The organism is Ferrovibrio sp. (assembly GCF_964218355.1).
Taxonomy (GTDB): domain Bacteria; phylum Pseudomonadota; class Alphaproteobacteria; order Ferrovibrionales; family Ferrovibrionaceae; genus Ferrovibrio.
Genome location: NZ_CAXPMC010000026.1, coordinates 1 through 53856, shown reverse-complemented (window position 1 = coordinate 53856; position 53856 = coordinate 1). Strand labels below are relative to the sequence as shown.

At 68.1% G+C, this 53856-nt stretch carries 57 protein-coding genes and 1 pseudogene (1 of these 58 only partly in view); 16 read left to right on the top strand and 42 right to left on the bottom strand.

Going from position 1 to position 53856, the window contains the following annotated elements:
* The 4 genes from ACEQZY_RS18240 to ACEQZY_RS18225 all read right to left on the bottom strand — a co-directional run.
* Positions 1-1135, bottom strand: the 5' portion of a protein-coding gene (locus ACEQZY_RS18240) for a GMC family oxidoreductase (RefSeq protein WP_370156320.1). It extends 512 nt beyond the left edge of the window; only the first 1135 of its 1647 coding nucleotides appear in the window; its start codon is at positions 1133-1135; its stop codon lies off the left edge, out of view.
* An 18-nt stretch (positions 1136-1153) separates the two neighbouring features.
* Positions 1154-2458 (bottom strand): hypothetical protein, encoded by a 1305-nt coding sequence (locus ACEQZY_RS18235; protein WP_370156318.1) that lies wholly within the window; start codon positions 2456-2458, stop codon positions 1154-1156.
* 128 nt (positions 2459-2586) lie between these two features.
* Positions 2587-4017 (bottom strand): aldehyde dehydrogenase family protein, encoded by a 1431-nt coding sequence (locus tag ACEQZY_RS18230; protein ID WP_370156574.1) that lies wholly within the window; start codon positions 4015-4017, stop codon positions 2587-2589.
* A 92-nt stretch (positions 4018-4109) separates the two neighbouring features.
* Positions 4110-4367 (bottom strand): ParB N-terminal domain-containing protein, encoded by a 258-nt coding sequence (locus ACEQZY_RS18225; protein WP_341705046.1) that lies wholly within the window; start codon positions 4365-4367, stop codon positions 4110-4112.
* Between the two features lie 159 nt (positions 4368-4526).
* On the opposite strand from ACEQZY_RS18225, the gene ACEQZY_RS18220 reads away from it, so the two are divergent.
* Both ACEQZY_RS18220 and ACEQZY_RS18215 read left to right on the top strand, forming a co-directional pair.
* Positions 4527-5108, top strand: a complete 582-nt coding sequence (locus ACEQZY_RS18220; RefSeq protein WP_370156316.1) for a GGDEF domain-containing protein — start codon at positions 4527-4529, stop codon at positions 5106-5108.
* A 245-nt stretch (positions 5109-5353) separates the two neighbouring features.
* Positions 5354-6046, top strand: a complete 693-nt coding sequence (locus ACEQZY_RS18215; RefSeq protein WP_370156314.1) for a tetratricopeptide repeat protein — start codon at positions 5354-5356, stop codon at positions 6044-6046.
* A gap of 4 nt (positions 6047-6050) precedes the next feature.
* Here the strand turns inward: ACEQZY_RS18215 and greB are convergent, their stop codons facing one another.
* Positions 6051-6602: a transcription elongation factor GreB gene (gene greB / locus ACEQZY_RS18210; protein WP_341705499.1), complete on the bottom strand. Its 552-nt coding sequence runs from the start codon at positions 6600-6602 to the stop codon at positions 6051-6053.
* Positions 6603-6637: 35 nt separating this feature from the next.
* On the opposite strand from greB, the gene ACEQZY_RS18205 reads away from it, so the two are divergent.
* Positions 6638-7099, top strand: coding sequence for a YaiI/YqxD family protein (locus tag ACEQZY_RS18205; protein ID WP_370156312.1), 462 nt, complete (start codon positions 6638-6640; stop codon positions 7097-7099).
* Positions 7100-7135: 36 nt separating this feature from the next.
* Here the strand turns inward: ACEQZY_RS18205 and ACEQZY_RS18200 are convergent, their stop codons facing one another.
* The 3 genes from ACEQZY_RS18200 to ACEQZY_RS18190 all read right to left on the bottom strand — a co-directional run bounded on the left by ACEQZY_RS18200 (position 7136) and on the right by ACEQZY_RS18190 (position 7922).
* Positions 7136-7375 (bottom strand): hypothetical protein, encoded by a 240-nt coding sequence (locus ACEQZY_RS18200; protein ID WP_370156310.1) that lies wholly within the window; start codon positions 7373-7375, stop codon positions 7136-7138.
* A gap of 35 nt (positions 7376-7410) precedes the next feature.
* Positions 7411-7587, bottom strand: a complete 177-nt coding sequence (locus ACEQZY_RS18195; RefSeq protein ID WP_341705496.1) for a hypothetical protein — start codon at positions 7585-7587, stop codon at positions 7411-7413.
* A gap of 125 nt (positions 7588-7712) precedes the next feature.
* On the bottom strand, positions 7713-7922 hold the full coding sequence (locus ACEQZY_RS18190) for a cold-shock protein (protein ID WP_341705495.1): 210 nt from the start codon (positions 7920-7922) through the stop codon (positions 7713-7715).
* A gap of 322 nt (positions 7923-8244) precedes the next feature.
* Between ACEQZY_RS18190 and ACEQZY_RS18185 the strand changes: the two genes are divergently transcribed.
* Positions 8245-9372: a hypothetical protein gene (locus tag ACEQZY_RS18185; RefSeq protein WP_341705494.1), complete on the top strand. Its 1128-nt coding sequence runs from the start codon at positions 8245-8247 to the stop codon at positions 9370-9372.
* Here the strand turns inward: ACEQZY_RS18185 and ACEQZY_RS18180 are convergent.
* The 11 genes and pseudogenes from ACEQZY_RS18180 to ACEQZY_RS18130 all read right to left on the bottom strand — a co-directional run bounded on the left by ACEQZY_RS18180 (position 9369) and on the right by ACEQZY_RS18130 (position 20131).
* On the bottom strand, positions 9369-10568 hold the full coding sequence (locus ACEQZY_RS18180; protein ID WP_370156307.1) for a pentapeptide repeat-containing protein: 1200 nt from the start codon (positions 10566-10568) through the stop codon (positions 9369-9371). The two genes, ACEQZY_RS18185 and ACEQZY_RS18180, sit on opposite strands and share 4 nt — an antisense overlap.
* 155 nt (positions 10569-10723) lie before the next feature.
* Positions 10724-12121: an NAD(P)(+) transhydrogenase (Re/Si-specific) subunit beta gene (locus ACEQZY_RS18175; RefSeq protein ID WP_370156305.1), complete on the bottom strand. Its 1398-nt coding sequence runs from the start codon at positions 12119-12121 to the stop codon at positions 10724-10726.
* Positions 12122-12134: 13 nt separating this feature from the next.
* Positions 12135-12401, bottom strand: a pseudogene (locus ACEQZY_RS18170) (proton-translocating transhydrogenase family protein); the annotation flags it as partial.
* A 38-nt stretch (positions 12402-12439) separates the two neighbouring features.
* Complete coding sequence (locus ACEQZY_RS18165) at positions 12440-13591, bottom strand: Re/Si-specific NAD(P)(+) transhydrogenase subunit alpha (protein WP_341705577.1); 1152 nt, start codon at positions 13589-13591, stop codon at positions 12440-12442.
* A gap of 59 nt (positions 13592-13650) precedes the next feature.
* A complete protein-coding gene (locus ACEQZY_RS18160; protein ID WP_341705578.1) occupies positions 13651-13785 on the bottom strand; it encodes an aa3-type cytochrome c oxidase subunit IV in 135 nt (44 codons plus the stop codon).
* A gap of 119 nt (positions 13786-13904) precedes the next feature.
* Entirely contained in the window at positions 13905-14858 is a 954-nt protein-coding gene (locus tag ACEQZY_RS18155) for a putative metalloprotease CJM1_0395 family protein (RefSeq protein WP_370156303.1), read from the bottom strand.
* A gap of 63 nt (positions 14859-14921) precedes the next feature.
* Positions 14922-16271: an ABC1 kinase family protein gene (locus tag ACEQZY_RS18150; protein WP_370156301.1), complete on the bottom strand. Its 1350-nt coding sequence runs from the start codon at positions 16269-16271 to the stop codon at positions 14922-14924.
* A 10-nt stretch (positions 16272-16281) separates the two neighbouring features.
* Complete coding sequence (locus tag ACEQZY_RS18145) at positions 16282-18084, bottom strand: M3 family oligoendopeptidase (protein WP_341704137.1); 1803 nt, start codon at positions 18082-18084, stop codon at positions 16282-16284.
* Between the two features lie 84 nt (positions 18085-18168).
* Complete coding sequence (locus ACEQZY_RS18140; protein ID WP_341704138.1) at positions 18169-18609, bottom strand: PaaI family thioesterase; 441 nt, start codon at positions 18607-18609, stop codon at positions 18169-18171.
* On the bottom strand, positions 18606-19148 hold the full coding sequence (locus ACEQZY_RS18135; protein WP_341704139.1) for a PaaI family thioesterase: 543 nt from the start codon (positions 19146-19148) through the stop codon (positions 18606-18608). Before ACEQZY_RS18135 ends, ACEQZY_RS18140 begins: the two co-directional genes overlap by 4 nt.
* Positions 19149-19153: 5 nt before the next feature.
* Entirely contained in the window at positions 19154-20131 is a 978-nt protein-coding gene (locus ACEQZY_RS18130; RefSeq protein WP_341704140.1) for an NAD-dependent epimerase/dehydratase family protein, read from the bottom strand.
* Positions 20132-20318: 187 nt separating this feature from the next.
* On the opposite strand from ACEQZY_RS18130, the gene ACEQZY_RS18125 reads away from it, so the two are divergent.
* Both ACEQZY_RS18125 and ACEQZY_RS18120 read left to right on the top strand, forming a co-directional pair.
* Complete coding sequence (locus ACEQZY_RS18125; RefSeq protein ID WP_370156298.1) at positions 20319-23825, top strand: indolepyruvate ferredoxin oxidoreductase family protein; 3507 nt, start codon at positions 20319-20321, stop codon at positions 23823-23825.
* Positions 23826-23955: 130 nt separating this feature from the next.
* Positions 23956-24840 (top strand): alpha/beta fold hydrolase, encoded by an 885-nt coding sequence (locus tag ACEQZY_RS18120; protein WP_370156296.1) that lies wholly within the window; start codon positions 23956-23958, stop codon positions 24838-24840.
* 4 nt (positions 24841-24844) lie between these two features.
* Here the strand turns inward: ACEQZY_RS18120 and ACEQZY_RS18115 are convergent, their stop codons facing one another.
* The 6 genes from ACEQZY_RS18115 to ACEQZY_RS18090 all read right to left on the bottom strand — a co-directional run bounded on the left by ACEQZY_RS18115 (position 24845) and on the right by ACEQZY_RS18090 (position 28397).
* Positions 24845-25321, bottom strand: a complete 477-nt coding sequence (locus ACEQZY_RS18115; protein WP_341704143.1) for a hypothetical protein — start codon at positions 25319-25321, stop codon at positions 24845-24847.
* Complete coding sequence (locus ACEQZY_RS18110; RefSeq protein WP_370156294.1) at positions 25322-25741, bottom strand: hypothetical protein; 420 nt, start codon at positions 25739-25741, stop codon at positions 25322-25324.
* A gap of 4 nt (positions 25742-25745) precedes the next feature.
* Positions 25746-26021: a DUF2312 domain-containing protein gene (locus tag ACEQZY_RS18105; RefSeq protein ID WP_341704145.1), complete on the bottom strand. Its 276-nt coding sequence runs from the start codon at positions 26019-26021 to the stop codon at positions 25746-25748.
* A 134-nt stretch (positions 26022-26155) separates the two neighbouring features.
* On the bottom strand, positions 26156-26467 hold the full coding sequence (locus tag ACEQZY_RS18100) for a DUF1244 domain-containing protein (protein WP_370156292.1): 312 nt from the start codon (positions 26465-26467) through the stop codon (positions 26156-26158).
* Positions 26468-26478: 11 nt separating this feature from the next.
* Positions 26479-27621 (bottom strand): carboxylate-amine ligase, encoded by a 1143-nt coding sequence (locus ACEQZY_RS18095; RefSeq protein ID WP_370156290.1) that lies wholly within the window; start codon positions 27619-27621, stop codon positions 26479-26481.
* The gene (locus ACEQZY_RS18090; RefSeq protein ID WP_370156288.1) at positions 27615-28397 is read right to left on the bottom strand and encodes an N-formylglutamate amidohydrolase; all 783 of its coding nucleotides are present in this window, start codon (positions 28395-28397) and stop codon (positions 27615-27617) included. Before ACEQZY_RS18090 ends, ACEQZY_RS18095 begins: the two co-directional genes overlap by 7 nt.
* 128 nt (positions 28398-28525) lie before the next feature.
* Here ACEQZY_RS18090 and ACEQZY_RS18085 point away from each other — a divergent pair, with 128 nt between their 5' ends.
* Genes ACEQZY_RS18085 through ACEQZY_RS18070 form a run of 4 tightly spaced genes read left to right on the top strand, consistent with a single transcriptional unit; the run spans position 28526 to position 32504 of the window.
* Entirely contained in the window at positions 28526-29800 is a 1275-nt protein-coding gene (locus tag ACEQZY_RS18085) for an NAD(P)-binding protein (RefSeq protein WP_370156286.1), read from the top strand.
* 15 nt (positions 29801-29815) lie between these two features.
* Entirely contained in the window at positions 29816-30481 is a 666-nt protein-coding gene (locus tag ACEQZY_RS18080) for a glutathione S-transferase family protein (protein ID WP_341704150.1), read from the top strand.
* Between the two features lie 50 nt (positions 30482-30531).
* On the top strand, positions 30532-31275 hold the full coding sequence (locus ACEQZY_RS18075; RefSeq protein ID WP_370156284.1) for a hypothetical protein: 744 nt from the start codon (positions 30532-30534) through the stop codon (positions 31273-31275).
* Complete coding sequence (locus tag ACEQZY_RS18070; protein ID WP_370156283.1) at positions 31272-32504, top strand: MFS transporter; 1233 nt, start codon at positions 31272-31274, stop codon at positions 32502-32504. The genes ACEQZY_RS18075 and ACEQZY_RS18070 overlap by 4 nt, the downstream gene beginning before the upstream one ends.
* Before the next feature lie 149 nt (positions 32505-32653).
* Here ACEQZY_RS18070 and ACEQZY_RS18065 read toward each other — a convergent pair whose 3' ends face one another.
* On the bottom strand, positions 32654-33502 hold the full coding sequence (locus ACEQZY_RS18065; RefSeq protein WP_370156281.1) for a hypothetical protein: 849 nt from the start codon (positions 33500-33502) through the stop codon (positions 32654-32656).
* A gap of 106 nt (positions 33503-33608) precedes the next feature.
* On the opposite strand from ACEQZY_RS18065, the gene ACEQZY_RS18060 reads away from it, so the two are divergent.
* From ACEQZY_RS18060 to ACEQZY_RS18050, 3 genes are read left to right on the top strand one after another with little or no spacing between them, the layout of a single operon-like run.
* Positions 33609-35705 carry a 3-hydroxyacyl-CoA dehydrogenase NAD-binding domain-containing protein gene (locus ACEQZY_RS18060; RefSeq protein WP_370156279.1) on the top strand — a complete coding sequence of 699 codons (2097 nt, stop codon included), beginning with the start codon at positions 33609-33611 and terminating at the stop codon, positions 35703-35705.
* Between the two features lie 37 nt (positions 35706-35742).
* Positions 35743-37353 (top strand): peptide chain release factor 3, encoded by a 1611-nt coding sequence (locus ACEQZY_RS18055; protein WP_370156277.1) that lies wholly within the window; start codon positions 35743-35745, stop codon positions 37351-37353.
* Positions 37331-37813 carry a hypothetical protein gene (locus ACEQZY_RS18050; RefSeq protein ID WP_370156275.1) on the top strand — a complete coding sequence of 161 codons (483 nt, stop codon included), beginning with the start codon at positions 37331-37333 and terminating at the stop codon, positions 37811-37813. The genes ACEQZY_RS18055 and ACEQZY_RS18050 overlap by 23 nt, the downstream gene beginning before the upstream one ends.
* Before the next feature lie 14 nt (positions 37814-37827).
* Here ACEQZY_RS18050 and ACEQZY_RS18045 read toward each other — a convergent pair whose 3' ends face one another.
* The 9 genes from ACEQZY_RS18045 to ACEQZY_RS18005 form a co-directional block, all read right to left on the bottom strand.
* On the bottom strand, positions 37828-38622 hold the full coding sequence (locus tag ACEQZY_RS18045; protein ID WP_341705710.1) for a cyclic nucleotide-binding domain-containing protein: 795 nt from the start codon (positions 38620-38622) through the stop codon (positions 37828-37830).
* A 24-nt stretch (positions 38623-38646) separates the two neighbouring features.
* Positions 38647-39183, bottom strand: coding sequence for a hypothetical protein (locus ACEQZY_RS18040; protein ID WP_370156272.1), 537 nt, complete (start codon positions 39181-39183; stop codon positions 38647-38649).
* Between the two features lie 46 nt (positions 39184-39229).
* A complete protein-coding gene (locus ACEQZY_RS18035; protein WP_341705708.1) occupies positions 39230-40015 on the bottom strand; it encodes an aldo/keto reductase in 786 nt (261 codons plus the stop codon).
* Between the two features lie 4 nt (positions 40016-40019).
* Entirely contained in the window at positions 40020-41195 is a 1176-nt protein-coding gene (locus ACEQZY_RS18030) for an FAD-dependent oxidoreductase (protein ID WP_370156271.1), read from the bottom strand.
* Between the two features lie 6 nt (positions 41196-41201).
* Positions 41202-42659, bottom strand: coding sequence for a bifunctional D-glycero-beta-D-manno-heptose-7-phosphate kinase/D-glycero-beta-D-manno-heptose 1-phosphate adenylyltransferase HldE (hldE, locus tag ACEQZY_RS18025; protein WP_341705265.1), 1458 nt, complete (start codon positions 42657-42659; stop codon positions 41202-41204).
* A 72-nt stretch (positions 42660-42731) separates the two neighbouring features.
* On the bottom strand, positions 42732-43466 hold the full coding sequence (locus ACEQZY_RS18020) for a metallophosphoesterase family protein (RefSeq protein WP_370156269.1): 735 nt from the start codon (positions 43464-43466) through the stop codon (positions 42732-42734).
* A gap of 7 nt (positions 43467-43473) precedes the next feature.
* Positions 43474-44001, bottom strand: a complete 528-nt coding sequence (locus ACEQZY_RS18015; protein WP_341705267.1) for an ActR/PrrA/RegA family redox response regulator transcription factor — start codon at positions 43999-44001, stop codon at positions 43474-43476.
* A 40-nt stretch (positions 44002-44041) separates the two neighbouring features.
* Positions 44042-45358, bottom strand: a complete 1317-nt coding sequence (locus tag ACEQZY_RS18010) for an ActS/PrrB/RegB family redox-sensitive histidine kinase (protein WP_370156267.1) — start codon at positions 45356-45358, stop codon at positions 44042-44044.
* Positions 45359-45369: 11 nt separating this feature from the next.
* Positions 45370-46269, bottom strand: a complete 900-nt coding sequence (locus ACEQZY_RS18005; RefSeq protein ID WP_341705269.1) for a phytanoyl-CoA dioxygenase family protein — start codon at positions 46267-46269, stop codon at positions 45370-45372.
* Positions 46270-46419: 150 nt separating this feature from the next.
* Between ACEQZY_RS18005 and ACEQZY_RS18000 the strand changes: the two genes are divergently transcribed.
* Positions 46420-46956, top strand: coding sequence for a GcrA family cell cycle regulator (locus ACEQZY_RS18000; protein ID WP_370156265.1), 537 nt, complete (start codon positions 46420-46422; stop codon positions 46954-46956).
* A 93-nt stretch (positions 46957-47049) separates the two neighbouring features.
* Here ACEQZY_RS18000 and ACEQZY_RS17995 read toward each other — a convergent pair whose 3' ends face one another.
* Positions 47050-47481, bottom strand: coding sequence for a VOC family protein (locus tag ACEQZY_RS17995; RefSeq protein WP_370156263.1), 432 nt, complete (start codon positions 47479-47481; stop codon positions 47050-47052).
* Between the two features lie 50 nt (positions 47482-47531).
* On the bottom strand, positions 47532-48047 hold the full coding sequence (locus tag ACEQZY_RS17990; protein WP_370156261.1) for a MarR family winged helix-turn-helix transcriptional regulator: 516 nt from the start codon (positions 48045-48047) through the stop codon (positions 47532-47534).
* Between the two features lie 60 nt (positions 48048-48107).
* On the opposite strand from ACEQZY_RS17990, the gene ACEQZY_RS17985 reads away from it, so the two are divergent.
* A complete protein-coding gene (locus ACEQZY_RS17985; RefSeq protein WP_341705797.1) occupies positions 48108-48464 on the top strand; it encodes a DUF1428 domain-containing protein in 357 nt (118 codons plus the stop codon).
* A gap of 22 nt (positions 48465-48486) precedes the next feature.
* Here the strand turns inward: ACEQZY_RS17985 and ACEQZY_RS17980 are convergent, their stop codons facing one another.
* Complete coding sequence (locus tag ACEQZY_RS17980; RefSeq protein WP_370156260.1) at positions 48487-49338, bottom strand: LysR family transcriptional regulator; 852 nt, start codon at positions 49336-49338, stop codon at positions 48487-48489.
* Between the two features lie 137 nt (positions 49339-49475).
* Between ACEQZY_RS17980 and ACEQZY_RS17975 the strand changes: the two genes are divergently transcribed.
* Positions 49476-49871 (top strand): tautomerase family protein, encoded by a 396-nt coding sequence (locus tag ACEQZY_RS17975; protein WP_370156258.1) that lies wholly within the window; start codon positions 49476-49478, stop codon positions 49869-49871.
* 227 nt (positions 49872-50098) lie between these two features.
* On the opposite strand, the gene ACEQZY_RS17970 is transcribed toward ACEQZY_RS17975, so the two are convergent.
* The 4 genes from ACEQZY_RS17970 to ACEQZY_RS17955 form a co-directional block, all read right to left on the bottom strand.
* Entirely contained in the window at positions 50099-50848 is a 750-nt protein-coding gene (locus ACEQZY_RS17970) for a hypothetical protein (RefSeq protein WP_370156256.1), read from the bottom strand.
* 94 nt (positions 50849-50942) lie between these two features.
* On the bottom strand, positions 50943-51734 hold the full coding sequence (locus tag ACEQZY_RS17965) for a hypothetical protein (RefSeq protein ID WP_341705407.1): 792 nt from the start codon (positions 51732-51734) through the stop codon (positions 50943-50945).
* Between the two features lie 90 nt (positions 51735-51824).
* Positions 51825-52535: a hypothetical protein gene (locus ACEQZY_RS17960; protein ID WP_341705408.1), complete on the bottom strand. Its 711-nt coding sequence runs from the start codon at positions 52533-52535 to the stop codon at positions 51825-51827.
* Complete coding sequence (locus ACEQZY_RS17955) at positions 52532-53806, bottom strand: hypothetical protein (RefSeq protein ID WP_370156254.1); 1275 nt, start codon at positions 53804-53806, stop codon at positions 52532-52534. Before ACEQZY_RS17955 ends, ACEQZY_RS17960 begins: the two co-directional genes overlap by 4 nt.
* Positions 53807-53856: the final 50 nt, after the last annotated feature.

The following is a 53856-nucleotide window of genomic DNA, read 5'->3' as shown; positions in this document are numbered from 1 at the left end:
GACTGAGCGGCTGGATGTGGAATTCCACATTGGCGGTCTCGTGCTCAGGGGACGAGCGCGTGAACAGGCCGAACTGCGAGGGCGGCATGGTCAGGGCGCCGGTGCGGAACAGCGCATATTCGATCCCGGTCATCGCCTTGGCGAACAGCGACTGGTCGATCTCGTTGATCGTCTTCACGCCCGAGACCTTGTAGATCAGGCGCAGCTGCAGATGATCCTGCAGGTTCTCGCCCACCCCGGGGATGTCGCGCAGCACGCCGATCCCGTGGTCCTTCAGCAACGCCGCCGGACCGAGACCGCTCAGCTGCAGGATCTGCGGCGAGGCGATGGCGCCGGCGGCCAGCAGCACTTCGGCCCGCGCCTTCGCCGCAAACACGCGGCCATCCTGCTCGTATTCGATGCCGGTGGCCCGCAGCTCGCCGTTCACAGTTTCAGTGATCACCCGGCGGATATGGGCGCCAAGCCGCACATCCAGATTGGGCCGCGACAGCACGGGTTTCAGAAACCCGGTGGCGGCCGACCAGCGCACGCCGCGGCGCTGGTTCACCTGGAAATAGCCGCTGCCCTCGTTGTCGCCGGTGTTGAAATCCTCCACCGGCGGGATGCCGATCTCGGCCCCGGCCTGCTGCACGGTATCCAGCAGGTCCCAGCGCAGGCGCGGCTTCTCGACCCGCCATTCGCCGCCGGCGCCATGCAGGGCCGAGCCACCGGCGAAATGATCCTCGTGGGATTTGAACACCGGCAGCACATCGTCCCAGCCCCAGCCGGCAAGGCCCAGCTGCCGCCAGGTGTCGTAATCGCGGGCCTGGCCGCGCATGTAGACCATGGCGTTGATCGCGGTGCAGCCGCCGATCACCTTGCCGCGGGCATAGCCGATGCTGCGGCCGTTCAGGCCCGGGACCGGCTCGGTGCTGAAACACCAGTCGCTGCGCGGATTGCCGATGGCGAACAGATAGCCGATGGGAATGTGGAACCAGATCCAGTTATCCCTGCCGCCGGCTTCCAGCAGCAGCACTTTATTGCGCGGGTCTTTCGACAGCCGGTTGGCGAGCAGCGAGCCGGCGGTGCCGCCGCCGGCAATGATGTAGTCGAATTCCCCCGCCGCAGACGCGGTGCTTTCTTCTTGGGCCGACATGGCCATAGTGCTTCCTTCCTAAAATGGAAAATCATCACTCTCAACAGCTGCTTCTGGTGGCGGATTCCAACCGAACTCTTTCATATAGCTCCAAATATCAGAGTAGCGATGGTATAGCCCAACCCTCAGTAGCGCGTCAGCTAGTCGTGTAACAGCATCATAAGAAGGCGTCTCAAACGGACTTACCCTCAACCAGTCCAAAAGAAGCTCGGGCGTACCACTAGCATCGTAAATCTGGCCATTCGATCCTATAACGTCCAGAAGATCATCCATATGCGCTCTGCGGACGACTCCTCTGAACGGAGCAATGAATATTTCAAACAGTCGCTCAGCGCCTCTAAATGACTTAGCGCCGCGATATCTGCTTAACGATTCTGGCCAATATTCAAGGGCGGGAGACTCTTGCAAGGCCAACCCCGCGCCTTCGCTGTCGAGAGACGCAAAAGCTTTCGCAAAATGATCACGGAAAGCATCAATTGATACGGCCGCAAAGGCAGAGGGAGGCAACGACCTCACAACCTCATCATTCGAAAGGGCCTCCCTAACAGTTATTACTGTTGCCTCCCTTATCTGAGACGCCAGAGATGGGAATATCACAAGCAATGGCAGCGAGTTTATTTTTTCTTGATAATCGCCATCTTCGATCAATCGAAGCAATTCAGCTTGAATTTCAGGCCACAACTCTGCGCGCCTTTGACTAATTGCATCAAGCGAACGAAGCACCTTTTGCCTGACCCTACCCCACTCCTCTGGGGTTCCCTTCAAAATCGATTTAGCAAGAATGAGCGCTAGGTTCTTGACCATACTGTTACGCATACGCACTAGGTACTTTTGTTCAATGTAATTCGCAGTATGCTGCGGCAAAGCAGGAAACCCAGGCGACAGAAGGTCTTTCGAGAACTCTTCAAGAATGGTCTTGCCTTGCACGGGCCGCTGAGAAAGCAGCAAATTGACCGCATTTACCAAATGCAAGCGCACCAGCTCTGGAGGTGGCTCAAACAACTGAGCCTCCCCTGAGAAGGCCGGATGAGCGCAAAGATGACGGTCGTCCCTCAGTCGATCGAGATCACGGAAAGATATACTGTCAAGCAGCTCGAATTTCTCACGAGCATGCAAGAGAATTCCTCGCTCCATCTTGAGCAACTTATCCACTGCTTGATTACTGCTAGCCGTATCCCAATCTGAAAGAAAGCGCTTGGCTTCAGCGTCCCCCAAACCTTCCAATTCTCTATATTTTTCAATCAAATCAAAGACAATGGACACCCAGATAGCCGTAATTGCCGGGCGGAGCGCTCCTGCTTTATAAGCACGCACTGCGTCCAAGAAATATTGCTGCGTCTTTGGGCTTCGGACTCTAACGACAAGAGTGTCTAAATCAACGAATGTAGATTCCATGCAGCCCCCGACAATAACTTGAAATTGCAGCGTACATTCAACTGAGTCTGCAGAGACTAACCCCCGATAAACACCCGCTCCAGCAGCTTCGCCAGCGCGCCAAACGGCGGCCGGGCGAGGTGCATGGGATTCACCGGCCCGAGCGGTTCGGCGATGGCGCGGGCATGGGAGAAGCGGCGGAAGCCCTCGATGCCATGGTATGCGCCGATGCCGCTGGCGCCCACGCCGCCAAACGGCAGGTCGGTCTGTGCCACATGCAGGATGGTGCCGTTGAGCGTGACGCCGCCGGACTGCGTGCGGCTCAAGATCGCTTCGCGGAAGCCGCGGTCGCGGCTGAGCACGTAGAGCGCCAGCGGCCGCTCGCCTGCCGTGATGAAGGCGGCCGCTTCCGCCGCCGTCTCGCACGGGATCAGCGGCAGGATGGGCCCGAAGATTTCCTCGCGCATCAGGCGGGCATCGCGCGGCGGATCGATCACGATGGCGGGCGCCAGCTTGCGCGCGGCGGCATCGCCCGCGAAAGCCTCCAGCACCTCCGCACCCGCGTCGCGCGCCTCGGCCACCATACCCTCCAGCCTTCCGGCATGCTGCGCGGTGATGACCGACGTGTAGCCGTCATCCTGCGCGCCATTCGGATACATGGCGCGGATCTCGGCCAGGATGGCCTCGGCCAGCGGGCGCAGGACCGCGCGCGGTGCCAGCACGTAATCCGGGGCGATGCAGGTCTGGCCGGCATTGAGCAGCTTGCCGATGGCGATGTCGCGGGCGGCGCGGGCCAGCGGCCAGGTGCCGTCCAGCACCACCGGGCATTTGCCGCCCAGTTCCAGCGTCACCGGCGTCAGGTTCGGCGCGGCGGCGGCCATCACCCGGCGGCCGACAGCGGTCGAGCCGGTGAAGACCAGATGATCGAAAGGCAGCCGCGAGAAGGCTTCGGCCTCGGCCACGCCGCCCTGCACCAGCGCCACTTCCTCCGGCGCGAACCGCGCGGCGACCGCCTCGGCCAGCGCCGCGTTGAAGGCGGGGGTGAATTCCGAGGGCTTCAGCAGCGCGCGGTTGCCGGCGGCCAGCACGTCCACGAGAGGGCCGAGCGCCAGGAACAGGGGATAGTTCCACGGCGACAGGATGCCGACCACGCCGAGCGGCTGATACCGCACGCGGTTGCGCACCGAGAGGAATTCCAGCGCCGAGGCGCGCCGCTGCGGCCGCATCCACGCCTTCAGGTGGCCGCGGGCATGGCGGATGGCGGCCAGGGCCGGCCCGGCTTCCAGCAGCAGCGTCTCGTGCACGCTGCGATGGCCGAAATCCTGGGCGATGGCGGCGGCAAGGCGCGCGCGGCCGTCCTTCACCAGGGCGGCCAGCCGCCGCAGCCGGTCGTCGCGGATGGCGCGGGGCGGATCGGGCTCGGCGCGGAAGGCGGCGCGCTGGCGTTCCAGCAGCGCAGTCATGTCAGACGCCTGCATGTCGGGCTGCTCAATCCGGGCCTGCGGCATGGCGGTCACGGCACCCTCCCCGTCTCTCCCTGTCCTTATGGCCTCATTCTCGGCCACGGGGCGCGGGGGTCAAGCCGCCTTCAGACGGGCAGTCAGAATTTGCGGGCGGCGACGATCAGGGCCGGGATGGTCGCCTCGCCGAGCGACCGCATGGCTTCCAGCCGGTGCAGGCCGGCCACCAGCACATAGCGCTTCTGGGCCTCGTCGCGCCGCACCTGGATCGGGATTTTCACGCCGCCATCGCCGACGATCTGGTCGGCCAAAGCCGCCATCTTCGCGGCATCCAGCTGGCCCCTGAACTTGGCCGGCACGTAGATCTCGGCGAGTTTCACGGGCACGGCTTTCATCATGGCGGCGACTCGCGGGCTGGAATCGGAAGGGCGCACCAGTCTGGCACGGCCGGCGCCGGCGCGACAGGACGGCCGGAGCGGGGCGGCAGAGCGGGATTGCCATGGCGCACAAGCAGGGCCAGAATGACCGGCAATGCATAACACCGTAAGGCTCTGCCCATGACCGACGCACCGGCGCCAGCCGCCCCCGACCCGGACCCGGACAGCGAGGCGGCGACGGCGCAGCTGTATCACGCGGCCACCCGCGACCCGCTGACCGGCCTGCCCAACCGCCATTATTTCCGCGAGGCGGCCGAGCGCGCGCTGCTGTCGGCCGGCCGCCATCTGAGCGCGGTGACGGTGCTGGCCGTGCAGGTCGACGGCTTCGAGGCGCTGGCGGCCCGGCATGGCGCGGCGGCCGGCGATGCGGTGCTGATGCGGCTGGGCGTGCTGCTGGAAGACCGCTTCCGGCGCAGCGACCTGATCGGCCGGCTGGACCAGGCCCGCTTCGCCGTGATGCTGCCCGGCGCCGACCGCGCCGCCGCCCATCTGCTGGCCGGCAACCTGCGCGACGCGGTGGCCGCCGATGACGGCACCGGCGACGGCAGCAGCCGCCGGCCGCTGCCGCCGATCACTGTCTGCATCGGCATCGCGGTGGCGGCGCCGGACAACCAGGCGGCGCTGGAGCCGCTGCTCGAACTGGCCCAGGAGGCCCTCGACAGGGCCCGCGCGGAGGGCCCCGGGCGGATCGCCGAACTCTGAGCGCCTGACTGGCCGGCTTCCGGCCGGTTTCCGGCTGGATTCCGGTCGGCTTCCGACTGGCCCGGCCGGGCCGGCGGGCGGAAACCGTGGCGGATCAGTGGTTTTTTGCGGTTGCAACAAAAGACTCGACTCTGCCCGCAAGCCGGGTTTTACTGGACCCGTTACCCAACCTGAAATCCGAATCTTCCGCGCTGCCGTCGTTACCCCCGGCCCCGCCGCCCCCCTCCAGAACAGGAGTGTGAGCCATGGCCCGACTGCATCCGACCCGCCTGTACCCGGCCCGCACCGCCGCGCGCGCCGCCGCCCGCGCCGCCGCGCGCACCCGGGCCGACAATGCCGCCATCTGGCAGGTGCTGGCCCTGCTGCTGCTGGGCGCCGCCCTGCTGCTGCCCACCCTGCTGCCCGGCCTGGCGCAGGCCGACCCCCGGCTGCTGGCCCAGGCCCGGCGCGGCGATGCGGTGGCGGCCGAGATGCTGGCGGCGCAGTACGAGACCGGCGCCGGCATGCCCAGGAACCTGTCGGAAGCCGCACGCTGGTACCGCCAGGCCGCCGAGGCCGGCAGCCGCAATGCCCAGTTCGCCATCGGCCAGTTCCTCGAAACCGGCACCGGCATCACCGCCGACGCGGCCGCCGCCGCCCGCTGGTACCTGAAGGCGGCACGCCAGCGCCATGCCGGTGCCGCCATCAACCTCGCCGGCATGCTGGCCACCGGCCGCGGCGTCGCTGCCGACCGGCTCAGCGCCTACCGGCTGCTGCTGCAGGCACAGGACTTCCCCGGCGCCGCCGGCGTGAAGGGCGTGCTGGACGCCAATATCGAGGCGATCGGCGCCGGGCTGTCGAAAAGCCAGCGCGACGCCGCCACCCCGCTCGATCCGGCCATGCTGGCGCTGGACGGCAAGGCGGCGAAGACCGCCTCGGCCGCCCGTCCCGCGCATTGATCTCCTAGTAGGAAATCTTCAGGACCTCGATCTGCTCGATCCCCTGCGGGGTGCGCAGGTCGACCACGTCGCCTTCGCGCGCCTTCAGCAGGGCGCGGGCCACCGGCGCAATCCAGCTGATCTCGCCCTGCTCCAGCCGGGCCTCGTCGATGCCGACGATGCGCACCGTGCGCTCGCTGTCATGCTGGTCGATATAGGTGACGGTGGCGCCGAAGAAGACCTGGGCGCGGTTCTTCTGCAGGGCCGGATCGACCATCTCGGCGATCTCCAGCCGCTTGAGCAGGAAGCGGATGCGGCGGTCGATCTCGCGCAGGCGCTTCTTGCCATACAGGTAATCGCCATTCTCGCTGCGGTCGCCGTTGCCGGCGGCCCAGGAGACGACCTCGACCACCTTCGGCCGCTCGACGGTCTTCAGCTCGCGCAGCTCGGCCTGCAGCCGCGCCAGCCCTTCCGGCGTGATGTAGTTCTTGGCACCGGCCGGGATCGGCGGCGCGACATCGTCCTCGGGGCCGTCATCTGGGTCGGCGTCGGTCTCTTTCGTGAAAGCCTTGCTCATGGCGGAATCCTATCACGGCATGGCATAAAGCGGCCATGACCGTGCTCTATATCGATGCCGATGCCTGTCCGGTGAAGGACGAATGCTACCGCGTGGCCGGGCGCCACGGGGTGGAGGTGGTGGTGGTCGCCAATGCCTGGCTGGCGAGCGTGCCGCGCGGCCCCGGCTTCCGCCAGGTCACCGTGGGCGATGCGCTCGATGCCGCCGACGACTGGATCGCCGACCATGCGACCGCCGCCGATGTGGTGGTGACGGCCGACGTGCCGCTGGCCGGGCGCTGCGTGAAGGCCGGCGCCACCGTGCTGGCACCGAACGGGCGCGGCTTCACGGCCGACAGCATCGGCATGGACCTCGCGGTGCGCAACCTGATGACCGACCTGCGGGCGGCCAGCCCGACCGAGCGGGTGGGCGGCGGGCCGAAGCCGTTTTCGCAGAAGGACCGCTCGGCCTTCCTGCAGGCCCTGCACGAGGCCATCGTCAGACTGAAGCGGGCGTGAAGCCGGAGCGGGCGTGAAGCCGGAGCGGCGCGCGCCTCAGAGCTGGTTGGCGGAACGGCTGATGGTCTTGATCGGGCCGCGCGGGCGGCCGGATTTCTCGGCGATGTCGCGGTCCTGCGCCTCGATATAGGCCTTCGCGGCATCGTCGCCTTCCAGCCCGCCGAGCAGGTCGGCCGGCACCCGGCGGTTCGAGGTCTGGGCACCGTCCTGGTAGATCACGTCGAACATGATCACCGTAGCATTGGGATTCTGCTTTTTCTTCGCGGTCTTGGCCATGGGGAGGCCTCCTGGCTGAATACGGGGACGGCGGCTCAGGGCTCGCCGGTATCGCCGCCGGCCGGCTCTGCGCCGCCCTCGTCGCCAGGCTCGCGCCCGGCCTTGCGGCGCTCGGATTCCTCCTGCCGCTTCTGCAGCTTTTCCTGCTTCTTCTGTTCCTTGGCGCGGTTGCGCTCGGCACGCTGCTGGTTGTAGTTCGGCTTGAAGGCCATCGGATGATCCCTCCCCTGTATGTTCGGGCCCTGTCCGGGCCTGGCTCCGGGCTTGCGCCCTCGGCCGAAAAACGAAGGGGGCATCCGTTGCCGGATGCCCCCTCGCGGAACGCTGCTGAAGCGGTTCAGAGCGGCTTCAGGTTCACCGCCGAGGTCTTGCCGCGCTTCGGATCGCGCTGTTCCTCGAAGGAAATCTTCTGGCCTTCGTCGAGACCGGCAAGGCCCGAACGCTGCACGGCGGAGATATGGACGAACACGTCCGCACCGCCGGCTTCCGGCTGAATGAAACCATAACCCTTGGTGCTGTTAAACCACTTCACGGTACCGACAGCCATGGCTGTGATCCTTCTCTTCTTCGGGTTGGCGGCGACCGGGATTGGTCCTCCGCATCAGACTATGTCCAGGAGTAGCGGGGTCTGGACATCCAGGGTCTGATGAAAACCCGTGGAGCAGGCAGGCCGGCAGTCCGTCTAGAATGACACCCCGAAGATAGGCAATCCGGCGCAGCAATCAAGCCCCGGGAGCCCCGGCTTCGGTGACAAAAACGGGCCGGATCATGTGCTTACATGCATTTCCGGCCCGCTGGCGCCCTTTTTGCCGTTGATTCGCCACCGCGCCGGGTCTAAGGAACCTGCTTCCATCGGACTGCATACCGCCATGAGCACCGCTCCCGACAGCCGCGACACGGTCTTTCCCGCTGCCGTATCACACCGGCTGCACGGGATTTTCTTCGACCTCTGGCGCTTCGGCAGCCATGCCCTGGTCGGCTGGCGGCCGAGCCGGCTGGGCATCGAGATCATCACCGTGCCCAAGGTGCGGCTGTTCGCCGGGCATGGCCAGCATCTGCCGGCCTTCAGCGAGGGCGGCCTGATGGACGGCGCCGCCCTGGACGATGCCGCCCGGATGCTGGACGTGCAGCCGGTGGAACTGCGGCTGGACCGCCCGATCGGCACCGGCCCCGACGAGATTCCCCCGGCGCTGGTCGCACAGGCCTTCCGGCTGTTCACCGTGACCAAGACCCTGCACCGCGCCGTGCTGCTGCTGGATATCGCCGGCTTCTCGAAAGCCACGCCGGAACAGCAGGCGGCGCAGCTGACCTCGCTGGAATTCTCGCTGAACCTGGCCGAGGAGATGGCGCGGGCCCATGGCCTCGGCGTCAGCTTCCGGCGCACCACCACCGGCGACGGCTTCTATGTGTGGAACGAGCGCACCGGCCTGCGCGCCGATATCGACTTCTTCTGCGCGGTGGCGATTTTCCAGATCCTGTTCGCCGCGCTGCGCCGCACCGCGACCGAGCCGGCCGCCGTGCCCGCCCTGCGGCTCTGCCTCAGCATCGGCAGCCATTTCCTCTATCACCAGCCGCGCAAGGACGGCAGCGACGGCGGCACCTTCATCGTCGGCGACGTCACCATCCAGGTGGCACGGCTGATCGGCACGGCTTTGCCGGAGCAGATCCTGGTCGGCGATTTCCGCCGGCCGCTCGGCCTCGGCCACAGCCATTGCGACAGCGAAACCTTCCTGACCGCGGTCAGCGAGCGGCTGGCCGCCCTGTCCGACCTGCGCGTGCTGGGCTATCGCATCGACCGCATCGGCTTCTACCTGACCGGCCCGCGCGCGGCCGATGGCGGCCACCGGCCGGCGCTGATCACCATCACCGACAAGCACGGTTTCGAACATCGCTGCTATAACGCCAAGCTGAACGCCTTCGCCGAACAGGGCGAGCCGTATTACTGCGGCCTGCAGCATGGCGACCTGGCGCCGCAGGCAGCCTGGCCGGCCGCCTAGCGCAGGCAGGAATCGAGGTCGAAATCCGCGAAGATGGCGGCGTCGAGCACCGCGCCGGTGAAATCGGTCGGCTGATGCCGGCCGCTGAAACTGCCGTTGCCGGAATAGATGCGCAGCCGGCCCGGCACGGCGCCGGTGAAATCGGCCCAGCGCAGGCCGGCGCCGGCGAAGCGGCAGCCGGCGATGCGCGCACCGGCAAAGCCGGCACCGGTCAGGGTGGCGCGGCTGAAACCGGCCAGCAGCAGGCTGGCGCGGTCGAAACGGCTGCCGCGCAGGTCGCAACCGGTGAAATCGGCGCCATCCAGGTCCAGCCCGCTGAAATCGTGCCAGGGCAAGGCCAGGCCGGCCAGCGCCAGCGGCCGCCCGGCGGCGCCGTCGCTCTGCATCCAGGCCCGGTGCCCGGCGATTGCCGCCGCCAGCTCCGGCGCGAAATCGGCCGGCGCGACCAGCCGGATGCGCGACTCGAACCCGTCCGGGGCGACGCCGCGCAGCACCGCGCCGGAAAAATCGGCACCGGCGGCCACCGCCTTTTCCACCGTGGCATTGACGATCTGCGCCCGGCTGAGATTGGCACCGACCAGCCGGGTGCCGATCAGCCGCGCATCGCTGAGATTGGCGCCGCTCAGATTCGCATAGGACAGATCCGCATCGCGCAGGTTGCTGCCGAAGAAATTCGCGCCGGACAGATCGGCACCGACCAGCGACGCGCCACTGAGATCGACGCCCGAGAACTGCGCGCGGGCGGCATTGGCATAGTCCAGCAGGCAGTTGCTGAGATCGGAGACATCGATGCCCATCCGCGCCTGCCCGGCATCCCGGTGCGGCCCCGGCCGCATCATCACGCCGCCGCGGAAATCGGCCTCGACCAGGATGGCATTGTTCAGATTGGCGCCGGCCAGGCTGGTGCCGCGCAGGATGGCCCGGGTCAGGTTGGCATTCTGCAGGTCGGCGCGGCCGAGATCGGCGCCGAACAGGTCGGCCTCGGCCAGGTCGGCGCGCGCCAGCCGGGCACGCTGCAGGTTGCTGCCGGTCATCCGCGCCCGCTGCAGCGAGTGGCCGGCGAAATCGGCCTCCTGCAGGTCGCGATGCGACAGGTCGACGATCCCGGTATCGGATTCCCACCAGCGCGGGTCACGCGCAACGGGATCCCACGGGGCCGGATCGGGCTGGCTGGGGGTATGGGCGGCGGCAGACATGGTAAATGCGGGGTTGCAGGCGGGCGCCTGTTTACCACATTCCGTATGTACGCAAAGGACTATGTTTTACAGCGGTTCCAAAATGAAACCGCCGGCCCGGGGCGGATGCCCGGGCCGGCGGCCGGTCGTGACTACGATGTGATGCGCGGGCGGGGTTACAGCCCCTTGACGATGTCTTCCACCATCTTCTTGGCGTCGGCCAGCAGCATCATCGTGTTGTCCTTGTAGAACAGGTCGTTGTCGATGCCGGCATAGCCCGAGGCCATCGACCGCTTGACGAACAGCACGGTCTTGGCCTTGTCCACATCCAGGATCGGCATGCCGTAGATCGGGCTTTTCGGGTCGTCGCGCGCCGCCGGGTTGGTCACGTCGTTGGCGCCGATCACAAAGGCGACATCGGCGGTCTGGAACTCGGAGTTGATCTCCTCCAGCTCGAACACCTCGTCATAGGGCACGTTGGCCTCGGCCAGCAGCACGTTCATGTGGCCGGGCATGCGGCCGGCCACCGGATGGATGGCGTAGCGGACCTCGACGCCCTCTTCCTTCAACTTGTCGGCCATCTCGCGCAGGGCATGCTGGGCCTGGCTGACCGCCATGCCGTAGCCCGGCACGATGATCACCTTGCCGGCATTCTTCATGATGAAGGCGGCGTCGTCGGCCGAGCCCTTCTTGTAGGGCCGGTCGACCTTCTCGCCGCCGGCCGCCGCGGCGGCATCGCCGCCGAACCCGCCGAGGATCACGTTGAACAGCGAGCGGTTCATGCCCTTGCACATGATGTACGAGAGGATGGCGCCCGAGGAACCGACCAGCGCGCCGGTGACGATCAGCGCCGGATTCTGCAGGGTGAAGCCGATGCCGGCCGCCGCCCAGCCGGAATAGCTGTTCAGCATCGAGACGACGACGGGCATGTCGGCGCCGCCGATCGGGATGATGATGGTGAAACCGACGATCAGCGCCAGCAGCGTGACCGCCCAGAACAGCTCGCGGCTGGGATTGATGCAGAAGGCGACGATCAGGGCGAGGATCACCAGGCCGATCAGGGCATTCAGCATATGCTGGCCCCTGAAGATCACCGGGCTGCCCGAGACCAGGCCCTGCAGCTTGGCGAAGGCGACCAGCGAGCCGGAGAAGGTGATGATGCCGATCACCACGCCGAGCGACATCTCGATGCGGCTGGCCACCGTGATCTGGCCGCCGGCATCGAGGATGCCGTAGGGCGCCGGGTTGTAGAAGGCGGCGGCCGCCACCAGCACGGCGGCAAGGCCGACCAGGCTGTGCATCGCGGCCACCAGCTGCGGCATCGCCGTCATCTGGATGCGCCGCGCCAGCACGGTGCCGACGCCGCCGCCGATCACCAGCGCGATCAGCACCCAGACGATGGAACCGCCGAGATCGCCGAGATTGGCAATGGTGGTCAGCACGGCAATTGCCATGCCGGTCATGCCGAAGATGTTGCCCTGGCGACTGGTTTCCGGCGACGACAGGCCGCGCAGCGCGAGGATGAACAGAACGGAGCTGACGAGATACAGCAGCGCAGTCAGTTGGATGGGCATGGCTGCGCGCTCCTCACTTCTTTTCTTTTTTCTTGTACATCGCCAGCATGCGCTGGGTGACGAGGAAGCCGCCGAAGATGTTGACGGCGGCCAGCGCGATGGCGATCAGGCCGAAGATCTTCGAGGCATCGAAGGCAGCCGAGGCGCCGGCGGCGATCAGCGCGCCGACGATGATCACCGACGAGATCGCGTTGGTCACCGACATCAGCGGCGTGTGCAGGGCCGGGGTGACGCTCCAGACCACGTAATAGCCGACGAAGCAGGCCAGCACGAAGATCGAGAGCAGCGAGAAGAAGGAATAGACTTCGGCCATGGCTCTCAGGCCCCCTCTTTCAGCATCGGATGGACGACGGCGCCGTCCTTCGCCACGCAGGTGCCGGTGACCGTCTCGTCCTCGAAATTGAAGGCGAAGGTCTTGGCATCCTTGTCCCAGTGCGGCGACAGGAAGTTCCACAGATTCTTGGCGAACAGGTTGGAGGCATCCACCGGCACGCGGCTCGGGTAGTTGCTGTAGCCGACGATGCGCACGCCGCCGGCATCGACCACCTGGTCGACCTTCGACAGCGGGCAGTTGCCGCCGGCCTCGGCCGCGAGGTCGACGATCACCGAACCGGGGCGCATGGTCTTCACCATCTCCTCGGTCACCAGCACCGGGGCCGGGCGGCCCGGGATCAGCGCGGTGGTGATGACGATATCCTGCTTCTTCACCGTCTCGGCGATCAGCGCGGCCTGCTTGGCCTTGTATTCCGCCGACATTTCCTTGGCGTAGCCGCCCGAAGTCTGCGAGGCGCGGGCTTCCTCGTCATCGACCCAGACGAACTTGCCGCCGAGGCTTTCCACCTGTTCCTTGGTGGCCGGGCGCACGTCGGTCGCGGACACGACCGCGCCGAGGCGTTTCGCTGTCGCAATGGCCTGCAGGCCGGCAACGCCGACGCCCATGACGAAGACGCGGGCCGGTGCGATGGTGCCGGCGGAGGTCATCATCATCGGGAAGGCGCGGCCGAAATGCTGGGCCGCATCCAGCACCGACTTGTAGCCGGCGAGATTCGACTGCGAGGACAGGATGTCCATCGACTGGGCACGGGTGATGCGCGGCATCAGTTCCATGGCAAAAGCCGTCACCCCGGCGGCGGCATAGGCCTTGACCTGGTCGCGCTGCTGCAGCGCCGCGAGACCGGCAACCAGCACGGCGCCCTTCTTCAGCAGCGCCAGCTCGTCATTGCCCTCGTCGGCCGTCATCGGCCGCTGCACCTTGAGGACCATGTCGGCATCGCCGACCGCCGCCTTCGCATCCGGCGCGATCTGCGCGCCCATGGCGGTATACTGGTCGTCCGGAATGTCGGAGGCGAGACCGGCACCGGTCTCGATCACCACCGTGCAGCCCAGCCCGGTGAATTTCTTCGCCGTCTCCGGCGAGATGGCGACGCGCTTCTCGCCGGCGCGGCGTTCCTTCGGGATGCCGATTTTCATTCTGTCCCCCCTCGAGTCTCTGGAAAAAGCGGAAGCCGCGGCATGCGCCGCGGCCGGGGTCAGAGCAGGAACAGCGCCATCAGCACCAGCAGGACGATGCAGGCAATCGTGCCCCACTTGGTCATCGCCATGAACGCGCCGTAAGCAGCCTTGTGCTGGCTGATATCCATCGTGCCCATCTGATGCTCGGACATAATCTTCTCTCTCCTGGTCGGGAATACGGGGCGGGCCCTGCGGACGGGCCCTGCCGGGGCGGGATATTACGCTGGCGGCGGAAAGTGTTACAACCCTTTTGCTGCAGCGCCAAAAGGCATCAGGCGGAGATGCCGACCACCTGGCCGACCGCCCGGTTCAGCCCGGCATTGTCGTTGGCGGCGTAAGCGCTGCTGGCCCTTGCGGCAGCAGTCTGGCTGCCGGGGGCGGCGCCGGCCGGGATGCCGGTTCCGCCGCTGTCGGCGCCGGCTTCGGCATCGCCGCCCTGCAGGGCCTGCTGGCGCTCGGCGGCCTCGGCTTTCTCGGCCGCCTTCTCGATCTCCTGCTGCTCGGTCTCGGCACGCTTCTCCTCGCGGATCTGCGCCAGCGCCTGCAACCGCAGCTGGGCGGCGGCGGCGGCCACGGCGCGGTCCTGGCCCGAGGGATCGGCCGGCGCCAGCGCGGCGGCGGCCACCTGGGCGGCTTTCTGCAGGGTGGCCTCGGGGTCGCTCTCGGGCCCGAGATCGATGGCCACCTCGCCGCTGGTCGCATAAAGCTGGCCGTCGGGGCCGCGGGTATATTCGTAGGACGGCGCGCCAGCATACTGGCCGCCGACCGCGGCATGGGCGCGTTCATGGGCGCGGACTTTGGCGTCGATCTGCCTGAGTTCGGCGACCTGCTGCTTTTCCTCCTCGCTCAGTTCGCCGGCCTGCTTCGCCTCGCCGCCACTGCCGCCGCCCTGCTCCTGGGCGGTCAGCAGGGTGGTGCCGCTGGCCAGCGCCCCGCCGCCCGCGGAGGATACGGCGACCGGACGGGTGGCGGCCGGGGGGATGGCGGCCGGCGCGGCAGGCGGCCGGGCCTCGCTGCCGTCATCGACGCCCAGCACCCGCAGGCCGGGGAATTTCGACTGCAGCAGTTCCTTGAGCCGGGCGCCGTGGGTGCTGCATTCCAGCGACGTGCAGATGCCGCCCCGGCCGTCATCGACGCCCAGGGTGGCGGTCTGGCCGCCGCCGAAACCGGCGCTGCCGTAGCTGGAGAAGGAGCCCGGCGAATAGAGCGACAGGCCGCCGATCATGCGGTGCGTGTCCCCGGTTGCCGTCTGGTTACCGCCGCATTGTCCGGGCAAAGCCGGCCCGGCTCAAGCCTTTTCCACAGGCGGCAGGCCGGCGGATTCCAGCGCGGTTTCCTGCCGTTTTTGCAGTGCCGCCACGTCGAAATCCGCGATCAGGTCGTGGAACATGCGGTGCCAGTTGATCTCGGCCTTCAGATGCAGGAAGACACCGCCGAGCCCGATCGCGGCACGGTCCATGAAGACGAATTCCCGCGGCGGGGTGACGCCGCCCAGTTCCTTCAGGCGGCGATGCACCCTCTCCGCCACCTCGCGGCCGTAGAGGCCGGAGGATTCCATCTCCTGGATCTGCCGCGGCCGGTCTTCCAGCAGCGGCGCATAGACGAAGGCGGCCCAGAGATTCAGCGTGTCGATGACTTCATTGCTGAGGCCGGAGAAGCCCCAGGTCTCGTAGGCATGCACGGCCAGCGCGCGGTCGTCGGTGGAGATGGCGCGGTAGAGGTCGATCACGCCGCCGACGAATTTCGGCGGGAAAATGCGGATGCAGCCGAAATCCAGCAGGTTGATGCCGAGATCCTCGCGCACCGTGTAATTACCCAGATGCGGATCGCCATGGATCACGCCGCAGCGGTAGAAGGGCACATACCAGGCGCGGAACAGGTTCAGCGCGATGCGGTTGCGGGTCTCCTGCGGCGCGCCGGCGAAGTCCAGCAGCCGCCGGCCCTCCAGCCAGGTCATGGTCAGCAGCCGCCTGGTGGTCAGCTCCGGCAGCACCTCGGGCACATGCACGTCCGCCTCGCCGTCCAGCATGCCGGCATAGAGCGCCATGTGGCGGCTTTCCTGCTGGTAATCCAGCTCCTCGCGCAGGCGGGCGGCGATCTCGGCATGGATATGGGTGGTGTCGATGGCCGCATCCCAGCGCCGGTAGATGGCGAAGATCAGCTGCAGCTGGCGCAGGTCGGCCTCCACCGCCGAAGCCATGTCGGGATACTGCAGCTTGACGGCGAGATTGCCGCCATCCCTGGCCGTGGCCCGATGCACCTGGCCGAGGCTGGCCGCCGCGGCGGCGGTGAGGTCGAAGCTTTTGTACTGCGCCTGCCAGTGCGGCCCGAGTTCGGCGGTCATGCGCCGTTTCACGAAGGCCGGGCCCATGGCCGGCGCATTGGCCTGCAGCTGCGCCAGTTCCTGCACGTATTCCTGCGGCAGCGCATCCGGGATGGTGGACATGATCTGCGCCACCTTCATCAGCGGGCCTTTCAGCCCGCCCAGCGCGGCGCGCAGGTCGGCGGCATGGCGGCCGCGATCCATCTTCACGCCCAGCACCCGTTCGGCACCCAGCCGCGCGGCCAGTCCGCCGACCGAACTGCCGACCCTGGCGTAGCGGCGGACCCGGCCGAGCGTGCTGTCGCTTTCCGGCATCGGCCGCGCCTTACGAGAGCCGCTCCAGCTCGTCGATGAAGCCGGCAATGATGCCCAGCCCCTTCGACCAGAAGGCCGGGTCGGAGGCATCCAGCCCGAAGGGCTGCAGCAGTTCCTGGTGGCGCAGGGTGCCGCCGGCCTTCAGCATCTCGAAGTATTTCTCCTGGAAACCCTGTTCGGCATCCTGGTAGCGGGCATAGAGCGCGTTCACCAGGCAGTCGCCGAAGGCATAGGCATAGACGTAAAACGGCGAATGGATGAAATGCGGGATATAACACCAGAAGGTGCTGTAATCCTTGTCGTAGCGGAAGGCCGGGCCGAGACTTTCCTTCTGCACGCCCATCCAGATCTCGCCCAGCCGGTCGGGCGTCAGCTCGCCGCCGCGCCGCGCCGCATGCACCTGGCGCTCGAACTTGAAGAAGGCGATCTGGCGCACCACGGTGTTCAGCATGTCCTCGACCTTCGAGGCCAGCATGATCTTGCGCCGCTCGGGCCCCGCCGCATCCAGCAGGGCGCGGAAGGTCAGCTGCTCGCCGAAGACCGAGGCCGTCTCGGCCAGGGTCAGCGGCGTATCCGACATCAGCGGGCCCTGCTCGGCGGCCAGCAGCTGGTGCACGCCATGGCCGAGTTCGTGGGCGAGCGTCATCACGTCGCGGGTGCGGCCCTGGTAGTTCAGCAGCAGATACGGATGCGCGCTCGGCACGGTGGGATGGGCGAAGGCGCCCGATGCCTTGCCTGGCCGCGCCGGCGCATCGATCCAGGCATTGTCGAAGAAGCGGCGGCCGAGATCGGCCAGCTTCGGCGAGAAGCGGCCATAGGCCTTGAGCACGATATCCTGCGCCTCCGGCCAGGCGATCGCGCGGTCGGTATCTTCCGGCAACGGCGCGTTGCGATCCCACCAGGGCAGCTTCTTCGCCCCCATCCACTGCGCCTTCAGCTTGTAGTAGCGGTGCGAGAGCTGCGGATAGGCGGCGGTGACGGCATCGGTCAGCGCATTGACGACGTCCGGCTCGACGCAGTTGGACAGATGGCGGAAGGCTTCCGGCGTCGGATATTTGCGCCAGCGATCCTCCACCTCCTTGTCCTTGGCCAGGGTGTTGGTGACCAGCGCGAACAGCCGCACATTCTCGCGGAACACCATCGCCAGCGTCTTCGCCGCCTTGCGGCGGGTGGCGGCATCCTTGTCCGACAGCTTGTGCAGTACCTGTTCGGCGGTCAGCTTCTCGCGCCCCCACGGAAAGCGCAGGCCGGCCATGGTCTCATCGAACAGCCGGTTCCAGGCGGCGCGGCCGGCCACCGCCTTTTCGTGCAGCAGCTGCTCGAGTTCGTCGCTGAGCTGGTGGTCGCGGAACAGCCGCAGATCGCGCAGCCACGGCCGGTAATGCGCCAGCTTTGCCGAGGCGGCGTATTTCTGTTCCAGCGCCGCATCCTCCAGCCGGTTCAGCTCCAGCGTCAGGAACAGCAGCTTCGTGCCGATATCGTTCAGCTTCTCCTGCATGTCCTGGTAGAAGCCGGCGATCTTCGGATCGGCCATGTCGCCGGCATAGGACAGCGAGGCGAAGGCATACATCCGCCCGGTCAGGTCATGCAGCTTTTCGTATTCGGCGATCACGCCGGCGAGATCGTCGCCCGAGGCCTGGGCGATGCGGCCCTTCCAGTCCTGCTCCAGCTTCGCCGCGCGGGCCGCCACATCGGCCAGGTCGCGCTTCAGTTCCGGCGCGTCGAGGCCGGGATAGAGATCGGTCAGGTCCCAGACGGGCAGCGGGCCAAGATTGTCCGCTTTGGGAGTCTCGGCTGTGGCGGGGGAAGCCATGGCAATCCTCGGGGTTTTTTGTAACGGCTTTAATATATGGGGCCGGGCGGCGGTTTTGCCAGCCCGTCACAGCCGCCCGCAGCGTCAGGCCAGCAGGAAATGCGCGTGGGCGGCCGCCACCGGCCGGGCCGGATCGTCCTGCCAGGCCTCGGCGCGCACATTGGCGATGCGCCGGCCATGCTTGGTGATCACCGCCCGGGCAAAGGTCTCGACCGGCCGGGCCGAGCGCAGGTAATCGACCTGCAGGTCGATGATCTTGGGGATCGCGTCGGTCTCGGCTGCCCAGATCAGCTGCACGATGGCGGCCGATTCCAGCAGGGCACCGACCACGCCGCCATGCAGGGCCGGCAGGCGCGCATTGCCGATCAGCTTCGGATCGGCCGGCAGCACGCAGACCGGGCCGCCATCGCTGCCTTCCCGTGCGGTCAGGCCGAGAAAGCGGAAATACGGCACGGCATTGAGGAAGACCTCGAAGCTTTTCGCCGCGCGGGCTTCGGCGATCAGGGCGGAGAGATCGAGGCTCATGCCGCACCCTCCGGCTTTACCGTGCCTTTCGGTACGGCATTACCGACTGCGCCTTTCGGCATGGGCGGCTTGTCGGACGAGCCGATCATGAAGGTGGCCAGGCAGTTGGCAACCCAGTCGTCAGGCGTTTCCGGGTGATAGGCCCGCGCCCGCACGAAGGCGATCGAACGGGTCAGCTTGTAGCATTCGGCCGTGGCGTAGAGTTCCTTCTGCGCCAGGGCCGGCTTCAGGTAGTCGATGCGCAGGTCCAGCGTGGCGATCGCCTGCAGCTGCTGCAGCGCGGCGAATACCGCCATGCCGCCCACCGTGTCGATCAGCGAGGTGACCGCACCGCCATGCAGCACGCCGCTGGCCGGATCGCCGACCAGCTGCGGATTGTAGGGCAGCGAAAGCGTGACGCCGTCATGGCCGATGGCGATCACCCGGATACCGAGCGCGCCGCAATGCGGGATGCCTTTCAGCACGATGGCCTCGACCACCTTGGGATCGACGCCGGCGGGATCGATTTTCGGCAGGCTGCTGTCGGGCTGCTCGCTCATCGGCTTCAGACCTTGTGATACCGGCGGTACCAGTCGACGAAACGCGGGATGCCGACCTCGATCGGCGTGACCGGATTGAAACCGAGATCGTGGCTGATCGCCGAGATGTCGGCATAGGTAACCGGCACATCGCCTGGCTGCATCGGCAGCAGTTCCTTGTCGGCCTTCCGGCCGATGGCGGTTTCCAGCACCTCGATCAGGCGCAGCAGCGGTTCGGGTTTGTTATTACCGATATTGTAAAGCCGGTAGGGCCGGCCGCTCTCGTCGGGCGGCGGCGGATTGTCGAGCACACGGATCACGCCGTCGACGATGTCGTCGATATAGGTGAAATCGCGCTGCATGTCGCCGTGGTTGAACACCTGAATCCGGCGCCCTTCGATGATTGCCCTGGTGAAGATATAGAGCGCCATGTCGGGGCGGCCCCAGGGACCGTAGACGGTGAAGAAGCGCAGGCCGGTCTGCGGAAAGCCGAACAGATGGGTATAGGCGTAGCTGATCAGTTCGTCCGCTTTCTTGGTGGCGGCATAAAGCGACACCGGCGAATCGACCCGGTCCTCGACGGCGAAGGGAAGCTTGGTGTTGCCGCCGTAGACCGACGAGGACGAGGCATAGACGAAATGCTCGCAGTTCGGCAGATGCCGGGCCAGTTCCAGCATCGCCGTGTGGCCCATCATGTTGGCCCGGATATAGGCATAGGGATTGATCAGCGAGTAGCGCACGCCGGCCTGCGCCGCCAGATGGACGATGCGCCGCACATCGGCCTTGCCGACCGCCGCCTTCACGTCCTCCGGTTCGGCGATATCCACCTCGCAAAATCTGAACCCGTTATGGCCCTGCAACTGCGCGAGTCGTGCGCGCTTGAGCGCCGGATCGTAATAATCGTTCAGATTATCGAGACCGATCACTTCGTCGCCACGCGCCAGCAGGACCTGTGCTACATGGAATCCGATGAAACCCGCCGCGCCAGTGAGAAGAATGGCCATCCGTAATGTCCGGGAATGGGAGGTGTGCCTGGTTGACTACCGAAGGGTAGATACCAGAATCACTTGAAAGAGCAACCGGCCCCGCCCCACCCTGCCCGGACAGGATTCTTCTCGACAGACGGCGGAGTCCCGCGCTAGATAGGTCAGCATTGCTTACCTATTTATGGGCAGGCACAGGAGGAAACAGATGCTGGCGAATGTCACGCTGGACGACAAATACACCCTGGAAAAGGGCCGGGTTTTCCTGACCGGAACCCAGGCGCTGGTGCGCCTGCCGATGCTGCAGCGACAGCGCGATCTTGCCGCCGGCCTGAACACCGCTTGTTTCATCTCCGGCTATCGCGGCTCGCCGCTGGGCCTGTTCGACCAGCAGCTCTGGCGCGCCCGCAAATTCCTCAAAGCCAACCACATCGAGTTCCAGCCCGGCGTCAACGAGGACCTCGCCGCCACCGCGGTCTGGGGCAGCCAGCAGCTCAATCTGTTCCCGAAGGCGAAATACGACGGCGTCTTTTCCATGTGGTACGGCAAGGGCCCCGGCGTCGACCGCTCGATGGATGTGTTCAAGCATGCCAATTCCGCCGGCACCTCGCCCCATGGCGGCGTGCTGGCCCTGTGCGGCGACGACCATGGCGCTGCTTCGTCGACCGTGGCGCATCAGTCCGAGCACATGATGATGGCCGCGATGATGCCGATGCTGAATCCGGCCAGCGTGCAGGAATTCCTCGATTACGGCCTGCTCGGCTGGGCAATGTCGCGCTATGCCGGCGTCTGGGTCGGCTTCAAGTGCCAGACCGAGACGGTGGAAAGCTCGGCCAGCGTGTCGATCGACCCGGCCCGCCTGCAGATCGTCTATCCCGAGGATTTCCGGATGCCGCCGGGCGGCCTGAACATCCGCTGGCCCGACGGCATCCTCGAGCAGGAACTGCGCCTGCAGCAGCACAAGGCCTATGCCGCGCTGGCTTTCGCCCGCGCCAACCATATCGACCGCGTGGTGATCGACAGCCCGAAACCGCGGCTGGGCATCATCACCACCGGCAAGTCCTATCTCGATGTGCGCCAGGCCTTCGACGATCTGGGCCTCGACGATGCGCTGGCTGCCGAGATCGGCATCCGCCTCTACAAGGTCGGCATGGTCTGGCCGCTGGAGCGCGAGGGTGCCCGCCATTTCGCCGAAGGCCTCGAAGAGGTTCTGGTGGTGGAGGAAAAGCGCGCCATCATCGAGAACCAGCTGAAGGAACAGCTGTATAACTGGCGCGAGGACGTGCGGCCGCGCGTGGTCGGCAAGTTCGACGAGGCCGGCGAATGGATCCTGCCATCGTCGGGCGAACTCTCGCCGGCCATGGTGGCCCGGGCGATCTACAAGCGGATCCGGAAATTCCACACCAGCCCGCGCATCGAGGAACGCATCGCCTTCCTCGAACAGCAGGAAGCCGAGCGCAAGGCGGCTGCCGCCGGCACCGCCAAGGCCCAGCGCATGCCGTATTTCTGCTCGGGCTGCCCGCACAACACCTCGACCCGGGTGCCGGAAGGCAGCCGCGCCGTGGCCGGCATCGGCTGCCATTTCATGGTCCAGTGGATGGACCGCTCGACCGAGACCTTTACCCAGATGGGCGGCGAAGGCGTGCCCTGGGTGGGCCAGGCGCCGTTCACCGAAGAGAAGCACATCTTCGCCAATCTCGGCGACGGCACCTACTTTCATTCCGGTCTGCTGGCGATCCGCGCCAGCATCGCGGCGAAGGTGAACCTGACCTACAAGATTCTGTACAACGACGCCGTGGCCATGACCGGCGGCCAGCCCCATGACGGCCAGCTGACCCCGCCCGACATCACCAAGCAGGTCTATGGCGAAGGCGTGAAGAAGATCGTCGTCGTCACCGACGAACCCGACAAGTATCCGGTCGGCACCGACTGGGCGCCGGGCGTGACCATCCGCCACCGCGACGAACTGGATGCCGTGCAGCGCGAACTGCGCGAGATCGAGGGCGTCACCGTCCTGCTCTACGATCAGACCTGTGCCGCCGAGAAGCGCCGCCGCCGCAAGCGCGGCACCTTTCCCGATCCGGACAGGCGCGTCTTCATCAACGAGGCGGTCTGCGAGGGCTGCGGCGACTGTTCGGTGAAGTCGAACTGCGTCTCGGTCGAGCCGCTGGAAACCGAACTCGGCCGCAAGCGCAAGATCAACCAGTCCTCCTGCAACAAGGACTTTTCCTGCGTCAACGGCTTCTGCCCCAGCTTCGTCACCGTGCATGGCGGCCGCGTCAAGCGGGCGAAGGTGAAGGTTGCCCAGGGCCCCGGCGCCGCGGATATCGATGCGCTGTTCGCCGGCCTGCAGCAGCCGGAAACTCCGGCGCTGGACCAGCCCTACAATATCCTGATCACCGGCATCGGCGGCACCGGCGTGGTGACCATCGGTCAGATTCTCGGCATGGCCGCGCACATCGAGGGCTACGGAACCTCCGTCCTCGATTTCACCGGCCTCGCCCAGAAGAACGGCGCGGTGCTCAGCCATGTCCGCATTGCCAAGACGCCGGATGACATCCATGCCGTGCGGGTCGCTGCCGGCGGCGCCAGCCTGCTGCTGGGCTGCGACATGGTGGTGGCGGCCGGCGATGCGGCGCTGGAGAAGGTGCATCGCGGCTCGACCCGGGCAGTGATCAACACGCATCTGACGCCGACGGCGGCCTTCACCCTGAATCCGAACCTGAAATTCGACGACGACGCCATGGTGCAGGCGATCCGCAAGGCGGCCGGCGAAAACCTGTCGGAATTCCTCGAGGGCACCCGCATCGCCACGGCGCTGATGGGCGATGCCATCGCCACCAACATGTTCATGCTGGGCTATGCCGTGCAGCGCGGCCTGATCCCGGTCTCGCTGGATGCGCTGCTGAAGGCCATCGAGCTGAACGGCACCGCCATCGAGGGCAATATCCGGTCGCTGAACTGGGGCCGGCTCTATGCCCAGAACCCGAAGGCGGTGGAAGACATCGCGCGGCCGGCGATTCCGCCGGCCGAGCTGAAAACCTTCGCGAAGACCGCCGACGAGCTGCTGGCCGACCGCCTGCCGCGTCTGGCCGCCTATCAGAACGCCGCCTATGCCGAGCGCTACCGGGCCCTGGTGGAAAAAGCCGTCGCCGCCGAAAGCCGGCAGGCGAAGGGCATGACCGGCTTCGCCGAAGCGGTCGCCCGCTATGCCTACAAGGTGATGGCCTACAAGGACGAATACGAGGTGGCGCGGCTCTATACCGATGGCAGCTTCCTGAAGCAGCTGAATGCCCAGTTCGAGGGCGACTTCCGGCTCAGCTTCCATCTGGCCCCGCCGCTGACCAATCATCCTGACCCGGTCACCGGCGAGGCGAGGAAAAGCGTCTACGGCCCGTGGATGCTGCGCGCCTTCGGGCTGCTGGCGAAGCTGAAGGGCCTGCGCGGCACGGCCTTCGACATCTTCGGCTACACCGAAGAACGGAAGCTGGAGCGCCAGCTGGTCGCCGACTATGCCGCGCTGGTCGAGGAACTCTGCGCCGGCCTCGGCCCGGACAGCCATGCGCTGGCCGTGCAGCTGGCCTCGATCCCCGAGGAGATCCGCGGCTATGGCCATGTGAAGCTGCGCAACCTGAAGGCCGCGCGCGGGAAATGGGCAAAGCTGCTGGAAACCTTCCGCAGCCCCGCAGCGCCGGTGGCAACCGCAGCGGAGTGACATCCCGAAACCCCAGGCCGGCCCGGATCGCACCGGGCCGGCTTTTTTGTGGCTGCCGCCACGGCATGCCGTGGCGGCATTACCGGAAAGGTTATTGCCAGCCGGGCAGCGGCGTGGCGGAATGCCGGCCATGACCGATGCCACGCCCATACAGACGGCTGCCGCCGCCCCGGAAAGCATCACCCTGCACCGGGCCGAGGGCACGTTTTTCACGCTGTCGATCTACCCGGCCGCCGATCCGGCCGCGCCCGCGATCCTGATCCAGCCGGCGATGGGCGTGAAGGCAGGCTATTACACGCCGCTGGCGACGGCGCTGCAGCAGGCCGGCAACAACGTGGCCGTGGCCGAACTGCGCGGCCATGAGGAACGCGGCGGCCGCCGGCCCGGCTGGCGCTACGATTTCGGCTATCACGAGATGCTGACCGAGGACTGGCCGCAGGCGGTGATCGCCGTGAAGGCGCGCTTCCCGGCAGCGCCGCTCTATCTCTACGGCCACTCGCTGGGCGGCCAGATCAGCAGCATCTATGCCGCGCATCATCCGGAACAGCTGGCCGGCCTGATCCTCACCGCCGTGAGCTCCGTGCACTGGAAGCTGTGGCCGCTGCCCTTCTGGCCCTACAGCCAGGCGGCGGTGTTGGCCGGCCGGCTGCTCGGCCATTTCCCCGGCGGCACATTCCGGTTTGCCGGCCGCGAGGCGCGCGGCGTGATCGCCGACTGGGGCCGGCAGGCACGCACCGGGCGGTTCCGGTTCGGCCGGCCGCGGAAGACCGACCACGATTCCGTGCTGGCAACTCTGACCCTGCCGGTGCTGGCGATCTCGCTGCAGGGCGATTTCTTTGCGCCGAAGCATGCCATGAACGACATCGTGCGGCGCTTCCCGAAGGCCGCCGTGACGCGCCATCACCTCGATCCGCAGGCGCTGGGTTTCGAGGGGATCGACCATTTCCGCTGGGTGCGCAGGCCGCAGGTGGTGCTGCCGCAGATCCGCGACTGGCTGGCGGCGCGCGGGCACTAGCCCGTCAGCGCTCGACGATCCAGCGCACCACGAGGCCGGTGGGCGGGCCGGTGAACAGCGCAAAGGCCGCCACCCGCAGCGCGGTGAGCGGCGCGGCGGACTCCGTCCACGCCAGCAGCACGCCGATCAGCGCCACGAAGACGCTGATCAGCACGGCGATAGCCATATAGGCCTGGCGCGACCGCAGCCAGGGCGTGTCGTCCCGGCAGGCCCAGATCGCGCCGAGGGCCGGCGCGCCGAACAGCAGGGCGGCGAGCAGCGCGAAGGGCAGCCCGAGGCTGGCCATGATCGGCCACAGGCCCAGCGTGCCGAGCAGGAGATCGGCCGCCACCAGACCATCATCGGATTTCATCATGGCGGTCAGCACCATGTTGAAGCTGACGGCAAGGGTACCGCAGACCAGCGCGACGATGCCGCCAGCCAGCAGCGCCAGCAGGCCACGCAGGCTCCAGCGCAGGAAGGCACCGTCAAGCGGCGGCAATCAGCGTCCCTCGTAGCATTTCACTTCGGTGCGCTCGCCGCTCTGCATGTCCGGGTCTTTCACCCGGAAGATTTCCATGGTGCCGCGGTTCTTCAGCTTGCATTCGCCCAGCGGCAGCCAGGACGAGCGCAGGGTGACGATGATGTATTCATCGGGCCGCAGCCGGTCGGGCGCGCAATAGCGCATCACCTCGCGCGGCTTCACGCCCACGGTGCTGCGGCCGCGATCCTTGCGGGTGATGGTGACCGGCCAGTTATACTGCGTGAGATTGGCCACCGAGACGCAGGCCTGGGCATCGTCGGTGACGATGCCGGGCACGATATTCGGGATTCCGGGGCCCTGCTGGGCGCCGGCCGTGCCGGCCAGCAGGACGGCCAGCAGCGCCGCCGCGCCGGACGCGAATCCGGAGCGGCCGGCCATCCGCCTACTCCGCGGCCTGCGCGTCGGTCTGCATGCCGAGCGCATCCATGTAGACCTGCAGCAGGCTTTCCTGCTCGGCCAGTTCGGCGCGGTCGAGTTTGCGCAGCTTGATCACCTGGCGCAGGATCTTGGTGTCGAAGCCATGTGCCTTGGCCTCGGCATAGACCTCGCGGATATCGTCGGCCAGCGCCTTCTTCTCTTCCTCCAGCCGCTCGATGCGGGCGACCAGCTGGTTCAGCTGGTCGGCGGAGAAGTTGCCGGAGATGAGTTTGGTGGCCATGGGCGCTACCTCGGGAAGCGGAAGGAATGTCGGGTGGGCTGGCGGCGGATTATAGCGGCGGGTCCCGCCGGTCCAACCGCCGCACCGGACTTATCCACAGGAATGCGCCGCCTGTGGACAAGTCCCTGCGGGCGTCAGTGCTGGTGTGCCTTGATCGACTCGGCAAAGGCCTTCTGCTGCTCGGGCGAAGCCTCTTTCTGGTATTTCGCCTGCCATTCGGTATAGGGCATGCCATAGACGATCTCGCGCGCCGCCATCTTGTCGATCTCGATGCCCCTGTCCTTCGCCGCCTCCTGGTACCAGTTGCTCAGGCAGTTGCGGCAGAAGCCGGCCAGGTTCATCAGGTCGATATTCTGCACGTCGGTACGGCCGCGCAGATGCTCGACCAGGCGGCGGAAGGCTGCGGCCTCCAGCTCGGTGCGGGTCTTGTCGTCGATGTCGCTCATGCCATCCTCCGTCACGCCGGTATCTCGAAATTGACCGTCTCGGCCGCCAGCCAGTCGACCACGGCCCGCAGGGCCGCGGCCTTGTCCTGCCCGGAATCTAGGGCGGCGCGATAGACATGCAACTGCCGCTGGGCCGAGGTGCCGCGGGCCAGGATGCCGCGCGCGCGTTCGACCTCGGCCAGACAGCCGAGTCCCGCCGCCTCCTCGCGGGTCAGTTCGATCAGTTCTTCCAGCAGCCCGGCATAGGGCATGGCGACACCCTTGCCGAAATCCACCAGGTTGCCGGCGATGCCGTAGCGCTGGGCCAGCCAGCGATTCTCGTCGATCAGGGTATTGGCATAGACCCGCCAGCGCTGGTTCTTCTGCCGCAGCCGCAGCAGCATCGACAGCAGGCAGAGATACAGGGCGGCGATGCACAGCCCGTCATCCAGACGGGTGCAGACATCGGTGACCCGCAGCTCCAGGGTCGGATAGCGCGCCGAGGGGCGGATGTCCCACCACAGCTTGCTGGCATCCTCGATCAGCCCGGCCTGCATCAGGCGGCTGACCATGCGCTGGTATTCGCCCCAGGATTCGAAGCGTTCCGGCAGGCCGGTGCGCGGCAGGCTGTCGAATACCGACAGCCGGTACGACTGCAGGCCGCTTTCCTCGCCCTGCCAGAAGGGCGAGGAGGTCGACAGTGCCAGCAGATGCGGCAGGAAATAACTGACCTGGTTCATCAGGTCGATGCGCAGATCCTCGTCCGGGATGCCGATATGCACATGCATGCCGCAGATGATCAGGCGCCGGGCAACGCCGGCAAGATCTTTCGCCAGCCGGTCGTAGCGTTCCTTCTCGGTATGGCGCTGGTCGCTCCAGCGGGCGAAGGGATGCGTGGAGGCGGCAATCGGCGCCAGGTCATGGCGGGCGGCGACATCGGCCACGGCACGGCGCAGGCCGACCAGGTCGGTGCGCAGTTCGCCGAGATTGCGGCTGACCCTGGTCGACACCTCGATCTGGCATTTGAGGAATTCCGGATTGACCTGGCCGCCGACCAGGCCCTCGCATTCCGCCAGCATCGCCTCCGGCGGCTCCACGGCCAGCGCGCCGCTGGCGCGCTCGACCAGCAGATACTCTTCCTCGATGCCGATGGTGAAATCCGACGCGCTCAGCATGCCGGCACCGGAACGGCAATGCCGGCAGCCGCCAGCATGCGGCGGAAGCAGCGGTCGAGCCGCGCCGCCCATTCGGCGGCCCCGGCCGTAGTCTCCACGCGGTCCTGCCGCAGCTCGACCATCACGTGATGCAATCCCCTGTCCTGACCGTGCCGCAGGATCGAGACACCGGATTCCGTGCGGCCGCTGTAGGGTTCGTTGTCGCCGACCACGAGGTCACCCTCGTCGCGCAGGGCCTGCAGCAGGGGGGCTGCCAACCGGTCGTCGCGGTCCCACACCACGCCGACATCCCAGGGCCGGTCGACCGGGCGGCTGCGCATCTGCGGCGTGAAACTGTGGATCGACAGCAGGGCCGGCATGGCATGGCGGCGGCATGCCACCGCCATCACCCGGTCGATCTCGTCATGATAGGGCCGGTAATATGCGTCGATGCGGCGCTGGCGTTCGGCCGCATCGATGGACCGGTTGCCCGGCACCGGCGTGCCGTCGCTGCTTTCGCAGATCAGCGTCGCCTCGTCGAGCCGGCGGTTGCAGTCGATCAGCAGCCGCGAATAGCCGGCCAGCACCGCCGGCGCATCCAGCGAAGCCGACAGCGCCTCGGTGATCGCAGCCGTGCCCGGGTCCCAGCCGATATGGCGGCGCAGTTCCGCCGGCGGCAGGCCGAGATTGTGCAATGCGGCGGGCACCGCATGGCTGGCATGGTCGCAGATCAGCACGACAGGCGCATGGCCGCCGGGGTTGAGAAGGCGGAAAACGGGTGGATCGGACGGGATCATGGGCGGGGATGCGGCAGACGGGGTTCAGGGATGAAACGGAACAGGTTTCCGGACCGGCGGGTTTGCATCTGGCCGGTAGGCTGCTTAAGCTTGCGCCGGTATCCAGGCATCATAACCGAAACAAGATCGTGCTGCACCATATCGCCATTGTCGGCAGCGGTCCTTCCGGACTGTTCTGCGCCGACGCCCTGCTCCGCCAGCGTCCCGACCTCAAGATCGACGTCTTCGACCGGCTGCCGACACCCTACGGCCTGATCCGTTTCGGCGTCGCCCCCGATCACCAGGGCACCAAGGCGGTGACCCGGCAGTTCGACCGCCTGTTCGGCAGCGGCTCCCTGCGTTTCATCGGCAATGTCGGCATCGGCACCGAGCTGCCGCTGGCCCGGCTGATGGAAACCTACGATGCCGTGATCCTTGCCCTGGGCGCCCATGCCGACCGCAGCCTCGGCATCCCCGGCGAGGACCTGCCGGGCCGCTACGGCTCGATGGCTTTCGTCGGCTGGTATAACGGCCATCCGGATTTCCGCGACATCGCGCCGCTGCTCGACCGGCCGGCGGCAGCCGTGATCGGCCAGGGCAACGTCGCCGTCGACATCGCCCGCCTGCTGGGCAAGACCGCGCAGGAACTGGCCGCCAGCGACCTGACCGCCCATGCCATGGCGGCCCTGGGCAGCACTGCGCTGACCGACATCCACATGATCGGCCGCCGCGGCCCCGTGGAAGCCAGCTTCACCACCGCCGAACTGGCCGAACTGGGCCGGCTGGAGAATCTCCGCCCGGTGGTGGCGAAAGCCGACCTGCCGGAGGCCCTGCCCGCCGGCCTCGACCCCGCCGAGGCGCGGGTGAAGGAAAAGAACCTCGCGCTGCTGCATGAATTTGCCGCCCGCACCGACGAGAAGCCGGTGAAGCTGCATTTCCGCTTCCACAGCGCGCCGGAAGCCGTGCTGGGCACGGGCCGGGTCGAGGCCCTGAAGCTGAAAGGCAGCGATGCACCGCTTTCTACCGGCACCGTGATCAGCGCCATCGGCTACCGCACCGAGACCCAGGGCGACCTGCCGCGTGCGAATGAGCGCGGCCTGCTGGAGAATGACGAGGGCCGCATCGCGCCGGGCCTGTATGTGGTTGGCTGGGCCAAGCGCGGCCCCAGCGGCACCATCCCGACCAACCGGGCCGAGGCCAAGGCGGTGGCCGACCGCATCCTTGCCGACTATAACGGCGATGCCCGTCCAGCCCGGGCCGGCAGCGATGCCATCGACGCCCTGCTGAAACAGCAGGGCCTGGCCGCCATCGACTGGGCCGGCTGGAAACGCATCGAGGCGGCCGAAACCGCCGCCGCCCGCCAGGGTGCGCCGCGCGAGAAGCTGGCCGACTGGACCGGCCTGCGCCAAGCGGCGGCCGGCTGAAGGAAAGGCTGCCCCATGCAGCTCTACAATCTCGATGCCTCGCCCTATGCCGCCCGCGTGCGCCTGCTGCTGCGGGCGCGGGGTGCGCAGATCGATCTGGTGCCGCCGCCGGGCAAGGACGAGTTCCGCGCCATCACGCCATTGGGCAAGGTGCCGGCCCTGAAACTGGATGACGGCAGCATCCTGCCGGAATCGGACATCATCTGCGGCTATCTCGATGCCGTGCTGCCCGGCCCGTCGCTGTGGCCGCAGGACCCGGCGGCACGCGCCCGCATCGCGCTGGTCGTGCGGCTGGCCGATCTCTACCTGTCGCCCGGGCTCAGCGATTTCTTCACCATCCTGTTCACCAACCCGGGCGACCGTGATGCCCTTGCCGCGCTGGCGCCGGGCATCGCCCGCGGCCTGAAATATCTCGACCATTATGTCGCACCGGGCCCCCATGCGGTGCCGGGCGGCTTCAGCCAGGCCGACTGCGCACTGGCGCCGATGCTGTTCTATGTCGACGGCATGCTGGCGGCGATGACCGGCGGCAGCCTGCTGGAAAAGCGCCCCGCCCTGCTCGCCTACTGGCAGGCGATCCGGCAGGACCCGATCGCCGCGCCGGTGCTGGCCGAGATGCAGGCCGCGCTGAAAAAATACGACAGGATGCTGCAGGCGGCCGGTCAGGCCGCGCAGCAATGAGCGGCGCCCGCGCGGCGCAACGGCCCTAGGGCCTGCGGGAGGGTCAGCGCATGGCATTCTGCACCGAAGCGGCCATGGTGCTGTATTACGACATCGCCGGCGACACCGCCGATCATGACGACTGGCACACCTACGAACACATGCATGAACGGCTGTCGGTGCCCGGCTTCATGCGGGCCAGCCGCTGGGTCGCCGCCGATGCGGCCACCGCGCCGCGCTATCTGGTGGTCTACGAGGTGACCGGCACCGACATCGCCACCGCGCCGGCCTATCTGGAGCGGCTCAACAATCCCACGCCCTGGACCAGCGCGATGATGCCGCGCTTCCGCGGCATGGTGCGCGGCTTTGCCGCCGCCACCGCCGGTGCCGGCTTCGGGCTTGGCTGCGCCGCCGTTTCGCTGCGCTTCGCACCGCAGCCTGGCCGCGAACAGGCCCTGATCGACAGTCTCGGCCGCGACATCCTGCCGGCCATGGCTTCGCGGCGTGGCATGGCCGGCCTGCGGCTGCTGCGCCCGGCACCGCCGCCGCCGATGACCAGGGAACAGGCGATCCGCGGTGCCGATGCGCCGCTGGCCTGGCTGCTGCTCGCCACCGCCTATGATGCCGGCGCCCTGCAGGATGCCGTGGCCGACCATTGCGGCGGCGCCGCGCTGAAACAGGCCGGTGCCGCGCCGGGCATCGCGGCCGGCCGCTACAGCCTGCATTACACGGCCAGCGCGCCGGAGGCCGCCCGCATCTCGCCCAATCCGCCGCTGCGCCCGGACCTGCGCCAGGCCGCAGGAGTGCGCCGGTGAGCGCCGCCGATCCCGGCGGGGCATCTGCGGCGCCGTCGATGCTGCCGGTCTGGCCGGTGCTGGCGGCCACCACCACCACGCAGTCGCTGACCACCCTGAGCGCGCTGGCCCTGTCGGCGGTGGCACCGAAGGCTGCCGCCGATCTCGGCATCGGCCCGGCCCTGGTCGGCTACCAGGTCAGCCTCGTCTATGGCGGTGCGGTGATCACCTCGCTGATCGGCGGCGGCTTCGTCGCCCGGCTGGGCGCCACCCGCACCAGCCAGATCGCCCTGTGGCTGGCGGCGGCCGGCTGCCTGCTGTCGGCGATCGGCACGCTGCCGACCCTGGCGCTGGGCGCGCTGGTGATCGGGCTGGGCTATGGCTGCACCAATCCCGGCGCCTCGCATCTGCTGGCCCGCACCGACAGCGGCGGGCACATGAACCTGATCTTCTCGATCAAGCAGTGCGGCGTGCCGATCGGCGGCATGCTGGCCGGCCTGCTGATCCCGCCGATCACCCTGGCCTTCAGCTGGCGTGCCGGCCTCGCCACCGTCGCCGCGCTGGCCCTGCTGGTCAGCGCGGCGCTGATGGCCTACCGCCGTAACTGGGATGCCGACCGCCAGCGCACAGCCCGGCTGTTCGTCTCGCCGCTGGCCGGGCTGCGGCTGATCTGGCGGCATCCGATCCTGCGCTGGCTGGCGCTGTGCTCGTTTGCCTTCTCGGCCGTGCAGCTCAGCCTGGTCAGCCTGCTGGTCACCTATCTGGTCACGGAAGTGCAGATCGACCTTGTCACCGCCGGCGGCCTGCTGGCGATTGCACAGGTGGCCGGCGCGTCCGGCCGCCTCGGCTGGGGCTGGCTGGCCGACCGGCTGCGCTCGGGCTCGAAGGCGATGATCCTCAACGGCCTGCTGGCGGCGGCGGCGGCGGTCGCCACCGCTTTCGTCACCGGCGGCTGGCCCTGGCTCGGCATCGCCGCCGCGGTGGCGCTGTTCGGCTTCTGCGCCATCGGCTGGAACGGGGTGTTCATGGCGGTGATCGCCCGCCAGGCACCGCGCGACAGCATCGGGCTGGCCACCGGCGCCACGCTCAGCATCACCTTCGCCGGCGTGGTGGTCGGCCCGTCCGGCTTCGCCGCCCTGCATGACGGAATCGGCCTGACCTATGCCAGCGGCTATCTCCTGATGGCGGCGATCACCCTGGTCGGCGTGTGGTGCATGGTGCAGGCCCGCAAGGGCATTCCGCCGCGCTGACGCGCTGGGGGCATTCCGCCGCGCTGACGCGCTGGGGGCATTCCGCCGCGCTGACGCGCTGGGGGCACTCCGCCGCGCTGACGCGCTGGGGGCACTCCGCCGCGCTGACGCGCTGGGGGCACTCCGCCGCGCTGACGCGCCGGGCGCCGTCAGCGGGTGATGTCGCTGATCCTGAACCGCACCAGCATGCGCTTCGGATATCCCGTCGCATCCGGCGGCATGGCAAACGGCTGGGCCAGCCGCATGGCGCGGAAGAACGTCTCCAGCGCGATCACCCCGTCGCGGGCAGCGGGATCGTTCTTCACCGTATCCCAGCGCGGCCCCATCATCGCCCGCATGTCCCAGGGATCGTTCTTGCCGAAGGGCGGGCCCAGCATGCCGTCGGGCAGCACCACATAGCTGCCGGCCAGTTCGACATCCTTGAACTGCGGCGCCTGGAAGTCGATCACCCAGCCATTGACGATCTGCGCCAGGAAGAAATCGCTTTCCGACTGCGTCATCACCGGACCGCCCGGGCCGGCGGCGGCCCCGGTTCCCGCCTGCCGGTTGCCGGCCTGCGCCTCCGGCTGCGGCCGCGCCGGCGCCGGGCGCTCGGTGGCCCTGGGGGCCGGGCCGGGCTGTTTCGGCGGTTCCGGCGCCGGCTTTGCCGGCTCGGTGACCGGCGCCCGGCTGCGCGCCCTGTCGCCCGGTGCGGGCGGGGCCTGGGATTCTTCGGCCACCGGCGCCCGCTGCAGCTGCGGCACGGCCGGCGGCGGCAGCGGGATCGGCGCCGGCGTTTCCCGCGGCGGTTCGGCCTTCGGGGCCGGCGGCTTCGGCGGCTCCGGGAAGACCATCTCGATCGGCGGCGGCGCGGGCGGCGTCAGCCGCCAGGTCCATGGCTGGGCCAGCAGCAGCAGGACCAGCAGCAGATGCAGCAGCAGCGAGGCCAGCACCGCCAGCCAGAGCCGGCGGCCGGTGTCGGGGCCATTCCCCGGCGGAAGGAGTGAAACTGCGTGCATACCAGACACTTAGCGCTGCCGTAGCGTCAGGCCAAGGCTTTTGCCCGAGACGATGGCCTCGGCTATAACCGATTGTCCGACAATTAAGAAGCCACCGGAGAGAAACGTGACCGATCCAGTTGTCCCCAGCGTTGCCTATGCCGTCCGCGACGGCATCGCCGTCCTGACCGTCGAGAACCCGCCCGTCAACGCGCTGAGCCAGGGCGTCCGCGCCGGCCTGATCGCCGGGCTGGACCGGGCCGATGCCGATCCGGCCGTCAGCGCCGCGGTGATCATCGGCGGCGGCCGCACCTTCATCGCCGGCGCCGATATCAGGGAATTCGGCAAGCCGCCGCTGCAGCCCTACCTGCCCGACGTGCTCAAGCGCATCGAGGCGATGCAGAAGCCGGTGGTGGCTGCCCTGCATGGCACGGCGCTCGGTGGCGGCTTCGAGGTGGCGCTGACCTGCCACTGGCGCGTCGCCGTCGAGACCGCCCAGGTCGGCCTGCCGGAAGTGAAGCTCGGCGTCATCCCCGGCTCCGGCGGCACCCAGCGGCTGCCGCGCCTGATCGGCCCGAAGCTGGCGCTGGACATGATCGTCTCCGGCAATCCGGCCCCGGCGAAGCGCGCCCTGGAACTCGGCGTGATCGACCAGATCGTGGCCGGCGACCTGCTCGACGGCGCGCTGGCCTTCGCCAGGACCGTCGTCGCCGAAAAGCGCCCGCTGCGGCTGGTGCGCGACATGGACGAGAAGATCACCGGCACCGACCCGGCCGTGTTCGAGGAATACCGCAAGAGCATCGCCCGCAAGGCGAAGGGCTTCCTCGCCCCGTGGCGCTGCATCGATGCCGTCGAGGCGGCGACCAAGCTGCCGATCGACGAGGGCCTGCTGAAGGAACGCGAATTCTTCTTCGAATGCATGGGCAGCCCGCAGCGCAAGGCGCAGATCCATGCCTTCTTCGCTGAACGCGAGGCGGCCAAGATTCCCGGCCTGCCCGACGACGTGAAGCCGAAGAAGATCGCCTCGGCCGCCGTGCTCGGCGCCGGCACCATGGGCGGCGGTATCGCCATGAACTTCGCCAATGCCGGCATTCCGGTGAAGCTGCTGGATGTCTCGCAGGAGGCGCTGAGCCGCGGCCTCGGCGTGATCGAGAAGAATTACGCGACCTCGGTGGCCCGCGGCAGCATGAAGCAGGACGCCATGGACCGGGCGATGAAGCTGATCACCGGCACCCAGCATTTCGAGGATATCGGTGATGCCGACATCGTCGTCGAGGCCGTGTTCGAGGAGATGGGCGTCAAGAAGGAGGTGTTTGCGAAGCTCGACAAGGTGATGAAGCCGGGTGCCGTGCTCGCCACCAACACCTCGACGCTGGATATCGACGAGATCGCCGCCAGCACCAAACGGCCGCAGGACGTGATCGGCACGCATTTCTTCAGCCCGGCCAATGTGATGAAGCTGCTGGAAAACGTGCGCGGCGCGAAATCCTCGCCCGAGACCATCGCCACCGTGATGGCGATGGGCAAGCAGCTGAAGAAGGTCTCGGTGCTGGCCGGCAACTGCGACGGCTTCATCGGCAACCGCATGCTGCATGGCTATCTGCGCGAGGCGAATTTCCTGCTCGAGGAAGGCGCCCTGCCGCAGCAGGTGGACAGGGCGCTGGAGGAGTTCGGCCTCGCCATGGGGCCGTTCCGCATGGGCGACCTGGCCGGCCTCGATGTCGGCTGGCGCATCCGCAAGGGCAAGGCGCATCTGCGGCCCAGGGACGAGCGTTATTCCCCGGTCGCCGACCGGCTCTGCGAGCTCGGGCGCTTCGGCCAGAAGACCGGCGCCGGCTTCTACAGATACGAGGGCCGCGATGCCCTGCCCGATCCGGTGACCGAGGAGATCATCCTCGCTTCGGCAAAGGAGCAAGGCATTGAACGCAGGGCGATTTCCGACGAGGAGATCGTCCAGCGCTGCATGTATCCGCTGGTCAACGAGGGGGCGAAAATCCTCGAGGAGGGCATCGCCATCCGCGCCAGCGATATCGACATCACCTACCTTTTCGGCTATGGCTTCCCGGTCTATCGGGGCGGGCCGATGTTCTGGGCCGAGCAGATCGGCCTCGACAAGGTGCTCGCCACGATCCGCGGCTTCCACAAGATCCACGGCAAGTTCTGGGAACCGGCGCCGCTGCTGGTCCAGCGCGCCGAAGCCGGCAAGGGGTGGAACGACCGCTGAAGACGGGTTTTCGCTTCAGAGGATATGCAACAGTTCGATGTCTGAACCTGCTGCCGCCATTCCGGGCGCCAATGATCCGATTGGCGCCCGGCGTACGTTTGCCATCATCGCGCATCCGGACGCCGGCAAGACCACGCTGACCGAAAAGCTGCTGCTGTTCGGCGGCGCCATCCATCTGGCCGGCGCCGTCAAGGCCCGCGGCGAGAGCCGGCGCGCGCGCTCGGACTGGCTGAAGATCGAGCAGCAGCGCGGCATCTCGGTCTCCACCTCGGTGATGAATTTCGAATACCAGGGCTGGACCTTCAACCTGCTGGACACGCCGGGCCACGAGGATTTCAGCGAGGACACCTACCGCACGCTGACCGCCGTCGACAGCGCGGTGATGGTGCTCGACGCCGCGAAAGGCATCGAGACCCAGACCCGCAAGCTGTTTGAGGTGACGCGGCTGCGCGACATGCCGATCATCACCTTCGTCAACAAGATGGACCGCGAGAGCCAGGACCCCTTCGCCCTGCTCGACGAGGTCGCATCGACCCTGGCGCTGGACTGCGTGCCGGCGAACTGGCCGATTGGCATGGGCCACGATTTCCGCGGCTGTTACGACCTGTTCTCCGGCCGCCTGCTGATCACTGGCAAGGAGAACAGGAATCTCGAACCGGAAGTGATCATCCTGGAGAAGGGCCTCGACGATCCGCGCGCCGCCGAGCTGCTGCCGGAGGTGCAGCTGGCCAAGCTGCGCGAGGATATCGAGCTGATCCAGGTGGGCTATCCGGAATTCGATGCCGAAGCCTATCGCCAGGGCCACATGACGCCGGTCTATTTCGGCACCGCGCTGAAGAATTTCGGCGTCGACGAACTGCTGAAGGGCCTGGGCCATTTCGCGCCGCCGCCGCAACCGCAGCCGGCGGAAGGCCGCATGGTGATCCCGACCGAGAAACCGGTCACCGGCTTCGTGTTCAAGGTGCAGGCCAACATGGACAAGAATCACCGCGACCGGGTGGCCTTCCTGCGGCTGTGTTCCGGGCATTTCAAACGCGGCATGAAGCTGAAGCAGGTGCGCAGCGGCAAGCCGATCACGGTCAGCAACCCGACGCTGTTCTTCGCCCGCGACCGCGCCCTGGCCGACGAGGCCTGGCCGGGCGACATCATCGGCATTCCCAATCACGGCACCCTGCGGGTCGGCGACACGCTGACCGAGGCCGAGGAGCTGCGTTTCACCGGTATTCCCAATTTCGCGCCGGAAATCCTGCGCCGGGTGCGCCTGTCCGACCCGATGAAGGCCAAGCATCTCCAGCGCGCGCTGGAAGACCTGGCCGAGGAAGGCGTCACCCAGGTGTTCCGGCCGCGCATCGGTTCCGACTGGGTCGTCGGCCTGGTCGGCCCGCTCCAGCTTGATGTTCTGGCGGCCCGGCTGGCCGAGGAATACGGGCTTGAGGTCGGCTTCGAGCAGGCCCCCTACGAGACCGCGCGCTGGGTATCGGGCGAGACCGACCGCGACCTCGACGACTTCGTCGCCCAGAATCGCGGCACCATCGCCGACGACCGCGACGGCGCCCCGGTTTTCATGGCTCGCAATGCCTGGGAATTGTCCTATATCGAGAAGAAATGGGATAAGATCAGGTTCCATGCGACGCGCGAACGCTCATAGCCCCCTGCCCCGCCGCCGCCTGCTGGCCCTGCTGGCCGGCGGCGTGCTGCTGCCGGCGGCGCTGGCCGCGCCGGCACGGGCGGCCGGCGGCGGCGACAAGAAGGAAAAGAAGGAACGGCCACCCGGCGTGCCCGACAAGCCGCCGGTGAATTCGCCGCAGCTGGTGGTGGAGGCCGTCACCGCGCCGGTGGCACCGTCCAGCACCGTCATCATGACCCTGACCGTCGATTGCGGCACCGTCGAGAATGCCCGTGCCGTCGACAACTACATGCCGCGTGTCTACAACGCGGTGATCATGGAACTGAACCGCGAGCCGCTCGGCAAGGATGGCCGGCTTTCGGATGTCGATCTCGACCGGCTGAAGCGCCGCCTGCTGTTCCAGATCAACAGGGCACTGAAGGACGGCCCCCAGATCAGCGGCGTCTATGTCCGCAGCCTGCAGGAAGTGCCGCGCCGCTAGTCCCGCCCGGCCGGCTAGCCCTGCATGGCATGCGCGCGGCCGCCATTCTGCCGCTGCATCACCCCCGCATAGATCCGCATCAGCGCCCGCACCACCGGCGGGCAGGCCGACAGCACGGCATTCAGGTTGGCCGCGTTGATGATCTCGCAGGCGGCCGGCTCGCGCACCACCGCGGTGGCGCCGCGCGGGCCGCCGCTGAGCAGCGACAGGTCGCCGAACACCTCGCCGGGCCCGACGCTGCGCAGCCTCTCGTCCTCGCAGCCCGGAATCTCGCGCAGCAGCTCGACCCGGCCGCTCTGCACCAGGAAGGCGCTGTAGCCGGGCTGGCCGGCACGGAAGATCACGTCGCCGGCGGCATAGACCTTGCGGTCCAGAACCCGCAGGGCGCCGCGTTCGGACAGGACCGGCGCCGCATCGCCCATAGCGGCACCGGCAAGAGCGCCGTCATCGCCGGCACGCTCGCAGCCCTGGGCATGGCGGATGTTGCGGATATAGGTCTGCAGCAGATAGCGCGCCAGCGGCGGCGAGGCATCCAGCGCGCGGTCGAGCGCGGCGCCGGTGATGCGGCGGCAGCTGGTCGGCTCGATGGCAACCACGCTGGCTGACCGCGGCGCCGGGTCGATCAGCGCCATTTCGCCGACCACGCCGCCCTCGCCCAGTACCGCCAGCCGCACCTTGGCATCGTCGACCGTGCGGAACACCTCCACCCTGCCGGACAGGATCAGGTAGCAGAAGGCGCCCTGGTCGCCCTCGCGGATCAGCGTGGCGCCGCGGCCGAAAGTGAAATCCTGCTCGCCCTGTTCGCTCATGCTGTCGCCGCCTCCTTCATCGCCTCAGTCGTCATGCGAGAACAGGATCGCCTTGGCACGGATGTCGTCGATGCTGGCCATCAGGTCGTCGATGCGGCCCTCGATCTGCTGCGCCGCATGGCGCGCGGTCGAGAGTTCCTCCTCCACCGCCTGCAGCATCGCCTGCCGCGCCGTGCCGATCACGGCGCCGTTCGGCTGCGCCGGAAAGCTGACGCATTTGGCGGCAAAGCGCCGCACCGCCGAGGCGGTCGGCAGCCGCCCGAGCAGCAGCTGTGCCGGCAACGCCACCACCTGCCAGACACCGTCGGCGCCATAGACCGCAAAATCGCCGCGGCGGAAGCCGCTGACGGCAGTGGCCCCGCTGCCCGATGCCCCGCTGCCCGATGCCCCGCTGCCGGGCGGCAGCGCGATCTCGGCGGCTTCCCAGCCGAAGGCCTGCAGCTCCTGGGCGCCGGCGGCAAGACCGTCCTGCGCCAGATCCTGCCCGTCCGGAACCTGTCCGTCCGAATCCTGCTGGCCTGAATCCTGCCGGCCCGAATCCTGCTGACCTGTCTGGTTCATCCTGGTCTCCGTTGCCGGCACGCGGCCGGCCCTTCCGTTGTACCCGCTACCGGCCGGCGGCGGGCATCACAGCTGCGGCATTGGCCCGCAGATTTTCTCGCGACAATGTGCCCACGACAATCCCGGAAATGCCGGGGATCGCCGCGATTTCCGCCAGGGCCGCCGCCGGATCGGCCAGATGGCCGCTGGCCAGCGCCTTTTTCACCAGCACGCCGCGGCCGGCCGCCGCCGCGGCCGCGATCACCGGCCGCTCGTCACGATGGCCCGGATTATACGTCACCATCAGCAGATCGACATGGGGCAGCAGATGCAGACCGCCGGCCGCGGTCTTGCCGGAAAAGCCGGTGGCACGCAGCTTGCCCTGCGCCTTCAGCCGCTGCAGCCGTTCGGCGGCCGGCAGGAAGCGGGACCCGGCCTCGTCGGCGCCATCGGAATGCAGCAGCACGGCATCGAGATGGTCGGTGCGCAGGCGGCGCAGGCTTTCCTCAACCGAGGCCTGAATGGCATCGGGCGAAAAATCGAACCGCGATTGTCCGCCGGCAAACCACTCGCCGGCCTTGCTGACGATCACCCAGTCCTCGCGCCGGCCTGGCAGCAGCCGGCCGAGCCGCTGTTCGCTCTCGCCATAGGCCGGCGCCGTATCCAGCAGGGTGATGCCCAGCGTGCGCGCCTCTTCCAGCAGGGCCACCACTGCCGCATCGTCAGGCAGGTCGAAACCGCGCGGATATTTCACCCCCTCGTTGCGGCCGATCTTCACGGTGCCGAGCCCGAGCAGGCTGACCGCGATGCCGGTCGATCCCAGCGGCCGCGTCTCCATCCGCCTCATCGCCATGCCCTCATCGCCATGCGGCGGCCTCCCACGGCGCGGCGGCAACCGGCGGTTCGGGCCAGGCGGCCAGCACCGCCGGATCGAAGGGCGCGCGCGATGGCGGCGGCAGGGCCTGCAGCACCAGGTCGGCCAGCTGCGGCGCCAGTGCCAGCTTGGTCGGCCAGGCCAGCAGCACCCGGCCCTGCCGCTGCAGCACCGGCCCGTCCGGCTTGCGGCCATCGGCGGTGGCGCCCTCGGCACGGTCGACGCGCAGGCCGGCAAAGCGGCAGCCGGACAGGTCGAGCTGCGGCAGCAGCTGGGCGAATTCCGCCCTTGCCGCCGCGACCAGCGCGGCTTCGCCCTGGGCGACCCCGGCCTCGGCGATCTGGCCGCCGACATACCAGACCAGGCTGCCATCGCCGCGGCGATGGGTGGTGATGGTCACCCGCGGCTTGTCGCCGACATCGAAGCAATGGGCCCACAGCGGCCCCGGCGCGTTGCCGATCATCAGCATGTGCAGCGGGCGGCGCTGCGCCATCGCTGCCGGCAGCCCGAGCGCCGCCAGGGCATGGGCGTTGCCCGCACCGGCCGTCAGCACCACATGGCCCGCCTGCAGATGCCGGCCATCGGCAAAGCCGAGCATGACCGCCCCGCCCGCGCCGGCCTCGCGCAGATCCGGCCGGCCCTGCCGGATCGTGGCGCGGCGCGGCGCCGCCAGCCTGCGCAGCAGGGCGGGCACATCCAGCACCATCTCGTCCAGCGCATAGACGGCGCCGACATGGGCCGGATCGCGCAGCACCGCGGGCCAGGCCGCTTCCTCCAGCCGGTCGACGCGGCCATGCAGCAGCTTGCTGCCGAAAAATCCGGTCATCCGGCTGGCCAGCGTGCGCCGCGCCCAGAACAGATGCCGCTCCGCCGCCGGCTTCAGGCCGTGCAGATCGACCTCGCCGCGGCCGTCGAGACAGGCGCGCCAGCGCGCCGGCATGTCGGCCAGCGCCTCGCTGTCGCTGCCCAGCGTCAGGTTGATCGCGTATTTCAGGCCGCCATGGACGATGCCCTGCGAGGCCAGCGTCTGGCCGCCGCCCAGCGCCTCGGCCTCCAGCAGCACGGCGCTGTAGCCCGCCTTCTGCAGCCGGGCCAGCAGCCACAGGCCGGCGATTCCGCCGCCGATGACGGCGACATCCACCTGGGCCGGGCCGGACATCGCCGCTCAGTCCCTGAGGCGGCTGATCGTCGCCGTGGTGCTCTGACCCTCGACCAGCTTCGAGACCCGCACCTCGCCGCCGTAGCCGCGCACGACATCGGCGCCGACCACCTGGTCGATGCCGTAATCGCCGCCCTTCACCAGCAGGTCCGGCTTCAGCAGTTCGAGCAGCGGGATCGGCGTGTCCTCGTCGAACACCACCACCATGTCGACCATGCCGAGCGCCGCCAGCACCAGCGCGCGATGCCGTTCGTCCTGCACCGGACGCTGCGGCCCCTTCAGGCGCTTCACCGAGGCATCGGCATTGATGGCGACGATCAGGCGGTCGCACTGCGCCCGCACCTCGCCCAGCAGGGCCAGGTGGCCCGGATGCAGCAGGTCGAACACGCCGTTGGTGAAGCCGATCCGCTCGCCCTTGGCCCGCCACAGGCCGACGCGTTCGCGCGCCTGCCCGCGGCTGGCGATCTTCGCCTCGGTGCTGTGCGGATCGGGCCGGTGCAGGCCTTCGCGCAGTTCGTCGGGATGCACCACGGCGGTGCCGATCTTGCCGACCACGATGCCGGCGGCGACATTGGCCAGATAGGCCGCCTGCGCCAGGCTGCGGCCGGCGGCCAGGGCCGCGGCCATCACCGCCACCACGGTATCGCCGGCGCCCGAGACATCGAACACCTCGCGCGCCTCGGCCGGCAGATGCAGCGGCGGATGGTCGCCCGCCTGCAGCAGGGTCATGCCGGCGGCGCCGCGGGTGATCAGCACATTGGCGATGCCGCTGTCGGCCAGCAGCTGGCGGCCGGCGGCAATCACCTCGAGATCGCTGCCGCAGGGCAGGCCGCTGGCCAGCATCGCCTCGGCCAGGTTCGGCGTCGCCAGCGTGGCGCCGCGATAGCGGGAAAAGTCGCGCCCCTTGGGATCGACCAGCACCGGCTTGCCCGCGGCCCTCGCCGCCGCGACCAGCGCCGTCACCACCGGCGGCGCGATGGCGCCCTTGGCGTAATCCGACAGCACCAGCACGTCGCAATCCTGCAGCGCCACCCCGGCCGCCGCGGCGAGGGCATCGAGCGCCGCCGCCGCCGGTTCGCGCGTCACCTCGCGGTCGACCCGCAGCAGCTGCTGGCGGCTGCCGATGAAGCGGGATTTCTCGATGGTCGGCCGCGTCTCGTCGACCACCAGCTGCGCGGAGATGCCGGGCTCGACCGCCATGATCTCGTTCAGCAGGTCGGCGCCGGTATCGTCGCCGACCAGGCCCAGCAGCGTCGCCTGTCCGCCCAGAGCGGCGATGTTGCGCGCCACGTTGCCGGCGCCGCCGGGCATGGCGATCTCGCGCTCGGCCTGCATCACCGGGATCGGCGCCTCGGGCGAGATGCGCTGCACGCTGCCGTAGACGAAGCGGTCGAGGATCACGTCGCCGACCACGAGCACGCGGGCGGCGGTGAAGTCGACCAGGCTGGCGGGAAATTCGGACATGGCTTTCGATACACCGCCGGGGCGGCGATTGCCAGCCCCTCCCGTTCCGGGGCGGCCGCCCGGAGGGGCGGTTCAGGTCTGCAGCAGCCGGCGCTCGCCGTCCTCCAGCACCAGGGCGGTCAGGTGGCCGGTGGTATAGGCGCCGGTATCGATGCCGATGCGGTTGGGACGCCATTCGACCGCATGCACGATGGTATGGCCATGCACCACGATGGCGCCGTGATCGGCCTCCGAATCGAGGAAGAGGTCGCGGATCCAGATCATGTGCTCGCGGCTCTGGCGGTCCAGCGGCAGGCCCGGCCGGATGCCGGCATGCACGAACAGGTAATCGCCGATCCGCGCCTGCAGCGGCAGCCCGCTGAGGAATTCGTGATGCTGCCGCGGCAGCGCCCGCAGCAGGGCGCGCTGGGTCAGCAGCAGCTCGTCGAAGGAGGCCGGCACCCGCACCCGGTAGCTGTTCAGCGTGGCATCGCCGCCATTGGCCAGCCACAGCGAGGCGCCGTAGGGCGCATCGAGGAATTCCAGCAGCATCGCCTCGTGGTTGCCCAGCAGCGCCAGCGTCTCGATCCCGGCCAGGCCGCCGCGCTGGCGCGGCCGGCACAGCCGGTCGAGCACCCCGGCGGAATCGGGGCCGCGGTCGACATAATCGCCGAGATAGAGCACCAGGCAGCGGCCTGGCGGCGGCGCGGCGGCAAGGTCGGCCTCGATCAGGCCATGCAGGCGGTCGAGCAGGTCGGCGCGGCCATGGATGTCGCCGATGGCGTAGATCCGAAGCCCGGGCGGCAGCCTGGCCTCTTCCAGCCGCATCGCGCGCCTATTGCGGCGAGCGCTTGGCGAGGATGCGCTGCAGGGTGCGGCGATGCATCTTCAGCCGCCGGGCGGTTTCCGAGACGTTGCGGTCGCACAGCTCGAAGACCCGCTGGATATGTTCCCAGCGCACCCGTTCCGCCGACATCGGTTCGTCCGGCGGCGCCGGATGCGCGGCATTGCCCACCTTCAGCGCGCGGTCGACATCGTCGGCATCGGCCGGCTTGGGCAGGTAGTCGACGGCGCCGGCCTTCACGGCGGCAACCGCGGTGGCGATGTTGCCGTAGCCGGTCAGCATGACGACGCGGGCATCCTGGCGGGCCTGGCGGATGGCACTGACCACGTCGAGGCCGTTGCCGTCGCCGAGCTTGAGGTCGACCACCGCATAGGCCGGCGGCCGCGCGCGCGCCATCTGGATGCCGATGGCGACGCTTTCCGCCGTCTGCACCTGGTAGCCGCGCTTTTCCATCGCCCGGGCCAGTCGCATCCGCAACGGCTCGTCGTCATCCACGATCAGGAGGGAATTGTCGGTCATCGTGTGGGAAATGTACCCGACCGGCAGGGCCGCGCAACCCCTATGGCCGCGGCCGCACTGTCGCAGGCCGGTTCCAGCGGACCGTGGCGCGCGCGCCGCCGCCGGGGCGGTTGGCGAAACTGACCTGGGCGCCGCTGCGCCGCAGCAGGTTGATGGCGATGAAGACGCCGAGCCCCATGCCGCCGGCATCGGGCCGGCTGGTCACATAGGGTTCGCCCAGCGCCGACAGGATGTCGACATTCAGCCCCGGCCCGTCATCGAGGATGTCGAGCCGGATGCTGCGCTCGTCCCAGCGCAGCTCGACATCGACGCGGCTGCGCGCGAATTCCATGGCATTCTGCAGCAGGTTGCTGAGGCCGTGGATGATTTCCGGCTGCCGCGGCAGGTTGGGCGGCGGCCCCTCGTCCTTCAGCGCCACCGCGAAGCCGATGCCCTCGCGCCGCCAGGGCTGCGCCGCCGTCTCGATCAGGTTGGCGATGCCGAGATCGGCGAAGGCCTCGACATCGCTGCTGGCGGCCGGCCGCCGCGACAGCCGCGCGAGAATCTCGCGGCAGCGTTCGACCTGGCTCTGCAGCAGCGCGATATCCTCGGCGAGCGGATGGCCGGGCGGCGTGTCGCGGCCGATCTCCTTGACCACCACGGCGATGGTGCCCAGCGGCGAGCCCAGTTCATGCGCCGCCGCCGCCGCCAGGCCGCCCAGCGCCGAGACCTGCTGTTCGCGGGCCAGCGCGATCTGCGTCGCCGCCAGCGCATCCGACATCCGCCGCGCCTCCTCGGCCACCTGCCAGGCATAGGTGGCGATGAACAGCGTGCCCAGCGCCAGCGCGATGAAGGTGCCCCACTGGTAGGTGGCGGGCAGCGACAGGCTGCTGCCGGGGGTCCAGGGCAGCGGGAAATGCCAGACCGTCAGCACGCCGGCCAGCAGGAAGGCCAGCAGGCTGAGCGCCACCGTCGAGCGCAGGGTGAGGATGGTGGCCGACACGGTGACCGGCACCAGGATCAGCACGGCAAAGGGATTGTCGACGCCGCCGGTCAGGTACAGCAGCAGGCCGAGCTGCGCGAGGTCGAAGGCGAGATAGCCAGTGGCCCCGGCTTCCGACAGCCGCTTGGCGATCGGATAGACGATGAACAGCACGATGTTGAGCAGGGCCGAGACGCCGACCACCGCCAGCGCCGGCAGCAGCGGCAGCCGGAAATCGAGGCCGAAATGCACGAACAGGATGGCCAGCAGCTGGCCGGTGATGGCGATCCAGCGCAGCAGCACCAGGGTCTGCAGGCGCACGCGGCCGGCGGGATCGTCGGCATGGCCCAGATGCGGCCCGAGGCGGTCGCGCAGGGTTTCAAGGATGGCGGGCATCGGTGCGGTTTTCATTCGTCGAGGAAATGCGGCTCCGGCCGCGCGGCCAGCTCTTCGTAATGCACCAGCACGGGCGCCGGGCCAAGCGGTACCGGGCGGCCGCCGCGGAAGGCCCATTCGCCGCGGTCGCAGTTGGCCGCGGTCACATAGCCGTTGATGTAGAGCCGGCGGTCGCGCGGCGAGACATTGGCGCCGGAGCCATGCACCAGGAAGGGCGACCACAGGGCGACGTCGCCCGGCGCCAGGGTCAGGTCGGTGACGGCGGCGGGATCGAGGCCGGCGGCCTCCAGCGCGCGGTCCTGCGGGCCCTGGTCGAGCACCGGCCCGTCGCTGCCCAGGGCGAGATCGTGGCCCAGGTCGCCGCGCAGATGGCTGCCGGGCAGGATGCGCATGGCGCCGCTGTCGCGGGTATGGGGGTCGATGGCGATGCCGGTCTGCACATAGGAGCTGGCCAGCGCGCGGAAGGCGGCGGCCGGGCGGCGGAAGCGGCTGTCCTGGTGCCAGGCGAAATCGGCGCGGGTGGCGCCGGGCGGCTTCCAGTGCATCTGGTTGATGATCTGCTTGAGATCCGTCCCGATCAGCGGCCCGAGCAGGGCGGCGAAACGGCGATCCAGCCGCACGGCATCCAGCAGGGCATCGCGCCAGGACGGCCACTGCACCATGCGCAGGATCCGCCCCAGCTGCGGGTCGCTGCCCAGCCGGAACAGCAGGTTGCCGTGCCGGAAGCTGCGCGGCAGCGCCAGCCCCTCGGCCCAGAAACGGTCGAAGGCGGCGGCCATCGCGGCCACCTCCGCCGGCCCGAACAGGCCGCGGATGACGGCATAGCCGTCGCGGGCAAAGGCGGCGCGCAACTGCGCCGGGTCCGGGAGGGCGGCCTGCCAGTTATGGGACGGGTCGGGGAAGGCGGACATTGGGGATAATCCCGATTCGGCTGCTGCCAGCAGGCCTGAATCTGCCTGCAAAAACAAGATTCCTGTGGAAAAGGCCAGAGTCCGGTTGACCCGGCGGGCTTTTGTCGCCTTACTCCATCTAGCGTCTCAGTCCAAGAACGGGGGCTAGATATGGTGTGGACAGACGAGAAGGTTAAACTTCTTGTGCAACTTTGGGATTCCGGCCAGTCGATCACCCAGATCGGCAAGGCGCTGGGCATGACCCGCAATGCGGTGGTCGGCAAGGCGCACCGGATCGGGCTCGCCAAGCGGGCCTCGCCGATCATGCGCAGCGACAAGCCGGCCCAGCCCCGGGTGGCCGCGGCGCCCTCGGGCGGTGGCGGCGGCCATGCCGCCGCGCCGCCGGCCCCCCGCCCCGCCCCGGTGCGGGTGCGCGAGGAAAGCAGCGCCACGGCGCCGGCGACCGGCCACAGCCATGCACCGCGGGAAGGCAATGCGCTGACCCCGGCGATGCTGGCGGCGCTGACGCCGACATCCGGCCCGCAATGCAAATGGCCGATCGGCGACCCGAAGACCGCCGATTTCGGCTTCTGCAGCCACGTCGCGCTGCCGGGCAAGCCCTATTGCGCCGCGCATTGCGCCCAGGCCTACACGAACTGGAACCCGGAGAGCGCCGTCGAGGCGGTCAAGGCGGTCAACGCCGCCTGACCACCGGATGGTCCGGTTTCCTGAAAGCCCGGCGGCCACCACCGCCGGGCTTTTTCATGTCCGCCGTCCGCCGCCGCCTGTTCGGCAGCCCGCCTACTCGGCAGCCTGGGCCGCGGCCATCGGCTTCTCGCAGTTGACCATCCACGGCGTGCCGAAGCGGTCGATGCAGGTGCCGAAGCGGTGCGCCCAGAAGGTCTCGGCAATCGGCATGGTGATGGTGCCGCCCTCCGACAGGGCGGCTAAGACGCGGTCGGCCTCGGCCGGCTCGTCGATATTCAGGGTCACCGTCACGCCCTGCGGCGTCTGATACAGGCTGGCCGGGCTGTCGCTGGCCATCAGCAGCGCATCGCCGATGCGGATGCGGGCATGGGCGACGCGGCCCAGCATCTCGGCCGGCATGTCGCCGGCCATCGGCGTCTCGCCATAGGTCATGATGCCTTCCGACGGCGCGTTCAGCACCTTCGCATAGAAATCCATGGCCTCGCGGCAGGTGCCGTTGAAGGACAGGTAGGGATTGAGACGCATGGGGAAACTCCTTCTTCGTTGCGGTGCTGTGGGTGGAGAAGACGAAAAGCTCAGGCGGCGGCCGGCAGGCCGGCATGCAGGCGGTCGAGCGCGCGCAGGTCGGCGCGCAGGCGGCCGGGATCGCCGACCAGCCGGTCGATTCCGGCATGGGTGGCTGTCCACACCGGCAGGGCATCGGCCATCAGGCTGCGCCCGGCGGGGGTCAGCACGACCTGCCGGCTGCGGCGGTCGGCCGGATCGGGATGCACCTCCAGCAGGCCGCGCCGCTGCAATGGCTTCAGCGCCGCGGTCAGCGTCGTGCGGTCCATGGCCAGCAGCTCGGCCAGCGGCGCCATGGTGGCGGGCACCGGGCGGTTCAGCGCCATCAGCAGCGAGAACTGCCCGTTGGTCAGCCCGAAGGGCCGCAGCACCGCATCGAAATGCCGGGCCAGGGCCCGCGCCGCCCGCTGGGCATGCAGGCACAGGCAGCTGTCGCGCACCATGATCGTCGCCTCGTAGGGCAGGCGCGGCTCCGGCGCAGCAGGCAGATGCGCAGACGGTGTGCGGCTGGGCGGGCGGTTTGACATGGCTAAATTATGTTGATATCAACCTACCTAGTCAAGCCCGTTTTCCCGAAGGAGACCGTGATGCGTTACGTGGATGGCTTTCTGCTGGTGGTGCCGAAGAAGAAGCTGCCGGCCTATGTGAAACTGGCGAAGAAGGCCGCGAAGGTCTGGCGCGAGCACGGCGCGCTCGATTACCGCGAATGCACCGGCGACGACCTCGCCGTGCCCTTCGGCCTGCCCTATCCGAAACTTCTCAAGCTGAAACCGACCGAGACGGCGGTGTTCTCCTGGATCGAATACAAATCGCGCGCCCACCGCGACCGCGTGAACAAAAAGGTGATGGCCGATCCACGCCTGAAGGAAATGTGCGACCCGAAGGACATGCCCTTCGACACCAAACGCATGTCGATGGGCGGCTTCAAGGTGGTGGTGAAGTAAGCCGCCCTGCGTCCGCTCAGGCTCACGCAGCCGTCGAGCGGATCGCGGCCGCCAGCGTCCTGAGCGACTGCCGCGCCGCCGGATCGGACAGGCCGGTATGGAGCACCAGATCGCGCGGCGGCAGCGGCGGCAGGCCGAGCGCCGGGCCCGCATCGACCGTATCCCGCGGCGCCACGCGGCGGCCGAGCACGGCGACCGCCAGCCCGGCCGAGACGGCAGCGGCCACCGTACCGACGCCGCCGCCGACAAACACCTCGGTCCACGGGATGCCGGCGGCATCCAGCGCCGCCACGCCCATGCCGCGCATCCCGCAGCCTTCGGAATGGGCGGCCAGCGGCAGCGGCTCGCCCGGGCGGTGCACGAAATCGCGCGCCGCCATCCAGCCGAAGCTTTCCGCCAGCAGCACCTCGCCGCCACGCCGGCCAGCCTCCTGCCCCATCACGATGGCGGCATCGAGCGCGCCGGCATCGAATTCGGCGAGCAGGTCGCGCGAACTGCCCACCCGCATCTCCAGCACCAGACCCGGCTCGGCATGTTTCACCCGCTGCAGCAGCAGCGGCAGTTCGGCGCCCACCGCATGATCGCTGATGCCGACGGCGAGCCTTCGCCGCTCGGTGGCGAAGGCATCCAGCGCGCTGCCATGGGCGGCGACCAGCTGGCGCGCCCGGTCGAGGAACAGTTCGCCGGCGGCCGTCAGCCGCACCCGGCGCGGCGTGCGCTCGAACAGGCGGCGGCCCAGATCGCCCTCCAGCCGCTTGATCTTCAGGCTGACCGCCGACTGGGTGGCGGCCATAGCCTCGGCCGCGCGGGTGAAGCTGGCGAGGTCGGCCACCAGCACGAAGGCCTGCACGGCGTCGATATCGAGCGCCTTCATGTCGGGCTATCATTACAAATGAAAATCATTGAAATATGATTCCATATCATTTTCGAATGATCAAGTGGGCGCTAACCTCCTCTCCAGCGACCGGCCCCGCCGGCCGGACGACCCACCCGGACAGGAGGACCCATCCCATGCCGCTTTCCCGCATCTCGCTCCGCCGCGGCAAGCCCGCCGCGTACCGTCAGGCCATCCTCGACGGCCTCTATGCCGCCATGCGCGAGACCTTCAACGTGCCCGAGGACGACTACTTCATGCTGGTGACCGAGCATGACGCCGCCGATTTCTGGTGCAGCCCGACCTATCTGGGCGTGGCGCGCAGCGACGACCTCGTGGTGATCCAGCTCGCGGTGAGCAACACCCGCAGCCTCGCGCAGAAGAAGGCGCTGTACCGCCGCATCACCGAAAAGCTGGTGGCCAGCCCGGGCCTGCGCCCCGAGGATGTGTTCATCAACCTGGTCGAGACGCTGCCCGAGAACTGGTCGATGGGCCATGGCGAGGCGCAGTATGCGAAGGACGAAGCGGCATAGATCCGGGCCGGCGGGCACAGGTTCGAAGGACCTGCGCAGCCCGGAGGGCATGCCCTTCCCAAGCACCGCCGGGGAACCCGCCCGCACCGCCATCGAGCGGATCACCGCAGAGGATTAACTGCCTGACGGCGCCGCCATACTGCCGGCCAGATGCGGCCAGCGGCCGGCCCATTTTCGGCAATCGGGCGGATGCCGCCTCCCGGGCGCTGCGCAGCAGCAGCCCCGCATCATCCACCGGCGCGACGGCTTTTTTTGCCGGGCGTCGGCTTCGTCAGCGGCAGCACGTCGCCGGTCGGGCGGGTTCCGAACACGCCATGCGTACAGAACAGCACCCGTTTCGGATCCTCGCGGGCCCATTCGATGGCATGATACCCGCACCAGAAGGGCGAGCCTTTTGCAACCGGTGCCGTCACCTCGTAGCCGGGCAGGCGGACGCGGACGAGGCCCTTGCGGCCGGCGGCGAATTTTTCGAACAGCCGGAAAAAGCGCGCGGCCAGCGCCAGCTGCGCCTTGTCCTTCGGCGTGAGGTAGAAATGAATCTCGCCGGTATCGGGATGCGGTACCGGCCGGTCGCGGATATAACCGCCGGGCCAGATGCGCACAGAGGGATGCGGCGGTGGCCGAAGCAACCAGTACCAGTCAACTTTCGCCCAGCCAGACCGGGTTTTGCGATGCTGCGGCTGCCAGTCCGGATCGAACACGATCACCCGGAATCTGGCGCGATAGGGATAGCGGCAGGCGTCGCCCAGCGTGGGGAAAAACTGCACCGGCGGCGGTTCCGGCCCGTGCTGCCATGATTCCGTGTCGTTGACGTAATCACGTTCGACATAATACCGCGCCTGCGGCCAGGTTTCGGCCACCGCCTGCCCGAAATCGTCCCAGTCCCGGGCCAGCATGCAGACTTCCCGGCCGCGGATATTAGTCGGCGGCGGGGTCCGCATATGGCCGGGGATGCCAAAATCGGGGTCCTCGCTCACGGCACGCCTCTCCTGCGGCCCAGCGCCCGCAGCAGATTGGCCGGGCCTTCATAGATGGCCGGAATCTCCGGCGCCGGGTCATGCTCAAAAAACACTACTTGCCTGACGGCGCCGGCACGCTGCCCGCCAGATGCGGCCAGCGACCGGCCCATTTTTCTGCGATGGGCCGGACGCCGCAGCCGCGCAGAGGCTCGCCTTGCTCCGAAAGCAGCGGTTCGCTATCCCGCCAATCGTAGGTGCGATAGTCGATCACACGCTTCGGGTCCTCCAGCGCCCAGCGGATCGCCTCATGACCGAGCCACAGGTCGCCCGCCACCTTGTGGCCGTAACCCTCGTAATCGGGCACCGACACCATCATCTGGTGGCGGTTCGACGAGAAGCGCCCGAACAGGCTGAAAATCTGCCGCATGAAGGCGATGTGGTCGGCATTGTTCGATTCCAGCCAGAAATCGATCCGCCCGGAACTGGCCTGCTCCGGTTCATGATCGGCCGGATAGATTCGCCCGGCATCGCGGATCGAGAAGGATGGCGCCATCGCGATCATGCGGGCCGGATCCTCCGGATCGTGGCCGGCCTGGGGACCGCCGTAGAATTGCGCGGTGATATCGACGGGAAACCGGTTGACCGGCGGCACCAGGTCGCAGATATGGCGGGTCGGCGGCGGGTCGGCCTTCTTTTCGAGGTCGCGTTCGGGGGGTGTCAGGCGCCGGACATACTGCGCATAGGGGCAGGCAACCAGCAGCGCGTCACCGATGGCTTCCCAGTCGGCCATGATGAAGCAGATATTCCGCGACCTGATCCAGCCGCGCGAGAAGCCCGGCACCGCCGGCGGCGGCGGGATGTATTCGACCGGGCGCGAGCGGTAGCGGCGGACCGGCGGCTTCATTTCTTCCCCGCTTTCTGTTTAGCGGCGTCGCGGCGCTCCGCCGCTGCCCGGGCGCTGGATGCGCCTTCGTATTCCTCCGGGCGTTTCGCATCATCCGCCGGCACGACGGCTTTTTTTGCCGGCTGCCGCCTTCGCCAGCGGCAGCACCTCGCCGGTCGGGCGGATTCCGAAGCCGGCCCGCTCGTAGAACAGCACACGGCTCGGGTTCTGCCGCGCCCATTCGAGGGCATGATGGCCGCACCAGTCCGGCTGACCTTTTCCAACCGGCGCGGTCACGGTCAACTCCGGCACGCGAACCCGGACCAATCCCTTGCGGTTGGTGGCGAATTTGCCGAACAGGCGGAAAAAGCGGCCCATCATTGCCGCCTGCTCGCCGTTATGGGGCTCGGTGTAAAAGTGGATGGCGCCCTTGTAGGGATGCGGCACCGGCTGTTCGAAAACATGCCCTCCCAAGCCGAACGCCACATAGGGCAGCGGCGGCTCCCCAGTCAGCCCCCATCGCCAATCCTCGGGTTCCCGGCCGATTTCCGTGCTGATTTTCCGGAAAGACGGCTGCCAGTCCGGATCGAACACCATCATCACCGTCCCCATCGGCCGGGGCCGGGTATCCAGAAGATGATCGTGCAAAGTGATCACCGGCGGCTCGGGGGTCTGCGCCCGGTCTTCCGGGCGATTGATGGGATCCGGCTCGCGGTAATACCGCGCCTGCGGAAACATCTCCTGCAGGGCCATGCCGAAATCCCACCAGTCGGCTTCAAGGAAGCAGACTTCCTTCGAGCGTATCCAGACCGGCTGGCTCATTTCCCCCTTAGCTCCCGCCGCTTCTTCGCCTCACGGGCATTCTGAGGGCCGTCATAGTCAGGCAGTACGTCGGGCACGGGCTTGTCGAACTCGCCCCGTTTCTCCCAGTCCAACCTGACCTGCTTCATCGTATCCATGCACACCTTCCGCGCTTCGGCCCGGAATCCTGCTTCGCTCATGCCGGGCTTCGACTTGGCAATGATCGCCAGTTTTTCGACGGGCGACATGCTTTCAATATCGCGCTTGGCTGCGCCTTCTCGCGACGTAGCCTCGCCATTCGCCTTGGTGTCGACCGTGCTGCCGCGCACCATTTCAACAATGTTCCGTGCAATCAGGATACCGAAATCAGGTCGCCGGCTGCCAGTCCGAACTTTGCCTCCGTCTTCGTCGAAATTCCACATATGCTCTTCGACAAGCCGCTTGAGATCCGCTCTCCCCTGAAAATTCCCACCACTCCGGTGTGTGACCTCAGCGTCGGGAAACATCTCTTCGGCGGCTTTCAGGCATTCCTGAATGGCAATATTCACGCCGCGCTGGGTCAGCAGGTTCCCGCGACCTCCACCGCCGCCCTTCTTTGCCATCTCGATGGCGAAGGCATCGTTGAGCCGGTCGACAAAGTCCCGCTTTGCTCCCTGCAGTGTATCAGCCCATGGCTCAAGCGGCGGCACGGTCAGTTCGCGACCATCCTCGGCGATGACGACGCGGCCGCGGCGCGGGCCGGCGGCATCGGCCGGCGGATCGTCGCGGCCGGCCAGCGGCAGACGGTCGAGATATGTGCGACGCGGATTCAGCAGGTCGCGCTGGCGCTGCCGCTCCTCCGCGCGGATCGCCTCGCGCATCTGCCGCTCTTCTTCCGCAGTCGGTGGCGACCAGCTTTCACCGCGCATGCGTTGCGTGGGCGGGACGGAAGGCTGTGGGACCGCCGGAGACTGCCGCTGTTCGGCACCGGGCTGCAGCAGCGACGGCGCCGGGGATGCCGGCGGCGCATGACGCTGCGGCGGCCGGTACTCCTCCGTCGGGCCGATGCGATAGGGATCGGGCTCGAAACGCGGGATTCCGCGCCGGCCGGGCAGGCCCGGGCCGCGCGCCACCTGCGCGCCGGCACGGAATGCGGGCTCGGCATCGTCGGGGACATCGCGGATCGCCGGCGGCGGCGCGGCCCTGTCCGGCGCATCGCCGCGCCGGGCCTCCTCGTCATGCCGGCGGTCGATGTCGTCGGGTGTCGGGGCCGGGCCCATTCTGTCGCCCACGGCATCGCGCAGGGCGGCCATGGTCTCGCCCTCGCCATTGGGGCCGACGCGGCCATCGGCCCCCAGCGGCA

Excerpts from the sequence above, each read along its gene's own strand:
- ACEQZY_RS18150 (WP_370156301.1), bottom strand. The coding sequence starts at position 16,271 with ATGCCGGAAAGCGACAGCACGCTCGGCCGGGTCCGCCGCTACGCCAGG.
- ACEQZY_RS18055 (WP_370156277.1), top strand. The coding sequence starts at position 35,743 with ATGTCTGAACCTGCTGCCGCCATTCCGGGCGCCAATGATCCGATTGGC.
- ACEQZY_RS18220 (WP_370156316.1), top strand. The coding sequence starts at position 4,527 with ATGACCGACGCACCGGCGCCAGCCGCCCCCGACCCGGACCCGGACAGC.
- ACEQZY_RS18175 (WP_370156305.1), bottom strand. The coding sequence starts at position 12,121 with ATGCCCATCCAACTGACTGCGCTGCTGTATCTCGTCAGCTCCGTTCTG.
- ACEQZY_RS17990 (WP_370156261.1), bottom strand. The coding sequence starts at position 48,047 with ATGTCAAACCGCCCGCCCAGCCGCACACCGTCTGCGCATCTGCCTGCT.
- ACEQZY_RS17955 (WP_370156254.1), bottom strand. The coding sequence starts at position 53,806 with ATGGCCGCCCTGCGCGATGCCGTGGGCGACAGAATGGGCCCGGCCCCG.
- ACEQZY_RS17960 (WP_341705408.1), bottom strand. The coding sequence starts at position 52,535 with ATGAGCCAGCCGGTCTGGATACGCTCGAAGGAAGTCTGCTTCCTTGAA.
- ACEQZY_RS18075 (WP_370156284.1), top strand. The coding sequence starts at position 30,532 with ATGGCATTCTGCACCGAAGCGGCCATGGTGCTGTATTACGACATCGCC.
- ACEQZY_RS18205 (WP_370156312.1), top strand. The coding sequence starts at position 6,638 with ATGACCGTGCTCTATATCGATGCCGATGCCTGTCCGGTGAAGGACGAA.
- ACEQZY_RS18100 (WP_370156292.1), bottom strand. The coding sequence starts at position 26,467 with ATGAGCGACATCGACGACAAGACCCGCACCGAGCTGGAGGCCGCAGCC.
- ACEQZY_RS18010 (WP_370156267.1), bottom strand. The coding sequence starts at position 45,358 with ATGCCCGCCATCCTTGAAACCCTGCGCGACCGCCTCGGGCCGCATCTG.
- ACEQZY_RS18225 (WP_341705046.1), bottom strand. The coding sequence starts at position 4,367 with ATGATGAAAGCCGTGCCCGTGAAACTCGCCGAGATCTACGTGCCGGCC.
- ACEQZY_RS18050 (WP_370156275.1), top strand. The coding sequence starts at position 37,331 with ATGCGACGCGCGAACGCTCATAGCCCCCTGCCCCGCCGCCGCCTGCTG.
- ACEQZY_RS18200 (WP_370156310.1), bottom strand. The coding sequence starts at position 7,375 with ATGGCCAAGACCGCGAAGAAAAAGCAGAATCCCAATGCTACGGTGATC.
- greB (WP_341705499.1), bottom strand. The coding sequence starts at position 6,602 with ATGAGCAAGGCTTTCACGAAAGAGACCGACGCCGACCCAGATGACGGC.
- ACEQZY_RS18160 (WP_341705578.1), bottom strand. The coding sequence starts at position 13,785 with ATGTCCGAGCATCAGATGGGCACGATGGATATCAGCCAGCACAAGGCT.
- ACEQZY_RS18090 (WP_370156288.1), bottom strand. The coding sequence starts at position 28,397 with ATGATCCCGTCCGATCCACCCGTTTTCCGCCTTCTCAACCCCGGCGGC.
- ACEQZY_RS17995 (WP_370156263.1), bottom strand. The coding sequence starts at position 47,481 with ATGCGTCTCAATCCCTACCTGTCCTTCAACGGCACCTGCCGCGAGGCC.
- ACEQZY_RS18135 (WP_341704139.1), bottom strand. The coding sequence starts at position 19,148 with ATGAGCGAGCAGCCCGACAGCAGCCTGCCGAAAATCGATCCCGCCGGC.
- ACEQZY_RS18230 (WP_370156574.1), bottom strand. The coding sequence starts at position 4,017 with ATGCCGCAGGCCCGGATTGAGCAGCCCGACATGCAGGCGTCTGACATG.
- ACEQZY_RS18080 (WP_341704150.1), top strand. The coding sequence starts at position 29,816 with ATGCAGCTCTACAATCTCGATGCCTCGCCCTATGCCGCCCGCGTGCGC.
- ACEQZY_RS18045 (WP_341705710.1), bottom strand. The coding sequence starts at position 38,622 with ATGAGCGAACAGGGCGAGCAGGATTTCACTTTCGGCCGCGGCGCCACG.
- ACEQZY_RS18130 (WP_341704140.1), bottom strand. The coding sequence starts at position 20,131 with ATGGCCATTCTTCTCACTGGCGCGGCGGGTTTCATCGGATTCCATGTA.
- hldE (WP_341705265.1), bottom strand. The coding sequence starts at position 42,659 with ATGTCCGAATTTCCCGCCAGCCTGGTCGACTTCACCGCCGCCCGCGTG.
- ACEQZY_RS18015 (WP_341705267.1), bottom strand. The coding sequence starts at position 44,001 with ATGACCGACAATTCCCTCCTGATCGTGGATGACGACGAGCCGTTGCGG.
- ACEQZY_RS18165 (WP_341705577.1), bottom strand. The coding sequence starts at position 13,591 with ATGAAAATCGGCATCCCGAAGGAACGCCGCGCCGGCGAGAAGCGCGTC.
- ACEQZY_RS18000 (WP_370156265.1), top strand. The coding sequence starts at position 46,420 with ATGGTGTGGACAGACGAGAAGGTTAAACTTCTTGTGCAACTTTGGGAT.
- ACEQZY_RS18215 (WP_370156314.1), top strand. The coding sequence starts at position 5,354 with ATGGCCCGACTGCATCCGACCCGCCTGTACCCGGCCCGCACCGCCGCG.
- ACEQZY_RS17975 (WP_370156258.1), top strand. The coding sequence starts at position 49,476 with ATGCCGCTTTCCCGCATCTCGCTCCGCCGCGGCAAGCCCGCCGCGTAC.
- ACEQZY_RS18110 (WP_370156294.1), bottom strand. The coding sequence starts at position 25,741 with ATGGCCGGCCGCTCCGGATTCGCGTCCGGCGCGGCGGCGCTGCTGGCC.
- ACEQZY_RS17980 (WP_370156260.1), bottom strand. The coding sequence starts at position 49,338 with ATGAAGGCGCTCGATATCGACGCCGTGCAGGCCTTCGTGCTGGTGGCC.
- ACEQZY_RS18155 (WP_370156303.1), bottom strand. The coding sequence starts at position 14,858 with ATGATCGGCGGCCTGTCGCTCTATTCGCCGGGCTCCTTCTCCAGCTAC.
- ACEQZY_RS18105 (WP_341704145.1), bottom strand. The coding sequence starts at position 26,021 with ATGGCCACCAAACTCATCTCCGGCAACTTCTCCGCCGACCAGCTGAAC.
- ACEQZY_RS18095 (WP_370156290.1), bottom strand. The coding sequence starts at position 27,621 with ATGCTGAGCGCGTCGGATTTCACCATCGGCATCGAGGAAGAGTATCTG.
- ACEQZY_RS18140 (WP_341704138.1), bottom strand. The coding sequence starts at position 18,609 with ATGAGCCTCGATCTCTCCGCCCTGATCGCCGAAGCCCGCGCGGCGAAA.
- ACEQZY_RS18020 (WP_370156269.1), bottom strand. The coding sequence starts at position 43,466 with ATGCGGCTGGAAGAGGCCAGGCTGCCGCCCGGGCTTCGGATCTACGCC.
- ACEQZY_RS18040 (WP_370156272.1), bottom strand. The coding sequence starts at position 39,183 with ATGAACCAGACAGGTCAGCAGGATTCGGGCCGGCAGGATTCAGGCCAG.
- ACEQZY_RS18030 (WP_370156271.1), bottom strand. The coding sequence starts at position 41,195 with ATGTCCGGCCCGGCCCAGGTGGATGTCGCCGTCATCGGCGGCGGAATC.
- ACEQZY_RS18190 (WP_341705495.1), bottom strand. The coding sequence starts at position 7,922 with ATGGCTGTCGGTACCGTGAAGTGGTTTAACAGCACCAAGGGTTATGGT.
- ACEQZY_RS17965 (WP_341705407.1), bottom strand. The coding sequence starts at position 51,734 with ATGAAGCCGCCGGTCCGCCGCTACCGCTCGCGCCCGGTCGAATACATC.
- ACEQZY_RS18195 (WP_341705496.1), bottom strand. The coding sequence starts at position 7,587 with ATGGCCTTCAAGCCGAACTACAACCAGCAGCGTGCCGAGCGCAACCGC.
- ACEQZY_RS18185 (WP_341705494.1), top strand. The coding sequence starts at position 8,245 with ATGAGCACCGCTCCCGACAGCCGCGACACGGTCTTTCCCGCTGCCGTA.
- ACEQZY_RS18180 (WP_370156307.1), bottom strand. The coding sequence starts at position 10,568 with ATGTCTGCCGCCGCCCATACCCCCAGCCAGCCCGATCCGGCCCCGTGG.
- ACEQZY_RS18005 (WP_341705269.1), bottom strand. The coding sequence starts at position 46,269 with ATGTCCGCCTTCCCCGACCCGTCCCATAACTGGCAGGCCGCCCTCCCG.
- ACEQZY_RS17985 (WP_341705797.1), top strand. The coding sequence starts at position 48,108 with ATGCGTTACGTGGATGGCTTTCTGCTGGTGGTGCCGAAGAAGAAGCTG.
- ACEQZY_RS18125 (WP_370156298.1), top strand. The coding sequence starts at position 20,319 with ATGCTGGCGAATGTCACGCTGGACGACAAATACACCCTGGAAAAGGGC.
- ACEQZY_RS18145 (WP_341704137.1), bottom strand. The coding sequence starts at position 18,084 with ATGGCTTCCCCCGCCACAGCCGAGACTCCCAAAGCGGACAATCTTGGC.
- ACEQZY_RS18065 (WP_370156281.1), bottom strand. The coding sequence starts at position 33,502 with ATGCACGCAGTTTCACTCCTTCCGCCGGGGAATGGCCCCGACACCGGC.
- ACEQZY_RS18120 (WP_370156296.1), top strand. The coding sequence starts at position 23,956 with ATGACCGATGCCACGCCCATACAGACGGCTGCCGCCGCCCCGGAAAGC.
- ACEQZY_RS18035 (WP_341705708.1), bottom strand. The coding sequence starts at position 40,015 with ATGGCGATGAGGCGGATGGAGACGCGGCCGCTGGGATCGACCGGCATC.